The 57,671-nt window shown below is 47.0% G+C and carries 57 protein-coding genes and 1 riboswitch (1 of these 58 cut by a window edge); of the genes, 13 read left to right on the top strand and 44 right to left on the bottom strand.

What is annotated here, in order from left to right; all coding sequences use genetic code 11:
- Nucleotides 1–111 precede the first annotated feature (111 nt).
- From perR to BMY78_RS29280, 17 genes are all read right to left on the bottom strand, one after another.
- Nucleotides 112–534 (bottom strand): peroxide-responsive transcriptional repressor PerR, encoded by a 423-nt coding sequence (gene perR, locus BMY78_RS29360; RefSeq protein WP_024631328.1) that lies wholly within the window; start codon nt 532–534, stop codon nt 112–114.
- A gap of 174 nt (nt 535–708) precedes the next feature.
- Nucleotides 709–2,109: a DUF4097 family beta strand repeat-containing protein gene (locus BMY78_RS29355; RefSeq protein WP_090904745.1), complete on the bottom strand. Its 1,401-nt coding sequence runs from the start codon at nt 2,107–2,109 to the stop codon at nt 709–711.
- A gap of 26 nt (nt 2,110–2,135) precedes the next feature.
- Nucleotides 2,136–2,729 carry a hypothetical protein gene (locus BMY78_RS29350; RefSeq protein WP_090904744.1) on the bottom strand — a complete coding sequence of 198 codons (594 nt, stop codon included), beginning with the start codon at nt 2,727–2,729 and terminating at the stop codon, nt 2,136–2,138.
- A gap of 146 nt (nt 2,730–2,875) precedes the next feature.
- Entirely contained in the window at nt 2,876–3,586 is a 711-nt protein-coding gene (locus BMY78_RS29345) for an MgtC/SapB family protein (RefSeq protein WP_090904743.1), read from the bottom strand.
- A 33-nt stretch (nt 3,587–3,619) separates the two neighbouring features.
- Nucleotides 3,620–4,084 (bottom strand): GNAT family N-acetyltransferase, encoded by a 465-nt coding sequence (locus BMY78_RS29340; protein ID WP_090904742.1) that lies wholly within the window; start codon nt 4,082–4,084, stop codon nt 3,620–3,622.
- Between the two features lie 119 nt (nt 4,085–4,203).
- On the bottom strand, nt 4,204–5,643 hold the full coding sequence (gene gatB, locus BMY78_RS29335; RefSeq protein WP_090904741.1) for an Asp-tRNA(Asn)/Glu-tRNA(Gln) amidotransferase subunit GatB: 1,440 nt from the start codon (nt 5,641–5,643) through the stop codon (nt 4,204–4,206).
- Nucleotides 5,644–5,669: 26 nt separating this feature from the next.
- Entirely contained in the window at nt 5,670–7,127 is a 1,458-nt protein-coding gene (gene gatA, locus BMY78_RS29330; RefSeq protein ID WP_090904740.1) for an Asp-tRNA(Asn)/Glu-tRNA(Gln) amidotransferase subunit GatA, read from the bottom strand.
- A gap of 27 nt (nt 7,128–7,154) precedes the next feature.
- Complete coding sequence (gene gatC, locus BMY78_RS29325; protein ID WP_090904739.1) at nt 7,155–7,442, bottom strand: Asp-tRNA(Asn)/Glu-tRNA(Gln) amidotransferase subunit GatC; 288 nt, start codon at nt 7,440–7,442, stop codon at nt 7,155–7,157.
- A gap of 320 nt (nt 7,443–7,762) precedes the next feature.
- Entirely contained in the window at nt 7,763–11,887 is a 4,125-nt protein-coding gene (locus tag BMY78_RS29320) for an S-layer homology domain-containing protein (RefSeq protein ID WP_177185914.1), read from the bottom strand.
- A 164-nt stretch (nt 11,888–12,051) separates the two neighbouring features.
- On the bottom strand, nt 12,052–12,435 hold the full coding sequence (locus tag BMY78_RS29315; RefSeq protein WP_024631336.1) for a hypothetical protein: 384 nt from the start codon (nt 12,433–12,435) through the stop codon (nt 12,052–12,054).
- A gap of 129 nt (nt 12,436–12,564) precedes the next feature.
- Entirely contained in the window at nt 12,565–12,798 is a 234-nt protein-coding gene (locus BMY78_RS29310) for a hypothetical protein (protein ID WP_090904737.1), read from the bottom strand.
- Nucleotides 12,791–13,126, bottom strand: a complete 336-nt coding sequence (locus BMY78_RS29305) for a YxlC family protein (RefSeq protein ID WP_090904736.1) — start codon at nt 13,124–13,126, stop codon at nt 12,791–12,793. The genes BMY78_RS29310 and BMY78_RS29305 overlap by 8 nt, the downstream gene beginning before the upstream one ends.
- Entirely contained in the window at nt 13,113–13,664 is a 552-nt protein-coding gene (gene sigY / locus BMY78_RS29300; protein WP_256222510.1) for an RNA polymerase sigma factor SigY, read from the bottom strand. The genes BMY78_RS29305 and sigY overlap by 14 nt, the downstream gene beginning before the upstream one ends.
- A gap of 98 nt (nt 13,665–13,762) precedes the next feature.
- Complete coding sequence (locus BMY78_RS29295) at nt 13,763–14,014, bottom strand: hypothetical protein (RefSeq protein ID WP_143067095.1); 252 nt, start codon at nt 14,012–14,014, stop codon at nt 13,763–13,765.
- A gap of 272 nt (nt 14,015–14,286) precedes the next feature.
- Complete coding sequence (locus tag BMY78_RS29290) at nt 14,287–14,919, bottom strand: MBL fold metallo-hydrolase (protein ID WP_090904734.1); 633 nt, start codon at nt 14,917–14,919, stop codon at nt 14,287–14,289.
- 6 nt (nt 14,920–14,925) lie between these two features.
- Nucleotides 14,926–15,495, bottom strand: a complete 570-nt coding sequence (locus BMY78_RS29285; RefSeq protein WP_090904733.1) for a thioredoxin family protein — start codon at nt 15,493–15,495, stop codon at nt 14,926–14,928.
- Between the two features lie 2 nt (nt 15,496–15,497).
- Nucleotides 15,498–16,112 carry an undecaprenyl phosphate transporter UptA gene (locus BMY78_RS29280; protein ID WP_062329994.1) on the bottom strand — a complete coding sequence of 205 codons (615 nt, stop codon included), beginning with the start codon at nt 16,110–16,112 and terminating at the stop codon, nt 15,498–15,500.
- 160 nt (nt 16,113–16,272) lie between these two features.
- Between BMY78_RS29280 and BMY78_RS29275 the strand changes: the two genes are divergently transcribed.
- Nucleotides 16,273–16,620, top strand: a complete 348-nt coding sequence (locus tag BMY78_RS29275; RefSeq protein WP_090904732.1) for a dehydrogenase — start codon at nt 16,273–16,275, stop codon at nt 16,618–16,620.
- Nucleotides 16,621–16,814: 194 nt separating this feature from the next.
- Here BMY78_RS29275 and BMY78_RS29270 read toward each other — a convergent pair whose 3' ends face one another.
- The 5 genes from BMY78_RS29270 to yyaC form a co-directional block, all read right to left on the bottom strand.
- On the bottom strand, nt 16,815–18,989 hold the full coding sequence (locus tag BMY78_RS29270; protein ID WP_177185913.1) for an O-antigen ligase family protein: 2,175 nt from the start codon (nt 18,987–18,989) through the stop codon (nt 16,815–16,817).
- A 265-nt stretch (nt 18,990–19,254) separates the two neighbouring features.
- The gene (locus BMY78_RS29265) at nt 19,255–20,532 is read right to left on the bottom strand and encodes a class I SAM-dependent methyltransferase (protein WP_090904765.1); all 1,278 of its coding nucleotides are present in this window, start codon (nt 20,530–20,532) and stop codon (nt 19,255–19,257) included.
- Between the two features lie 91 nt (nt 20,533–20,623).
- Nucleotides 20,624–21,313: a DUF6483 family protein gene (locus BMY78_RS29260; protein ID WP_090904730.1), complete on the bottom strand. Its 690-nt coding sequence runs from the start codon at nt 21,311–21,313 to the stop codon at nt 20,624–20,626.
- Between the two features lie 249 nt (nt 21,314–21,562).
- A complete protein-coding gene (locus BMY78_RS29255) occupies nt 21,563–22,354 on the bottom strand; it encodes an alpha/beta fold hydrolase (RefSeq protein ID WP_090904729.1) in 792 nt (263 codons plus the stop codon).
- A 76-nt stretch (nt 22,355–22,430) separates the two neighbouring features.
- Nucleotides 22,431–22,973 carry a spore protease YyaC gene (gene yyaC / locus BMY78_RS29250; protein WP_256222507.1) on the bottom strand — a complete coding sequence of 181 codons (543 nt, stop codon included), beginning with the start codon at nt 22,971–22,973 and terminating at the stop codon, nt 22,431–22,433.
- Between the two features lie 158 nt (nt 22,974–23,131).
- Between yyaC and BMY78_RS29245 the strand changes: the two genes are divergently transcribed.
- Nucleotides 23,132–23,356: a DUF1128 domain-containing protein gene (locus BMY78_RS29245; RefSeq protein WP_090904727.1), complete on the top strand. Its 225-nt coding sequence runs from the start codon at nt 23,132–23,134 to the stop codon at nt 23,354–23,356.
- Between the two features lie 122 nt (nt 23,357–23,478).
- Here BMY78_RS29245 and BMY78_RS29240 read toward each other — a convergent pair whose 3' ends face one another.
- Nucleotides 23,479–24,204, bottom strand: coding sequence for a pirin family protein (locus tag BMY78_RS29240; RefSeq protein WP_090904726.1), 726 nt, complete (start codon nt 24,202–24,204; stop codon nt 23,479–23,481).
- Between the two features lie 143 nt (nt 24,205–24,347).
- Nucleotides 24,348–25,367, bottom strand: coding sequence for an asparaginase (locus BMY78_RS29235; protein ID WP_090904725.1), 1,020 nt, complete (start codon nt 25,365–25,367; stop codon nt 24,348–24,350).
- A gap of 179 nt (nt 25,368–25,546) precedes the next feature.
- Here BMY78_RS29235 and BMY78_RS29230 point away from each other — a divergent pair, with 179 nt between their 5' ends.
- The 4 genes from BMY78_RS29230 (at nt 25,547) to BMY78_RS29215 (ending at nt 27,551) form a co-directional block, all read left to right on the top strand.
- Nucleotides 25,547–26,242 (top strand): phosphatase PAP2 family protein, encoded by a 696-nt coding sequence (locus tag BMY78_RS29230; RefSeq protein WP_090904724.1) that lies wholly within the window; start codon nt 25,547–25,549, stop codon nt 26,240–26,242.
- Between the two features lie 133 nt (nt 26,243–26,375).
- The gene (locus tag BMY78_RS29225; RefSeq protein ID WP_090904723.1) at nt 26,376–26,633 is read left to right on the top strand and encodes a GlsB/YeaQ/YmgE family stress response membrane protein; all 258 of its coding nucleotides are present in this window, start codon (nt 26,376–26,378) and stop codon (nt 26,631–26,633) included.
- Between the two features lie 63 nt (nt 26,634–26,696).
- Complete coding sequence (locus BMY78_RS29220) at nt 26,697–27,104, top strand: YtxH domain-containing protein (protein ID WP_090904722.1); 408 nt, start codon at nt 26,697–26,699, stop codon at nt 27,102–27,104.
- An 81-nt stretch (nt 27,105–27,185) separates the two neighbouring features.
- Nucleotides 27,186–27,551, top strand: a complete 366-nt coding sequence (locus BMY78_RS29215; RefSeq protein ID WP_090904721.1) for a DUF5665 domain-containing protein — start codon at nt 27,186–27,188, stop codon at nt 27,549–27,551.
- A gap of 25 nt (nt 27,552–27,576) precedes the next feature.
- Here BMY78_RS29215 and BMY78_RS29210 read toward each other — a convergent pair whose 3' ends face one another.
- From BMY78_RS29210 to BMY78_RS29160, 11 genes are all read right to left on the bottom strand, one after another.
- Nucleotides 27,577–28,602: a magnesium transporter CorA family protein gene (locus BMY78_RS29210; RefSeq protein WP_256222514.1), complete on the bottom strand. Its 1,026-nt coding sequence runs from the start codon at nt 28,600–28,602 to the stop codon at nt 27,577–27,579.
- Between the two features lie 132 nt (nt 28,603–28,734).
- Entirely contained in the window at nt 28,735–29,508 is a 774-nt protein-coding gene (locus BMY78_RS29205; protein ID WP_024631358.1) for a sigma-70 family RNA polymerase sigma factor, read from the bottom strand.
- A complete protein-coding gene (rsbW, locus tag BMY78_RS29200; protein WP_090904720.1) occupies nt 29,505–29,957 on the bottom strand; it encodes an anti-sigma B factor RsbW in 453 nt (150 codons plus the stop codon). Before rsbW ends, BMY78_RS29205 begins: the two co-directional genes overlap by 4 nt.
- A gap of 18 nt (nt 29,958–29,975) precedes the next feature.
- The gene (locus BMY78_RS29195; RefSeq protein ID WP_053778980.1) at nt 29,976–30,314 is read right to left on the bottom strand and encodes an STAS domain-containing protein; all 339 of its coding nucleotides are present in this window, start codon (nt 30,312–30,314) and stop codon (nt 29,976–29,978) included.
- Between the two features lie 86 nt (nt 30,315–30,400).
- Entirely contained in the window at nt 30,401–32,077 is a 1,677-nt protein-coding gene (locus BMY78_RS29190; protein ID WP_090904719.1) for a response regulator, read from the bottom strand.
- A 16-nt stretch (nt 32,078–32,093) separates the two neighbouring features.
- Nucleotides 32,094–32,966, bottom strand: coding sequence for a CheR family methyltransferase (locus tag BMY78_RS29185; RefSeq protein WP_177185912.1), 873 nt, complete (start codon nt 32,964–32,966; stop codon nt 32,094–32,096).
- 71 nt (nt 32,967–33,037) lie between these two features.
- Nucleotides 33,038–36,757, bottom strand: coding sequence for a response regulator (locus tag BMY78_RS29180; RefSeq protein WP_090904718.1), 3,720 nt, complete (start codon nt 36,755–36,757; stop codon nt 33,038–33,040).
- Nucleotides 36,754–37,923: a PP2C family protein-serine/threonine phosphatase gene (locus tag BMY78_RS29175; protein ID WP_111620660.1), complete on the bottom strand. Its 1,170-nt coding sequence runs from the start codon at nt 37,921–37,923 to the stop codon at nt 36,754–36,756. The genes BMY78_RS29180 and BMY78_RS29175 overlap by 4 nt, the downstream gene beginning before the upstream one ends.
- Nucleotides 37,924–38,314: 391 nt before the next feature.
- The gene (locus BMY78_RS29170) at nt 38,315–38,659 is read right to left on the bottom strand and encodes a YflT domain-containing protein (protein WP_064640589.1); all 345 of its coding nucleotides are present in this window, start codon (nt 38,657–38,659) and stop codon (nt 38,315–38,317) included.
- A 94-nt stretch (nt 38,660–38,753) separates the two neighbouring features.
- Nucleotides 38,754–39,287, bottom strand: coding sequence for a hypothetical protein (locus tag BMY78_RS29165; RefSeq protein WP_090904717.1), 534 nt, complete (start codon nt 39,285–39,287; stop codon nt 38,754–38,756).
- A gap of 62 nt (nt 39,288–39,349) precedes the next feature.
- On the bottom strand, nt 39,350–39,862 hold the full coding sequence (locus tag BMY78_RS29160; protein WP_090904716.1) for a DUF948 domain-containing protein: 513 nt from the start codon (nt 39,860–39,862) through the stop codon (nt 39,350–39,352).
- A 219-nt stretch (nt 39,863–40,081) separates the two neighbouring features.
- On the opposite strand from BMY78_RS29160, the gene BMY78_RS29155 reads away from it, so the two are divergent.
- Nucleotides 40,082–40,246 carry a DUF1328 domain-containing protein gene (locus BMY78_RS29155; RefSeq protein WP_017692264.1) on the top strand — a complete coding sequence of 55 codons (165 nt, stop codon included), beginning with the start codon at nt 40,082–40,084 and terminating at the stop codon, nt 40,244–40,246.
- Nucleotides 40,247–40,639: 393 nt separating this feature from the next.
- Nucleotides 40,640–41,143, top strand: a complete 504-nt coding sequence (locus BMY78_RS29150; RefSeq protein WP_090904715.1) for a hypothetical protein — start codon at nt 40,640–40,642, stop codon at nt 41,141–41,143.
- A gap of 105 nt (nt 41,144–41,248) precedes the next feature.
- Here the strand turns inward: BMY78_RS29150 and BMY78_RS29145 are convergent, their stop codons facing one another.
- Entirely contained in the window at nt 41,249–42,139 is an 891-nt protein-coding gene (locus BMY78_RS29145; RefSeq protein WP_090904714.1) for a cation diffusion facilitator family transporter, read from the bottom strand.
- A gap of 290 nt (nt 42,140–42,429) precedes the next feature.
- Between BMY78_RS29145 and BMY78_RS29140 the strand changes: the two genes are divergently transcribed.
- Nucleotides 42,430–42,618 (top strand): hypothetical protein, encoded by a 189-nt coding sequence (locus BMY78_RS29140; RefSeq protein ID WP_062325854.1) that lies wholly within the window; start codon nt 42,430–42,432, stop codon nt 42,616–42,618.
- A 176-nt stretch (nt 42,619–42,794) separates the two neighbouring features.
- Here BMY78_RS29140 and BMY78_RS29135 read toward each other — a convergent pair whose 3' ends face one another.
- The 6 genes from BMY78_RS29135 to BMY78_RS29110 all read right to left on the bottom strand — a co-directional run bounded on the left by BMY78_RS29135 (nt 42,795) and on the right by BMY78_RS29110 (nt 51,493).
- On the bottom strand, nt 42,795–44,420 hold the full coding sequence (locus BMY78_RS29135; RefSeq protein WP_090904713.1) for an ABC-F family ATP-binding cassette domain-containing protein: 1,626 nt from the start codon (nt 44,418–44,420) through the stop codon (nt 42,795–42,797).
- Nucleotides 44,421–44,635: 215 nt separating this feature from the next.
- Nucleotides 44,636–45,700, bottom strand: a complete 1,065-nt coding sequence (locus BMY78_RS29130) for an MBL fold metallo-hydrolase (protein WP_090904712.1) — start codon at nt 45,698–45,700, stop codon at nt 44,636–44,638.
- 71 nt (nt 45,701–45,771) lie between these two features.
- Nucleotides 45,772–45,945, bottom strand: coding sequence for a cytochrome bd oxidase small subunit CydS family protein (locus BMY78_RS33830; protein WP_371129206.1), 174 nt, complete (start codon nt 45,943–45,945; stop codon nt 45,772–45,774).
- A 32-nt stretch (nt 45,946–45,977) separates the two neighbouring features.
- Entirely contained in the window at nt 45,978–47,012 is a 1,035-nt protein-coding gene (locus BMY78_RS29120) for a cytochrome d ubiquinol oxidase subunit II (protein ID WP_076291252.1), read from the bottom strand.
- A complete protein-coding gene (locus BMY78_RS29115; RefSeq protein WP_076291251.1) occupies nt 47,009–48,355 on the bottom strand; it encodes a cytochrome ubiquinol oxidase subunit I in 1,347 nt (448 codons plus the stop codon). The genes BMY78_RS29120 and BMY78_RS29115 overlap by 4 nt, the downstream gene beginning before the upstream one ends.
- Nucleotides 48,356–48,682: 327 nt before the next feature.
- Complete coding sequence (locus tag BMY78_RS29110; RefSeq protein ID WP_177185911.1) at nt 48,683–51,493, bottom strand: ATP-binding protein; 2,811 nt, start codon at nt 51,491–51,493, stop codon at nt 48,683–48,685.
- A 380-nt stretch (nt 51,494–51,873) separates the two neighbouring features.
- Between BMY78_RS29110 and BMY78_RS29105 the strand changes: the two genes are divergently transcribed.
- Nucleotides 51,874–52,572, top strand: coding sequence for a response regulator transcription factor (locus BMY78_RS29105; RefSeq protein ID WP_090904709.1), 699 nt, complete (start codon nt 51,874–51,876; stop codon nt 52,570–52,572).
- A 40-nt stretch (nt 52,573–52,612) separates the two neighbouring features.
- Here the strand turns inward: BMY78_RS29105 and BMY78_RS29100 are convergent, their stop codons facing one another.
- Entirely contained in the window at nt 52,613–53,053 is a 441-nt protein-coding gene (locus BMY78_RS29100) for a hypothetical protein (RefSeq protein ID WP_090904708.1), read from the bottom strand.
- Between the two features lie 225 nt (nt 53,054–53,278).
- Between BMY78_RS29100 and BMY78_RS29095 the strand changes: the two genes are divergently transcribed.
- The 3 genes from BMY78_RS29095 (at nt 53,279) to BMY78_RS29085 (ending at nt 57,182) form a co-directional block, all read left to right on the top strand.
- Nucleotides 53,279–54,421, top strand: a complete 1,143-nt coding sequence (locus BMY78_RS29095) for a virulence factor (protein WP_090904707.1) — start codon at nt 53,279–53,281, stop codon at nt 54,419–54,421.
- A gap of 142 nt (nt 54,422–54,563) precedes the next feature.
- Nucleotides 54,564–54,781: riboswitch (Lysine riboswitch) on the top strand.
- Nucleotides 54,782–54,897: 116 nt separating this feature from the next.
- Nucleotides 54,898–56,364, top strand: a complete 1,467-nt coding sequence (locus BMY78_RS29090) for an amino acid permease (protein ID WP_090904706.1) — start codon at nt 54,898–54,900, stop codon at nt 56,362–56,364.
- A gap of 173 nt (nt 56,365–56,537) precedes the next feature.
- Nucleotides 56,538–57,182: a class D sortase gene (locus BMY78_RS29085; RefSeq protein WP_177185910.1), complete on the top strand. Its 645-nt coding sequence runs from the start codon at nt 56,538–56,540 to the stop codon at nt 57,180–57,182.
- 122 nt (nt 57,183–57,304) lie between these two features.
- Here the strand turns inward: BMY78_RS29085 and BMY78_RS29080 are convergent, their stop codons facing one another.
- Nucleotides 57,305–57,671, bottom strand: partial view of an LPXTG cell wall anchor domain-containing protein gene (locus tag BMY78_RS29080; RefSeq protein WP_177185909.1) — the 3' portion only. It continues 4,109 nt past the right edge of the window; 367 of the gene's 4,476 nt are visible here — the last part of the coding sequence; the start codon falls outside the window, past its right edge; it ends in the stop codon at nt 57,305–57,307.

Genomic DNA, 57,671 nt, shown 5'->3' with positions numbered 1-57,671 from the left:
AATCATGAAATATCTAACCTGCTAAGACTATATACATTCTATCGTCCTAAAAACAAAAAACGTGAAGAATCCAAACTGAATTCTACACGTTAATATTGTAATTCAACTCTCTTAATCCCTGCAACTTTTACATACGCCATAAACTTCCAATCGGTGACCATGTACTTCAAATCCTGTACTTGACTCCGCCTGGAGCTCAACGCTTTTTAGCGAAGGATAACTAAAATCTTCAATCTTGCCGCATTTATCACAGATAACATGGTAATGATCCGTCACATTGGCATCGAAGCGACTTGAGTTATCTCCGTATGTCAACTCCCGGACCATGCCCGCTTCCAGAAACATCTTCAAATTGTTATATACAGTCGCCACGCTCATACTGGGAAACTGGGGTTCAAGCGCACGGTAAATTTCATCGGCTGTCGGATGCCCCATGGATTCCATCAGATAGTTCAATATGGCATGACGCTGGGGTGTAATACGGACACCGGTCGTTTTCAGATGCTCCAACGCATGTTGGACACGTGTTGCCATAAAACCCACCGCCTTACCTTTCATTACTCTGCAGAGACAAAATGTATGATTACATGTTTCTCTCATTCAGAGTTGATCTTGGCTGGAACAACGTGTTTACATTATTCCTGCCATGTAACCTTGCCAGTTTATATTTATTGTACGGCGATTGCAAGTTTATTGTCAACGCGCCAGTCACTGAACTTCGGACGTTTCATCTTGGGAATTCTGTCCGTCTTCGGTCATTTGTTCCAAGTTATCGTCTGTACCTTCCGAATCCAGTGAATTCGTTCCAACAGGAGGCACTACAGGATTACGATCAATCGTGAGGTCGCTGTTTCCCTCAACTTTGACCGTATACTCTCCTTCACCAAGCTGGCCTTCAATCGTTTTATTCTTCACTTTAAACGGCAGATCCGTTTGCAGATCTCCATAACTGCTGGAACCACTGAGGCTATAATCCCCCCGCTCCGGAATCAAAATGTTAATAGCCCCTACAGCGCTATAAACGTCCCAGTCACCGCCTACTTTGGCGGATACAATACTTATGCTGCCATTGAGGGATTGAGCTTTGACTGCCAAACTTGCGCCGTCTACATTGATATTTCCGTTTCGGGTATCCGCTGTGATCTCTCCAACAGAGTCCGTGATGCTGATACTTCCGACTTGCGTGGTCAGGTTCACATTTCCAGAAACCCCGCGAGCCTTCATGTCCCCTCGATTACTGTTCAAGTCCACATTTCCGATCGCATTTGCCACAACGACATCACCATTCAGCGTTTTACCTGAAATATCACCCACGGCATTCGTAATTCGTATACGTCCATTTCCGGTCTCAGCCAAAATGGTACTGATGGCCTCCGGACGATTCAACAATATGGCTCCATTGGACGTTCGAATATCGAGATTAAAACGACGATCATCCGGGATCGTTATGGTGATATTCATCCGCGGCTGTGTTTTCTCGTTCTCTCCATACGTTTTGCCTGTAGTCTTGATATGAATCACTTTTGTCCCGTCTGCCTCAACAAAGGAAGCGTCCGCCACTGCTTTGGCCTGCACTTCAGTTGTCTGATCCACCCAAACTACCGTGCGCACCTCAATCTCTTCCGTGTCCCCCCGCTGTACCGAGATATCCCCGTTCACTCCCTCAACAACGAGGTCCGATGTATCCATACCTACAGGCACCCGAATCGTGCCCTTATCTTCCATATATCCTGCTGCCTGACTATAGTCCATGGATGCCGCTCCCAGATTAAGACTCACCCGGTTCCACAAATGCATGTAATGATCCTGCTCTGTGACGATAAATACTGAAGCCGTCAGTAAAAGAGACGTCAGGATGCCTTTCGCATCGGGTCTGAAGCGCATTTTCATTTTCTCACCTTGGTTGTCTGAAGCTGCATTCCCTCTTCCACGTGTCACTAAAAACAACAGTATGTATTCCACACCTAACACAACGAGCAAGAGGGGCCACCAATCGACCATCTCATATACATAGTCCGTTCCCCACCGTTTATCCAAAATCAACAGCACACCGACAGCTACGATTAAGGCGGCAGCCGTATAGCGGCCGACCCGGACTTTACGGTTCATGGCTATCCCTCCTTGAATAGTTTGCACTAGATTTTCTTCTTGCGAAGCATGACCCAGATTTCCCGTCCGAAAACGATAAGTCCTCCTGCGATCATCAGAACAGCAAAAGTATATCCACCATACACAGCGATTAGCTCTTTAAACCAACGCGGTTTGCGAAAGAACAATACCAGCAGCGATCCTCCTACAATCAGAAGCAATCCAAACGAAATGCCCCTCTCCCACACCATCATAGCTTCCCTTGCAGAACGTTCGCTAGGGATGGGCTTGTCCGAGGTGTTGTAGGTGACCGCTCTTCTCCTGCGCATCATCACCCAGTCCGCAGATTGCAATACGTCGAATACATTGTAAAAGTAAATTACCGGAATAAACAACGCCAGCAGGATAAGCAATGGTACATTAATCTGTATTCCAATCGTTGAGAAATACAAGAGTGCTGACAGATCCAAAAGCACAAGCATCATGAATGTCAGACCTCTCATGTATAATCGGAGATAAATATGACCTAGACCCGGAATAACCGCACTTAGCAATCCGGCAATAAACTTGTGAGTCCGATTTCGGACAGGTTTTCCGCGCGTTCCGCTGGAAGTATTGTTCGACTGACGTTTCCGTTTCATAAACGACTCCTTTCTTCCGGGCTGACATTCCCGCTCTTCATGCATTTGGTTAGATAGTACCCTAAAGAGCCAGGAGAGTAACTGGAAGAAATATGGTTATGAGCAAAAACCCTCCGGCACTAAAGGCCTCAGAGGGTTTAATTCATTTATTCGACCGACACTTTCGTTACATGTTCCCACTGTCTTAACTTGGATACGAGATGCACTGCACTCAATTCATGTGGCATGTAGACATGCAGCACAATTTCAATTTTGCGTTCAACCGATATCATTTCTGCATAAGCCAAATCCTGCTCATTAACCGTTATTTTACGGATTTTGATCTTTTCCTGTTCCATAAATGAAGATACCTGTTCCAGAAAACCGGGCTCAGATAAGGTATGAAGTGTAACGACATGCAGTTTGTTTCCCCGTATATACCTAAGCTCCAACTTGTTGAATACCCAGAGGTTAAGCAATACCAAGACGGTTGACACGATGGAAGCAAAAAAGAATCCCGCGCCTGTTGCCAGTCCGATGGCTGCCACAACCCATATGGAAGCTGCCGTTGTCAGACCGGTAATCGACTTGCCGGTAAAAAGAATCGTGCCCGCTCCGAGAAACCCAACGCCGGTAATAACGGCTGTAGCCAGACGTGCCGGATCAATCCTTACGTTTAGTTCATTTGCAAAATCTTTAAAACCATAAACAGACAACATCATAATCAGTGCAGATCCAAGGCATACCAGAATATGGGTACGCAGACCGGCAGCATGATTGGAACGCTCCCGCTCCAGGCCTACAAGCCCTCCAAGCAGCATAGCCAGTAATAATCGCAATAAAATGTGCCACTCATCTATCAACCAGGGATTGCCCAAAGCCGGTAGTCCTCCTCCAAGTTGTTCACATCATTAATCTTTATTCTTATGAAATGTCGTTAATTCCACTCCTGGTGCAATCTGTACAACATCCACGGGCTTAAAGCCGAATTTGGTATATAATTTCACGGCTGGCTGGTTCAATGTTCCTGTAGAAACAATATAACGTGGAAGATCGGGATATTGTTCAAACACATGCGTCATCAAAGCAGCAGCAATTCCTTTACGAAAATGATCGGGATGCACCATCATACGTGTGATCGTCAACGTATTGATCTCTTCCTCATCCACTGCGACCGCACCAAGCAACTCGCCATCCGTGTCCACATAGCCATAAAAGGTCTCTCCACAGTTTTGCAGCGCCTCCATCGTATCCATTAAAGGCGGAATTTCCTGAAAACCGATGATTTCGGCTTCAAGCCGATAAGCTACATGCTGCAGTCGCCAGAGCTGACCTACGGTCTCCACATCACTCAATGACAAAGTTTGAATCTTCATGCATTCCTCATCTCCTTTGTATGTCACTGAAACCAAGACAATACAATCAAACTTATGCCCTTAACAAAAAGAGGCTGTCACAGGGACGAGCCTCTTTCTGTCCGGCTTCACCGGATGGATTAGCGGTTCAGTACTTCTGTAAGCAGTTGATTGGCTAGTCCCGGATTGGCTTTGCCTTTGCTTTCTTTCATGACTTGACCAACGAGGAAACCAATGGCCTTCTGTTTACCAGCTTTGTAGTCTTCCACGGATTGCGGGTTGTTCGCAACAACCTGCTCCACAATGGCAAGAATGGCACCTGAGTCACTAATCTGGACCAGACCTTTTTCTTCAACGATTTGCTGTGGAAGCTTGCCGCTCTCGAGCATTTCCTTAAATACCGTTTTGGCGATTTTACTGTTAATTGTACCTTTTTCAAGCAGTCCAATCATCTCACCCAGACCTTGGCCAGTCAGCGGCACCTGATTCAATTCAAGGTTGCTGGTATTCAAATAACCAAGCAAATCACCCATAATCCAGTTGGATACGGCTTTGGCATCCTTGGTGTATTTCAGACTGTCTTCAAAAAGATCAGCGACCGCTTTGGATGAGGTAATAACCTCGGCATCATAACTAGGCAGTCCATAATCAGCGGTATAACGTGCTTTACGCTCATCCGGAAGCTCAGGTATAGAAGCTCTGATCCGTTCTTTCCAGGCTGCATCGATATGCAGCTTCACCAAGTCAGGATCTGGGAAATAACGATAGTCATGCGCTTGCTCTTTACCACGCATCGACAGTGTTTTCCCCTGAGCCTCATCCCAGCGACGAGTTTCCTGAACGACTTCGCCGCCGTCGTCCAAAATTTCCGCTTGGCGGAATTGTTCATATTCCAGACCACGCTGAACACCACGGAAGGAGTTCATGTTTTTCAGTTCGGCTCTCGTTCCCAGCTTCTCCTGTCCATGCGGACGCAAACTAATGTTGGCATCACAGCGCAGTGAACCTTCTTCCATCTTCACGTCGGATACATCACAGTACTGCATGATCGCACGCAATTTCTCCAGATATGCACGAGCTTCCTCCGGAGAAGAAATCTCCGGCTCAGAGACAATCTCCACGAGCGGAGTACCCACACGGTTAAAATCGACCAATGAAGCATAGCCGCCGTCAACGTGGGTAAGCTTCCCTGCATCTTCTTCCAGATGAAGACGTGTAATGCCAATTCGCTTCGTTTCACCGTTGACTTCAATATCGATCCAGCCATTCTCACCGATCGGTTGATCGAATTGTGAGATCTGATAAGCTTTTGGAGAATCGGGGTAGAAGTAGTTTTTGCGGTCAAACTTGCTGACATCAGCAATGGTGCAGTTAAGAGCCATGGCTGCTTTCATCGCGTAATCTACAGCCTGGCGATTCAATACAGGCAATACACCTGGATGTCCGAGACAGACCGGACAAGTATGTGTATTGGGCGGAGCTCCAAAGGCAGTGGAGCAGCCGCAAAAGATTTTGGAGTTTGTATGCAACTCGACATGGACTTCAAGTCCAACGACCGTTTCATATTTAGATGCGGACATTTCTATATTCCTCCGTTCCGGGCAGTCTACAGCTGCGGACGCTGCTTGTGGAATTCCGTATTTTGTTCAAACGCATGCGCTACGCGCAGTACGGTGGTTTCATCAAAGGCTTTACCGATAATCTGCATGCCGACAGGCAGTCCATCCGAGAATCCACATGGGATGCTGACTGCAGGTACACCAGCCAGGCTGACAGGGATAGTCAGAATGTCGTTGAGATACATCGTAAGTGGATCATCGACTTGGGAACCAAGTTTAAATGCCGTTGTTGGCGCTGTTGGTCCGATGATGACGTCATATTTGGCAAATACGTCGTCGAAATCCTGTTTGATCAACGTACGCACCTTCTGAGCTTTCAAATAATACGCATCGTAGTATCCCGAGCTGAGCGCATAGGTTCCAAGCATGATGCGTCGTTTCACTTCGGGACCAAAACCTTGACTACGGGACTGGTGGTACAGATCCAGCAAGTTCTCCGGATTGTCTGCACGAACACCATAACGCACGCCGTCGAAACGAGCCAGGTTCGAAGAAGCTTCCGAGGAAGCGAGCAGATAATACGTAGCTACCGCATATTCGGTATGCGGAAGAGATACTTCCTCCCAAGTTGCGCCGAGTCCTTCGAGGACTTTCAGGGCAGACAGGACGGTTTCTTTAACTTGAGGATCAACGCCTTCACCAATGTATTCCTTCGGAACAGCAATACGAAGTCCTTTGACATCCCCGGTCAGTCCGCTCAAGTAATCCGGGATATCCACTTTCGCGGATGTCGAATCTTTGGCGTCATAACCAGCAATGGCTTGCAGCACATAGGCAGAATCCTCGACATTTTTCGTCAAAGGTCCAATCTGATCCAGGGAAGATGCGAATGCAACCAGACCAAAGCGGGAAACGAGTCCGTAGGTAGGTTTCAAACCGACAACGCCGCAATAGGAAGCAGGCTGTCTGATGGAGCCACCTGTATCTGATCCCAATGTGAAATAAGCTTCTCCTGCCGCAACAGCCGCAGCAGATCCACCACTGGAGCCGCCTGGAACACGATCGAGTGCCCAAGGGTTACGTACAGGGTAGAAGCTTGAATTTTCATTGGAGCCGCCCATGGCGAATTCGTCCATGTTCAACTTCCCGATCGTCACGGTATCCGCCGCTTTCAGCTTCTCGACAACGGTTGCATCATACACCGGGTCGAAATTGCGCAGAAACTGGCTGCCACATGTTGTGCGCAGTCCGTTCGTAACGATGTTGTCCTTAATGCCGACTGGTAGACCGAAAAGCAAACCTTTCTCCTCACCGCTGACGAGTCGATCATCCAGTTGACGTGCACGAGCACGTGCCTGTTCTTCATCCAGTGCCAGAAAAGCCTTAACCTTTTCATCCCGTTCACCAATGTTCTGATATGCCTGATTCACCAGATCGCTGACCGACAGCTCCTTGGCGTGCAGCTTGTTATGTATCTCCGGCAACGATTGTTCAAATAAACTCACGTAATTCGTCCTCCTTCCGGTTATCCGTTATTCCATTACAGCAGGCACTTTGAATTGCCCGTCTTCTTCTTCTGGTGCATTGCGCATGACCTGTTCAATCGACAGACTTTCCCTCGTCTCATCTTCACGCATCACATTGCTGACGTGCAGCACGTGAGTGGTCGGCTCAATGTTCTCTGTATCCAGTTCATTGAGCTTCTCAGCATATTTTAAAATCGCGTTCAGCTGTCCTGTCAGGGTCTGCTCTTCTTCCGCAGTCAAATTAAGCCGGGCCAGCTTGGCCACATGCTGAACGTCATTATTCGAAATACTCATTTCCGGATGCCTCCTTCATTCGTTCTAATTCCTGAAACCGCCGAAAACGAATCGTTCGTTTAACGGGCTAAAGTCCCAAGATAACTTTTTTCATTATAGGTGAGATAGTTCGACAATTCAATGCATAGGACTGTACTGACTTCTATTACGTAGAAAAAGGGTTCCAGTGATTTTTCAGACATCTGAGCAATGATATCCTTCCTGCGTACCTCATCGCTATTAAGAATTCACTGTATTAATTATTGCTCCTAGTCTAAATTGGCAAAAAGGCAGTGCGAATTCGCTCTGCCTTTTTTGCTGTATACATTACTAGTTATTCTTTAGATCAAGCCCGAATGCTGCAATAACCGACGAATAAGCGCCGCAGTCTCTGCCCGAGTGATCATGGATTTTGGAGCAATGGTCGCGTTACTCCGACCAGATACAAGCCCTGATTGAAGACTGAAGTCGACAGCTTCTTTTGCCCAATACGAGACCATATCCATATCTATATAGCGGGAGAGATCTTGGCCGGTGTCGATATCCAGCTTACGATCCAAGCCGGTAAGCTTCATCGTCCGATTAATGATCATCATCGCTTCTTCACGGGTAATCTTCTGTGTTGGCCGGAATGTGCCATCTTTATAACCGTCGATCAGACCCAGGTTGGAAGCAGCAATTACTACATCTGCATACCAGTCACTCGGGTTTACATCGCTGAATCGGTCGTTTTCTTCACCTGTTTGAAGCCCCAGTGCACGCACGATCACGGCCGCAAATTCAGAGCGAGTTATGCTCGCGTCCGGATTATAGATCGTATCCGATATTCCACGGACAACCATTCTTGAGCCCATATCATTCACTTCTGTTTCTGCCCAATGTCCGGCTACGTCTACGAATGTCTGGGGATTCCAAACGAGACCATACGCACTATTCGTCAAACTGTTGATTTGCGCATGATAAACTCCATTGACTTGCGTGATTTTGGTCGGAACATGGCGCACGCCGCCGTCCTTCTCAACCACAACTCCAGTCGTTACCTTGGAAGGATCAACCTCACCAGATAAAGTAATTGCTCGTTCGACGTAATTGTTAAACCGGTCCACACTTACAGATCTGCCTTCATATGTGGCCGTTATGTTGAAATCAAAAATCGGACCAATCAAGGCAAAACCATTTTGATGAGCAACTGTTTCCGCCGCATATATCGTTTCAGCAGAAGCAGGTGCGATCTCCAAATGGAGGACTATATCCTTGAGGTGATCTTCAGCACCAAGTTGTTGTGCCAGCGTATTGATTTCCACCAGTCGGGAAGGCAAGGAATAGGTAGCGGCTTCCGTTTGCAACACAAGTACGGCTTCCTTGTCTGCCATGAACTTCACCAATCGCCCTGTCAGCTCACCGATTACCCGATCTTTGTGACTACTGTTTACGGGGAGTGTAACTACAGCGTTCATGCCTTCTACATCTAGCTTTTGCATGATAGCCCGTTCGTCGACTGCCAGAGTCAACACATTCTGTCCATTCACTTTAGACGTTTTCAAGGTTCCTGCCGTTTCCGGCTTCCCGTTTACCAAGATCGAAACACCGGAATTAACCGCCCCTCCTCCCGAAGACGCTGTACCTGCCGCTCCGCTTGCAGGCCCAGAAGTACTGCCACCACCAGGATTTGAACCGTTACCGCCATTTCCACCATTGGAGTTGTCGGAACCATCTGGAGGGTTTGTTCCGCCGTTATTCGACACAAGCCACTTCGCGAACAATGTCACATTAGAGGTGCCTATAAGTAGCGTATCGCCCACACTATAGTTTACTCCGCTGCCGTCAGCTGCCGTGTTCCAGCCTGAAAAATCATATCCAGTCCTCACCAGGTTGCCTGTGTTACCCAAAATTGTAGCCAGCGTTTGTTGCTTATACGCCTGGTTGTCTGAGGGCACGTCTCCTGATGCAGCTCCGTTACTGTTGTAAGTGATCTGATATCTCTTCGGTTGTGCATAGGACATGACTGTAGCTTTGTTACCGTTACTTCCATCTTTGAAAGAAACGTAAAGGTTCCCTGCTGCGTCAATCTCCAACGTAGTGTTCTGTGCAATTCCCTCTGAGAAACCAGTCCCACCGATCGCATTCCAGCCATCCGCCTCGGTATATTTCATAACTGTTGCTTTGTTCATATTTGCTGAATCCATATATGCCACATACGGACTTCCATCTTGATCAAGCACCATCGAGACGAAATTTGCCGCTCCGTCAGAGAACTCAGCATCCCCAACCGTTATCCACGTTCCGGAGCCAGTATATTTCATAACTGTTGCCTTTTGTCCGTTGAATCCAGTGGTATAAGCAATATATACCGTTTCGTTCTGATCTACTGCAAGCGCAAACTCAGCTACGTTTTCTTGTGAAAAGGCACGATTGCCAACGAAGGACCAAGAATCATCCGCTTCGTTATATCTGATAACAGACAATCTGAATCCTCCACTATTATCGCTTAATGCAACGTAAGGGATACCGTCTGGCCCTATAGCCAATATACTTCCTCCCGCGCCTCCCAGAATATTTTCGGTATTGCCGATGGACGTCCACTCTCCAGACTGGTCATTATATTTCATAACCGTGAGGCGATAACTGCTATTTAAGGCAACATACGGCACACCGTTTGCATCGAGTTGCAAATCAAGACTCGATAAATTAGCTGGAGAGAAACCTGGGGAACCTACAAAATCCCAGCCATCCTGCTCCGTATACTTCATGACGGTTGCACTGCCAACATGATTTACATCACTAAAAGCAACGTATATTGATCCATTCTGGTCTATTGCTATTTTGTTTTTTGTTGCATAACTCTCAGTAAAACCTGGTTGTCCGACTGCCGACCATCCACTCACTTCGCTATATTTCATGACTGTTGCTTTAAAGCCATTGGATACATCTTGATATACGACATACGGCGTGCCATGGGCATCAAGGGCAAGATCCTGGTCAAAAGTCATTCCCTCTGAGAAACCTGCATCGCCAATAACTTCCCACTTTCCTGTTTCATCCTCATTGGACGTGGATGGCGTCCACTTCGCATACAACGTTACATGAGCAGCACTCATGATTAACGTCTCACCTGCGTTATAGCTCGTTCCGCTTCCATCTGCTTCTGTATTCCAGCCAGCGAATGTATAACCTAATTTTTCTAAATTGCCTGTATTACCTAAAATGATTGCTCCCGCAAGATCATTGTATTGTTGATTATCCACTGGTGCATTACCCAACTGAGCTCCATTACCATCATAGGAGACTGTGTACGAAGCTTTCGCTCCAAATCTCATCACCGTCGCCTTTGAACTATTGAATGCATCTTGATAAACAACATACGGCGTACCTTTTTGGTCCAATGCGAGTGAAGGTGTAGACACCACCCCAGCAGAGAAACCGGCTTGACCGACAAACTCCCAGCCATTTTGCTCGCTGTATCTCATTACGGTTGCTTTGCTTCCATTTGCGCTATCCTTGAAAGCCACATAAGGTGTACCCGTCTGATCCATAACCAGCGAAGGAGAATTTGCAGAACCTGGGGAGAAACCAGCTTGACCTACCCTCTCCCAACTTGATATCTCATCACGATATGTCATGACCGTCATTTTATTCGTATCATCTTGAAACACAATATAGGGTTGACCTAATGGATTCATCACAAGTAATGGGGAGGTTGCGTACCCTCCTGAAAAGCCTGCTTGGCCTACCACCTTCCATTCGTTGGAACTGTACATCATGACGGTGGCTTTGTAGGCTTCATCCTGAAAAGCCACATAAGGTGTATCCGCTTGATCGAGAACCAATGAAAAGGAAGAGATTGCTTCTCCTTCGGAGAAGTCAGCACTGCCCACCAGCTCCCAGCCCGTTGGCTCGATGTATCTCATTACGTTTGCTTTCCCACTGGCTCCATCCTTAAAAGCAATATAAGGATTACCCGCCTGATCCAGCGCGAGCGAAGGGTAGTTTGCCCTGTCTGGAGTAAAGCCTGCCTCTCCTACCAATTCCCAACCGTCTGATTCACTATATTTCATGACCGTAGCCTTACCACTAACGCCGCTATCCTGATATCCAATATATGGAGTGCCTGCTTGATCCAGCACGAGTGTGATTCCGCTTGCTGATCCAACCGATAGGCCTCTATCACCTACCAGTTGCCAATCACCGGACTCACTATACTTCATCACCGTTACTTTAGAATTAGCACCCCTATCTGAATAAGCAACATATGTTGTTCCTAATTGATCCACAGCCAGCTTGGGAGCAGAAGCTTCTCCAGCCGAGAAACCGGCTTCCCCCAATAGTGTCCACTCTTCGCCACCAGAGGCGTAAGAGCGGTTTATATCCCATATCTGAAAGATCGGGTTGCCTCCCAGAATCACCAGACAGGCCAACAACATCATCACGAATTTTTTTCCGTTGCGAAAGCTCCTTCTCATCTTCATATCTACCTTCCTTGTTATGTATAATTTGAAGGGTGCAATCCCTTCTACATCGCAAGGTATTTTATCAATTGTCTCTGAACCGATTCTGAACATAATGACTTGGTCTGCTGAAATAGGATTCCGAAAAATCAAAAAAGAGCCGGCATCAGCCGACTCTTAAAACTCTAAATCCATGCACGCAGGTTAACCTGCTTTATAAAATCCGCCTGTGACATAACATCGTTCGCGGTTTCCTCTTCCTCTTCCACAGCTTGAAAATCTCCGTTCATCAGATGATGAAACAGTTTCTCATTGTGTGTCGCAAGGGCGTAATCTATCAACGCTTCTCGCTCGACCCGCTCAGCTTCCTGCTTCAGCAGAACCTCTTCTAGATCGACGTCGCCGGATGGAACAAAAAAGTTCCGATTCACCTGCGGCACTCGAAGCACGTAATCGAACGCATTGTCCGGATTCCGGTCATAAGCGATGATGAAACCATATTCCCCCACAGGAAGATTCTGCTCAAACGCATCCGCGACGATGACAACCTTCTCTCCTAATCGCAGCATCGTCTAACCTCCTGGTAGTCTATCTTTTTATTATTTGTATAGTCTACTAGAAAAGAATAGCGATGTCTACGATTACTAGAATTAAACAAAACATTTGTGCAAAATCTTTTTTTCATTCCGTAAATTCTATCATTTACCCGATGTTTGCTTAGGGGGCTTGCGGTCTACTCGCACCACAATGAACCAATATACGATCAATGGTGTGGGAAATCCCGTGATGCCCCACAATCCCCATAACCAGGGGAAACGGCCACGCCTGCGTGCATCCTGAAAGATCCATGTTCCTTGTATCAGCAAAAGAATGGCAATCAGAATAAGCCATATGAGAGGAATTTCATTTAAAGAATAATGCAGATCATTCATGACGAGTCTCCTTCCGACGTCGCCCTGACCAGATTATTACCACGGCAATCGCTGCGCACAAGCTAATCGCCTGGATACCCAAATATAGAGCTGGAGCCGAATGGAATAACAAGACACCAAAAGCGATAATGAACAGTCCCACAATCCAGAACAAGATCATTTCGATCCGATTGGCTCGTCGTCTCATTTGTCTTCGTTCCTTGACTTGGGCTTCAATGGAGGCTAATGAAGGTATATTTACAGGCTCATACGCATCATCGAGCACTTTCATCTGCTGTTGCATCCGCATCAAAATTTCTTGTTCATCCTGTTCTTCAGATCTGCTCACGCTCTTCCAGCTCCTTTCTCAATTGACGAAGACCATAGGCCGTTCGAGACTTCGCCGTTCCGGATGGAATACCCAGCATTTCACCAATTTCATCATAGCCATAGCCATAATAATGCTTCAGCAGGACGGCAATACGATGTTCTGGGGTTAACCTTGTCATGGCATCCATGACATCTGTCCATTCTTCATTGCGGCTCTCAAATTGCCATCGCAATTTGCGTACAGCCTGATTACGAATGGCTTCCAACCAGATCTGTTCTCTTCGCCTGCGCCTAGTCTTGTCGATATATATACGGGTGGCAATCGTAATCATCCATGACGAAAAGGCAGACGAGCCATCGTACCTATGAATATTTTCCATACATCGAATCATCGTATCCTGCACCGTCTCCTCAGCAACGTTGGGGTCCATCGTTACTTTGACAAGATACTTATACACAAAGGAGTAGTGACGCTGCAGCAGTTCTGCCAGTGCACTGTCATCCCCCTGTATCGCTCTCTGTACCTCTTCCAGTTCGGCTGCCTCCATCTGAATCATCACCTGCTCTCCGCTCAGTCTTATGTTATTACGACAGGCTCTGCAGAAACGTTCAATTCAATCCAGAAAAAAGCTGAAGCCGACAATTTCCCGGGCAATCAGACTTCATTTCGGTAATCTTGCAGTTTGTCGAACCACGGTTGGTTGCGGGCTCCGTTGCTTAATAAACGCCTTCTCCATATATTCTGCTGTTGATCCTTGATTGGATTCATCTCATTATTCATGTGTTTATGTAGTTGAGGACGCTGGGTAACTGCTTCTATTCTGCCACTTTCCATTGCTCGTCGGTTTTCTTCAATGATCAGGTTCTCGGCACGTTGTCCCAACTGAATCACTCGCTTTTTCTCCACTTCTAATTCCTCGCTCTCATTAGACGATCTTCTGTAGATACTTGTCAACGATCTGTATGTAGGACTAAACGGGATGTAACTTTGATAAAAAAGAGGCCGAAAACAAAAAAAGAACGCAAACCGGGTATAGACCACAGTCTGCGTGCTTCGCAAGTTAGGGTGTTTCTTTTTATTGCTTCAGTTAGATGGTGCTTTAACGCTTGTAACAACTAATTGCTATTCTAATGAAAAAGTTGTCACTTGTCCAGACTTTCTTCACATAAATTGTCGGATCATCTTGCAGAGACGTAAGGATTGTTTTTCTTCTCATAACCAATTGTCGTTTTGGGACCATGACCTGGATACACTTTGACCTCATCGGAGAAGGTGTATAACTTGTTCTGGATTGAATCGATCAGATCCCGTTCACGGCCTCCGGTCAGATCGGTTCTGCCCACACCCATACGGAACAGAACATCACCAGCAAACAGATCGTCACCACATAACAGACTTACACTGCCTGGGGAGTGTCCTGGTGTATGATACACTTTGAACGTATGACCAATAAAGTTCAAAGTCTGTCCTTCGTCCATGGCATATTCAGCTGGATCTGTTGAAAGCGGCGGGGTAGCCTGCGGCCAGTTCAAAGAACCATTTAATTTTGGCGTTGTGAGCCAATCACTCTCCAAGTCATGCAAATAAACAGGACAGCCTTTCAATTTGCGAATTTCATCCACACCGCCCATATGATCAAAATGCGCGTGAGTGAGCAGGATCGCTTCGATCTCCAGGTCCTGAATGGCTTTGAGTAATGGGCCCGGATTCATTCCAGGGTCAATGATTACGGCTTTACCTGGATCATCCCCCTGCAACAGATACGCATTGGTCTGGAGCGGTCCTAATGAAAACGTACGAATGTTAAGCATATCGGCTCAGTAACCCGAAATCAGTTCACGCAACTCACGAATAATAGCTGCATTGGACTCGGTTCCTTCCCCATAACGTTTCCCAATCTCTTGACGTGCAACAGCCAAATTATACTGATAATCTGCTGCTTCACGGTCCGGGTTGTTACGTTTGAATTCAACCATAACTTCCTGCACATGTTGCGGACGAGGTCCCCATTGGCCCAGTACATGTCCGCCTGTATCTGCAAAAATAACGACTGGGACAGAGCGTCCGCCCATCGTAAGGAACTCATCCATCACTTCAGGATGATTTTCCAAAATAAGAACTTCTGTCGGAATGCCAGAGATTTCCAGCGCCTGGAACACGACCGGAACATTGCGTACCACGTCGCCACACCAGTCAGCAGCCAAAATTAACACACGCAAATCATCGCGGTGATTCAGGCTTTCGAAAAATTCACGATCATCCTCACTTGGCCACGCAAAGTTGTCGTAGTTTGCCTGAAACTCACTTTGGTTCTTCGTCATGCTCTCAATGAAATCTTTCGGTGGCAGACCTTTACCGAATTTGTGAGACAAGTTTGGTTTCCCCATATCTAGACACTTCCCTTCTTTTTACGAGCATTCATCCATTTAATAAGTACATAAATAATCATAAGTGCGAGAGCAACGAGCAGAATCGGCATAATATAAGGTGCCGCTTTCTCGTTGATATGTTGCCATTGATCTCCAAGTATCATCCCTAAATATATAAACAATGCAGACCAAGGTATAACAGCGAGGGTTGTCAGCAAAATAAATCGACCCGTATGCATTTTGGATATGCCGGCAGGAATCGATATGGCATGCCTTACGACCGGAACAAAACGCGCCGTGAAAATGACCCCTGTCCCATACTTGCGGAACCACTCTTCGGAATGGTCGATGTGCTTTTTCTGGATCAGTATGTATTTTCCGTAGCGTTCAAGTACAGGTCTTCCGCCATAACGGCCAATCCAGTAAATAAATAGCTGGGCTATGACACCGCCCACGGTACCAAAAATCAATGCACCGAAAAAATTAATATGGCCTTGTGAAACGAGAAAACCTCCATATGCCAGTACAATTTCACTCGGAATAACTTCAAGCATTAGTCCAAGCATAATTCCAAAGTATCCAAGACTCTGAATCCAATCGAATAATTGATTGACAATGTTATGAATAACGTCCATCTCGACCCTCTTTCTTCATCCTGATTGGCAGTGCCCTTCCGCACCATGGATGTTCGTCCCTATTTTATCACAGGCCTCTAGCTGTTGCTACTTCACCCGTCTGGTATAGTGTCCCGCAGGCAGCCGTTTGCATATGGTATCGGGAGAGGAGCGTGAGAAAATGTCATTTAAATCAGCACCCGGTACTCCCCCGGTCAAACATAACACCCCAGGCCAGAAGCTGCCTTCTGCCCGAGGGATCCGAAGAGCATGCAGCAAGGAGCTGTATCGAACAGCCAAAAAGCTAAAGGTATATATCTCTCCCGAGCTGATGAAGCAGGCGGAGGAATTATATTATGGGAAGGTCATCGCCAATCTGCTCTGGATCGGAGAAAATCGGGATAATCGCAAAAAATTATGCGAATGGTGGAACGCGGATGTCAGCGCTGAGATTGCGACTCTATGGGGTGTGGAGGTAGAACCGCTGCAAGCTGCCTTTAAGAATGCGTTTGGCGGATATCGCCTGTAGGTTGGGAGTACTGGACAGGTAGACGAACAACTTATGGTGCAGCATATGCATATTGGTCGATTTTGAATAAACCCGAACTGCGTCGTAAACCAATACTTTCGTTGAACCCACGCGATATCATTCATGCCGTTAAATGTTGAATCATTCGATTTCATAAATCTCGTTCACCATCCGCGTTGAATGAGGTCAGATATTCAGGGACTTTTTCTGGTCACTTCTGAAGCAAGTGGACCAAAAGCAAGGAGCCGCAAATGATTCCCATAACGTAATGCTTCTTCTCCAAGCCCAAAACGCCGATCATTTCTCTCCTCCCCTGCTGCCACTTCTTGAGCCAATTGTCTATAGCGTTCGTACATCCTTACTCCAGCAGCAGCGGTCTGTCTTCCTCGTTCAGCATACCCTGACGCCAGTTCCCTCCGTGATGCCTGTTCCATCCAGTACAAGGCTTGGGACTGGCTGGACGCGTCAAAGCGATTCAGGGCCAGGCCATGTTCAAAATAGTTCCCAGCCGATTCCCCCCTACCCGATTGAGCGGCCAACCGCCCCAGCTCTCCGTAGAGTTGGGGTGAAGCAGGGGAAAAGGACAGGCTCTGCACCAATATGGATTCAGCCTTTTCCGCTGGAAGCGTGCGGGACAGGGAGATGGCGATATCCGGCCTGTAGGGGTTAAACTTGTACGCCGCAGTAAGCAGCATCTTTCGTTCAGCACCTTCTGTATTTTTTGACAGGGCTAAACGATATTGTTGTTCTGCTGCCACTTGTTGTCCAGCAAGCCAGACTGTGCCGCCAAGCCAAAACATGACGAACAGTCCGGTCAATATCCGTTGAGGCCACGGGCTTATTGGGAGGAAAAAGCGAGGGCGTTTTGGGTCAGCCGCGGATTCCTGTAAAGTCGGAGACGAGAGAGCCCAACCTCCAAGCCAAATGAACATCATCCATAGGAAGGTGAAGCTCCAGTCAAAGTCCATAGCGCCATGGAGGCCAAAAACAATAACCGAAGGCAGCAGCTGAGGTGCATGTCTCCACATCGTTCGCAGCGTGGAAAAGAACCATTCGGCGATGAGCAGCAACCCGATCACACCTGTATCGAGGGCCAGATCGAGGAAGCCGTTGTGGACCTCGCCTCCGACATAAGGCGAGGATTGGATGGCGCGAAACATGTTGCGCCATGTCTCTCCCCCGTGGCCCAGCCATGCGGCCTCGGTCCAGAGCTTCAGGGCGTCCCGCCACATCTGAAGGCGGGACAGCCCTGTGCCGACACCAGCCGCCATGCGGTCGGCGGTGGAGGCCACGGCCACAGTGCTGGCGGTGATCCCCGCCAGCACTGTGGCCGTAAGGGCAGCGGTGCGCGTACGAGCGCCGCTGTGCCACAAACGGCACAGCAGCAGCGTGCCGAGCAGCGCAGCTGCCCATGTCCCGGCCAGTGCCAGCAGGCCGGGCACGGGTGCAGGCGCCAGCTGGGCCGCAGCCAGCTGGCGGTAGAGCCAGGCCGCGCACGCCAGGGGCGCGGCCGTGGCCAGCAGCAGCGGCAGGCGGGCACCGCGCCGCTGCAAAGCGAAGGCGGCGACCGCGGCGCAGCCGGTCGCCAGCCAAGCGCCGCGCGACTCGCTCAGCAGGAGCGTGGCTTGCGCGGGCATGAGCGGCAGCACTGCCGCGATGAGCCGTCCGGCCGACAACGGCCGGGCTATGGCGCGTGCGGCGGCGGCCAGCCGCTCCAATGCGTACATGCCAACAACGGCACCGTACGCATTGGGGTACTGCAGCAATCCGCCGAGCCGTGCTCCGGCGGAGCTGATCTCCGGGTCAGCGGTTCGCATGACCCCGTAAGGCAGCGGCAGCACACCGCACGCGGCAAGCACGCCGCTTAGCACAAGCAAGCCGCCTGCCAATTGCCAGCCACAGGCAAACCATCGCGCTCCGTTCGCGCGTGCGGCCAACGTAACGGTTAGCAACGCAAATATCGTCAGAAGGCTCCAGCGCAGCATCTCATCCATGCTTCCCTGTACGCTGACAGAGCCTATCCATACATGCAGGCCGAACCAGACGGCCATAGCCAGGGGCCAAAACATCCAGCGGAAATGAGCATGCTGCATAATGGCAGCATATAGTCGTTTGAGGTATTCCAACCACTGAGCGATCCCTAGCTGTCCTCTAGCCTTCGGTGCATTGAAGCACATAATGAACAAAACAAACCAAATAAGCACACTTCCTGATGCCATCCATACCATGGGATATACGTCCGTAGCATAAAACAATCCCCTACATAGACATCCTGCCAACAGTAAAGCCACTGAAATTAAACCAAGAACTGCCGTTAATGCCGATTCTGAACTCCACTTATCCTTCTTATCTGATCTCGCCCCCTTCATGCTTCTCCCTCCTCTCTCTCTCGTCTCCATATTCTTCTTAATTAATTTCAAACCAAAAAAGACAGAAGCCCCAATAGGGTCTTCTGCCTGATTTCATGCCTTTGGCACATTATATATATTTTCACGGGACCCTCTTACCAGTATGTCCCATCAACGGCGATGGCAGACGAACTGCATCGTCTCAAACGATTAGCAACTTAATCATGCATTCATCCTTTTTACCATTCTGCCGTGAAACATTATGCATCACTCTTCATTATCCCTTTCAACAGTGATCACAGTGGCTAGCATCTTGGGTGGCATCTTTGATCGATTCCCCTTTTGAATTCTCTTGGTTTGCATCTATCCCAAGGTTCGCCGCAGCTTCTTTCAGCTTGCCGCCACCTGGGAGCAAGTCCGCACAAGCCCGCTCCAAATAAGGATCTGCGTGAATAAAATCACGGAATGCGGTATATTCGTTCCACATGTCAGCCGTCTGCCCAGCCTGGCCTCGTACGGCGCGGATTAAAATATTTTTCGGCGTATGCTCCATGTCGATAAATTCAAGCAGCTGCGTTTTGTAACCCATCAGATCGAGCAGCTTGGCACGAATGGCATCCGTTGCCAAAGCGGAGAAGCGTTCCTTCAGAATACCGTGTGACAATAACGGATTCATCACGTTGGATTCAATCTGGTCAAACAGCTCGTGCTGACAGCATGGTACAGATAAAATGACCGAAGCGCCCCAACGAACAGCTTTCTCCAAAGCAGCATCGGTTGCTGTATCACAGGCATGCAGCGTTACGACCATATCCACTTCATTCAGCTCGTCGTAGTCAGCGATGTCTCCAACGAGGAACTTCAGGTCACCGTAATGCAATTTGTTCGCCAGATCATTACAGTGTTCAATCACATCGGCTTTTAAGTCGAGGCCAATAATGTTGAGCGATCTGCGCTGTTGTACGGACAAATAGTGGTACAAAGCAAAAGTCAGATATGATTTTCCACAGCCAAAATCAACTATGGTGAGTGGGCGCCCCTCTGGCAAATGGGGGATAACGTCCTGCACCATTTCGAGGAAACGGTTGATCTGTCTGAACTTGTCGTACTTGCGAGCCAAAACGCGGCCTTCCTCGCTCATAATCCCCAGCTCGACCAGGAATGAAACGGGAACTCCATCTTCCAGCACATATTGCTTTTTGCGATTATGCGAGAGGTCCACCGCCGTCTTGGAAGCCGACTTGGTCAGGATGGACACTTTATATTTTTTGCTGATCAAAATTTGATAGTCTGCGTCTGTCGTACAGAGCAATCCTTGACGAAACGTCTCTTCGCACAGCAAAGTCATGCGTTCTGCCGCTTCAGCCGGAGTCAAATTCTCGTGCAGCACTTTGTTGGTATAATGAAATGCGAATTGATAATGAAGCTGATTCTTGAGCGTTACCGGCTTGACTTGCACTTTGGTATACGAGACATTGTCCCGTCTGCGCAGCTGGCTCCAGGTCGCTGTAATCAGCGAATTCTGTTCAAAGATGTCTTGTATAAGCTTTCGCAATGAATCCACGGGGGTACATCTCACTTTCGATTTGGTTTGGTCAACCGTTACCATACCACAATTCCGTTCCCTCTCCAAGTTAACGGCGTATTCAATTGGTTTATCGATTCAGCTCGGCAAGCCCCTCTTCCACTTCCTCACGAGGCAAACCACCTTGCTGCAATTGCTCATCTTCCAGTTGTCTTAACCTTTCATAGAAAGCCTGTACCTCACCCCGGTAATGAATGGGATGGTTGTCATCTACCTGAAGCAATCTGTACCAGCTATTCTCAGCCTGATCATAACGCCCCTGCTGTTCACGATACAAGGCAAGCTGCTTTTCCGTTCGTGCCGGAAGTTCATATAGTTTCGTCTGCTCCAATATTCCCTCCACACGACCTGGTGCATCCAGCAGCTTCGGATTAGCCCCATGATTCAGTGCGTACAGGTAAAAATGAAGTGATCTCATCAGACGAATGAGTGCTTCATCCTCTGACTCCATTTTTTCCTGGTCATCTATGCCCTCTACTTTGGCCTTTTCATTATAAATGTACGCCTCTTCTTCGATCAGCCTGGCGGCGTGTTGCAGATTGTCCACTTCAATGACGCCGCGAAAACGGAACATTTCAATGACGTCTTCAGCCGGCAGTGAGTTCAGCAGAGATAAATTCAGTCCAAACTGCCTGCGCAGCAGCTCGTCCAGTTCGGACAGGGCCTCCGTATGTTTTCGCTGTTGTTTGAGTGTAAATACTTTGCCGATCGCTTCTGTCATTTCCTCCATCATGCGGAGCAGATAATCTTTCCTGAACATGCTATGTGCCCCCTCATCGTTCGATCATGTACATTCCACTTTGACTTGCATGATCCATTCTCATCATTTTAATTCATGCCATGACAAAAAGCCAAAACATGGTTTAATGGCTCTCCCATGCTCTGTCCCTGAACAAATAAAACCCCTGCCGTTCTGGAACGAACGTTGCAGGGGTTTAGCAAGGTATCGGCGCTCCGCCAAGGAGGCGAAATCATCGGATACTCTATTTATGTTCTTTTAAAATTAAATTCACTTCGATAATCCCGTCAAAAATGATGTAATGACCTGAATTAATTCTTCCGGTGCTTCGTACATGCTCATATGTCCTGCCCCAGGAATCACGGCTTGTGTAATATGTGGCTTGTCACTTGTAAATGTACGTTCCGGCGGAATGACAGCATCCTTCTCTCCGGCAACCAGCAGGACAGGAAGTGGTGTCGCCGACAATACATCACGCCGGTCCGGACGTTCCCGCATAGCCAGTGCAGCTCCAGTTGCCCCTTGCGGAGCAGTCTGATAACCAATTTCCTTCACACGTGTCACTTGCGCTGATAGCGATTCCACATGTTCTGGTGCAAACAAACCGGGAACCAGTCCATCTACAAAGTGAACAATGCCTTCCGTCTGAATGGTGGATACTGCGCGAAGGCGTTTTTCCTTACCCTCCTCACTATCCGGATACGCTGTGGAATGAATCAAGCCGAAGGCATTCAATCGTTCTGGGTGGCGCTGTGCAATAGAAAGTGCGATATATCCGCCCATGGAGTGACCGAGCAGGACAGCCTTGTCCACCTTTAGCTCGTCCATTAATTGCAATACGTCATTGCCCATCTGATCAATCGTATAACTACCTACAGGCGCGTCCGTTTTGCCATGTCCACGCAGATCGGGTACGATGCAACGATAGCTGCGTGCAAGCTCAGGCACTACTTCATCCCAGTAGGATGAACTGCCGCAGTATCCGTGGAGCAAAATGAGTGCTTCTCCCTTACCCTGTTCGGCATAACAAATCGTCGTTCCGTCACACATCACTTTTTCCATATAAATCCCTCTCTCTGCGCGAATTAAATTAATTCAAGTTGTATATTATTAAGCCTGCATACCATTAATGAAACGTTTATCTGTATTTCACTGCTTCAGCGACCGCCTCTGCAATCGTTCGGGACATGCCCATAACGAAATGAAGTGACGTCATCTGTAGAATGGAATAAGGTCTCGGTCCATTTGCATTCACTACAGCAGCTACGCTGTAATGACCAACCGGTGGCAGCTTGCCGCCAACCGATTTTGCCGGAATAAGTGGATGTTCCGCAAGATAGTATGTACCTGTTGCCTGTTTCGGACCCAGACAAGCATCTATGGCGATAATGGCATGATGTGACGGGATAAGCGCCAGCCTCCTCTCCAACGTATCCGCATCACAAGGAGAAGCCAGAGTCCCTACAACGTGATTCACTCCGGCCTCCTGCAGCAGACTGCCTGTCAGTGGGCCCAGTGCATCTCCGGTGGAACGGTCTGTACCGATACAGATAAAGGTGATTTCATCCGGTGAATGAAGTTGATAGATGTGCTTAAAAAATAATACCAAGTCTTCTCCCTGCACATTTTGGCGGGCTTCCCTACTTTGATGACGAACCAATTCCCGCTTATATACTGCCAATCTCTTACCTCCTTTACACATGTACTCCTACCTGAGGCTCTATTGTTATATTCCTCATTTTACCCGATGCTTGATTTCGCTGCAAAAGCATTGGCCTGAGCCTGTCCAATCATGATACAATGACAACAGTTTCCGATACGGAAGGGATGGACATAACGATGGATTTAACGCAAGCAAGCGCAGCCAACATGGAATATATGATTGAAGCAATCAAAACGAAGTTGCGGATGGCCAGTGGAGCTGCCATGCAGGCTTCGTCTTTCCCACTTGAGAAGTATGAAGATTTGTTTGACCTGTATGAAATGGTCCTAAGCAAGGAACATCTGAGTATCTCTGAAGTGGAAGCCGTCGCTTCCGAACTGGGTAATCTCCGCAAATCCTAGGGCTGCATCGCCCCTGGAACTTTGAGTGGCTCTTTTATGAAGGCAGCTTCAACAAGCTGTACAAAAAGGACCTGTTCTCCACATGACAGTGGAGAACAGGTCCTTTTGCAGTTATTTTTTCGTCAAGGCAAATCCACCAATACAAATTCAGCTGTCTCGCTGCCTGTACCTGTAATTTGCAGATCACAGCTTTTGCGGATTCGTGCAGCATCACCCGGCTTGAGATTGAAGTTGCCATCTGAACATACAATCTCGATATGGCCACTAATCAGGAAGAGATGTGTACGCCGATCTTCATGTTGAGGATACATTAATTTTTTACCGGATTCCAGGTGGGACAGATAGCAAGTTACATCCTGTGAAATTGGCAATGCTCCCTCTTTTCCTTCTCCCCCTTGTCCCGATACAATCGGACAAAGACGGTTCAGATGCTTCTGAGCCTCTACACGACGATTGGTATACGAGGGCTTCAGCATGCGCTGGGATGGCAGGAACCACATCTGTAGGAAACGTACCGGTTCATCCTCGGACGGGTTAGTCTCTGAATGCTCTACCCCGGTACCCGCACTCATGACCTGAACCGTTCCCGCTTCCAACAATTGCTCCGTTCCCATGCTATCCGTATGTTTCAATGTACCTGATATGACATAACTAACAATCTCCAAGTCATGATGTGGATGTCGCTTAAAGCCTTCCTGCGGCATCAGTGTGTTGTCATTATGAGCCAAAAGACAGCCAAAATGGGCATTGCTTGGATCATCATAGTCCGCAAAGGAAAAGCTGAATTCACTGTGTATCCAACCTCGATCCGACGTGTGCCTTTCTTCCGATGTCACTACTTTAATCATGTTCATCCACCTCCAAGAGTTTAGAGCTGCCGCATTATCGCAGCAGTTCTTGCGTGTATATTTAGAATTCTATAGATCAATACCAGTTGGTATGTCATCTTTACCCGTGGTCCGGGAATTCTAATCACGCCCCTTGCTTATGGTTATACGCTTTCTTCAGGTGAGTGAAGCTTGAATTCAATCTCTGCCCGCCCCACGATTTTACCAGCGTCGTTCCGAATGTCAGGTGGATATAGTTCTGCCAGTCGTTCAATGGTTTTCCGATTGCTATAGCCAATCTGCTCCAGAATGGATTGGGCAATATTGGCCCATTCTTCTTCCGATCCGTCAAGCACTTTGAACGTAATTCCGAGGCGTTCCTTTTTCAGGGCAAAACCAAACACACCCTTAAAGCCCCCCTTAGCTACAATGTTGCTATCTTCTAGCAGCACGGAATCCACACGCTTCGTTCCTCCTACCATTAACGGATATTCGTTCATGGCTCCAGTGATGGTCTCTACCGCGGAGCGTGTAGACCGGTCCTCGATCAGATCCGGGCAAGCCAGCTTCAGATATGCGTTCGACAATGCCGACAATGGCAACGAAAATACCGGAAAGCCGCAGCCATCCGTCCCAAGTTTAATCTCTTGCTGCTCAATCCCTGCCATATAGGCCATGGTCTCCAGAATTTCGCGCTGTACCGGATGTTCTGGCTCTGCATAACTTCCCAAATCGGCCTGTTTCATCTGAGTGTATGCGAGAACGCCCAGATGTTTACCGGAGCAGTTGTGGAGGATACGACGCTTCTCTCCTTGAGATCGCAGCCATTCATTTCGGCTTTCTTCATTGAGGGGGTAACTCGGTGCGCAAATCAAGCACCCTTCACCCAATCCTATTTTGCTTTCGATCTGTTCCAGCACCTGAATATGCATCGGTTCAGATCGGTGCGAGGAAGACATAATCGCAATCTCCTGGGCTGTCAGACCATAATGCCCGGCAATACCAGCACGAATCCCCGGAATGGCCTGAAAAGGCTTGGCGGATGAACGGGTAAACGCTCTAAAATGAGGGTCTCCGGCTGAATATACAACATTTCCGTTCTCATCCGTAATGCTTATGTGTCCGTAATGGGCGCATTCCATGACGCCCGCACGGTATTCTTTAATTAACAGGGCACTCTCCATGCGAGTTCTCTCCTTTATACTCCCGAATTCATCTCTGCTTTGCGTCACGACGCCGCATGGGATATCTTAAATAGTATAGTACAAAAGCGACGTTTTTACAGTTTTTTCGACAGACATTTCGGGTAATCCTTTATCGATCTTTATCTACCCACTACCATCACTGAAGGAGATATTCATTTATGTTGCGCAAAACGCATTACCCCACTTCCGGGTTAGCTCGCAAAACTTCGGTACCTCCACTGTTCAGTTGGGCTGGTGTCGGAATTATAGCCAGCGTTTCGGTCGTCTTCTTGCTGGCGGCTCTGGGAGCACTGCTGGGTACCGATGCTGTCCTTTCATTGGATGACCGTATCCAGCAGTTATTTTATCTGAACTCGGATTCACGTCTTCATCTGCTGCCTTTCATCTCATTCATTACTGCGCTCGGTTCTTTCAGACTTTCTGCCATCGCAGCCATCGGTTTTTCCATTCTATTCTTGTGGCAGCGCCGTCCCCGTTTCCTCATATATGGATATGCGTTACTCAGCAGTTTTGCCATGATGTGGATTCTCAACACCTTATTGAAGGAAATATTCAGGCGCAGCAGACCTGAGCTGGAACATCTGCTCGTTGTTCATGGATATAGTTTTCCAAGTGGTCATGCGATGATCTCAATGGGGTTTTATGGCATGCTCTTTGTCATCTGGGCGATTGAACGACATCAACGTGAGTCTGCCGTTGCTCTGCCTGTCCTTTGCGGAATCATATTTATATTCCTGGTCGGCCTTAGCCGTATCATGCTGGGTGTACATTTTCCAACCGATGTTTTCGCCGGATTTGCTGCTGGACTGACTTGGATCTTCTGCATGATAAAAGGGATTCAACGTTCCGTCTGAATTATATTATCCTACAATTTCCAGTACATCTCTCCCTACATTGATTGTTTCACCTTGAAGCACGGCGTTTATATACGAAGTAAGCAAACGCGAACAGACACCATTCTACATCAAGCACAAGGAGGCGGTTGTTATGTGGGGTATTATTATCAGCATTGTGATGGCCATCATTATCGGTGTAATCGGTGATGCACTTGCCGGTCATAACATGCCTGGAGGAATTATCGGTGCAATGGTTGCCGGATTTGCCGGAGCCTGGCTGGGAGCACTCTTGCTTGGTAACTGGGGACCAGTCATCGGTAACTTTGCCGTAATTCCTGCCATCATTGGTACAGCAGTCTTTGTCTTTTTGCTAGGGCTTGTGTCCAGACTATTCAGACAGGCTGCCTGATCGGTTAACAAGGTGTTCGTTGTTTCGTATCCGTTTCTTAAATTAAAGAAGGAGTGATTTGACATGAATAAAGCAGAAGAACAATATCCTGTACAAAGCGGTTCCACTTTCGCCAAAGGAATTTTCATCGGAGGTTTGCTGGGAGCAGCTGCAGCACTACTCTTTGCCCCTAAACCAGGACGCGAATTGCGTGGTGACCTTTCCGAGAAAGTGGGGATCGTAACAGATCGCACAAAAGAAGTTGCAGCGGTTGTTGGTGATAAAGCTTCCGAACTGGCTAAAACGGTCTCTTCCAAAACTTCTGATATTGCAAAAACGGTAAACCAAGGACGTAATGACGTTATGGACTCCGTAAGAAAAGCTTCCGCTGATGTGGCGAATGAAGCATCCAAAGCATCGGAAGAAGTGGCAACTGCTTCCGTAGAAGCCAAGGAAGATGTACGTAAAGAAATAAACTCGACCAGCCTGTAAGGCTTTGGATCGAGTAACCAATAGCCAGCTGTATTCCAGCTGGCTATTTTTTATCCACTGCGAGATTAAAGGAGGAAGAACATGAGTAAAGTCACAATGAATGGCAATACGCCTATTACCGGAGCAAAACCCGCACAACAGTATGATACCAGCGAACACCCTTTTGAATTGCGTCATGAGGTCAAACGTCTGAACACACGGCTGGATCAGATTGCAGACAGTCTGGAAAAATCTCAAATCAAGGATATTATCGAAAACTACAGCAGTCCCAAAAAACGCATCATTACCAACTTTACCGCTGGTATGGCACGTGGTTTGGGTTTGACGGTAGGGACCTTCGTCGTTCTTGGTCTGCTCGCTTTTATTCTCAGTCAATTCGTGAACATGCCGATTGTGGGACAATATATCGCTGACTTACTGGGATACATTGAAGATTATAAAAAATAAAAGGTACAGGGTGAGGCTTGCAAAGTCATCGCCTTCGTTTGCCATTGGCACGCTTCTCTGTTTCTTTGGCCGACGGCTGAGAGGCCTTCACTTTAAGCAAATCCCCTGTCCAGCCCTTCATCATCATCCATACATACATGCCGATCATGCTAATGATTATGAGTGCAAGGACGAGTACCACACCCCATGTTTTGTCGATCCAAGGTAAATTCTCGAAGTTCATTCCCCATATGGCTCCTGCAGCCGTTGCGGGCGTGAATACCGAGGTCACAAGGGTCAGCGTCTTCATAATCTCATTGCCCCGCACTCCTGAAATGGCATTATCAATGGAGATCAGTGTATCAATCTCTGTTTCATAATGTTTGAACAAACGTTCCATCCGTTCGATCCGGTGCTGAAGCTGCTGAAAAAAACGATTCTCTTTCAATTCATCCAGGTAGGCTTCCCTGGCGGCGGCCATCAGCTCAGAATACGGAATGAACAGGTTGCTCCAATACAGGAGCTCAAATCTGGCCGCAAGTATCTGATCCATCAACGTGCGAGCATTGCGGGATTCCATCGTCCGCTCCAATTCCCTCAGATTCATTTCAAAATGATCCATACCCACATGGTAATAATGCAATATCGCACGAAAGAGCACAAACATGCCGTCCCGGGCTTCACTGCACTGTTGTAACATGGCGGCACGTTCACCTGTGTTCATAATGCCTCTGGTATTGTCATCTACGTTCAAGGTAACCAGTCTTTCTTGATCCACATAGAAAAACATCTGATTATCTTTACGTTGATCGTTTCTTTCATTCTTAACTGCATATAATAATGACCCGAATATCACGGGCTCCGTGCCGTTCATGAAGCGGACGGACAGGTAGTTGGACTCTACCTCCGGTATTTTGCGAAGCCAGTACTGCATCTCTGGAAATGCGTTCGTTAGTTCCTCCAGGGCGTCAGCCATGCTCTCCTGATCCGGTGCCACCCAATCCCACCATTCCCAATGGTCTGAGTAGGTAGCCTTGTCCCGACGCGCTTCCAGCTTGACTTGATCCACCATCACAAACATCCACTCCTGCATTCATACTGTTCATTTAAGAAATCATTGATCCCAAAAAAGGACACGTATGCATTCCATTGGAATCACGTGTCCTTCTTTATGCCGTGCTCAATATCATCACTGATCTGCATCTCATAATAATGAAGCGTTCGACATAATCTGTTTTAATTTCTCAGTGGCTCGCTTCTGGATACGGGATACACTCATTTGGGATACTCCCAGTTTCTGAGCAATTGCCCGCTGCGACTGACCATCCTGAAATGCCAAAATAAGCACCTTTTGTTCCTGTTCCTTCAACTGTCCCAATGCCTGCTGCAAGTCCATCCGCTTCTCAACCGAATCGAAGTCATTCACATCAGAACTGATCAGTTCACCCAAAGTAGCTGCACTCTCATCCTGTGATAGCGGAGAATCCAGTGACACATAGTGGTAACATTCCCGACCAGCCAAGACTTCGATGGTTTCCTCAGGGGTTAAATCAAGGTATTCAGCAATCTCGTTCACACCTGGTGAACGCTCCAGCTTCACTGTCAATTCATCAATGGCATGCTGGACAAGTGCTCCCTTTTCCTTAATTCTGCGGGGCACCTGAATATACCAGGACTTGTCCCTCAAATAATTTTTCATATGACCGATCATACTCTTCATGGCATAAGGTTCAAACGGAATACCGAGATTGATATCGTATTGCTTCAGCAAACGAATCAGAGCCATCTGCCCGGTCTGATACAAATCCTCATACAGATCGGGTCGATTCCGCGCAATTTTACCTGCTGCCATCTTCACCATCGGTTCATATTTGCGGATAAGAACTGTTGCAATTTCGTTATCCTGGGTTTGCTGGTATTCCCAGATCAAACCTATAGCTTCAGACATGGACTCTGGGGGAGTCACTTTTTCATTCATACTTTCTCCTCACTTCTTGCAAGACGTTTTACGAGTACTACTTTCGTACCTTTGCCCGTCTCACTTTCCACACTGACATCGTCCATCAGAGCTTGCATCAGGTAAAATCCAAGTCCACCGATTTGGGCATCTGTCAGCTCTTTGTCGTGAAGGCCTGAACGGGATACCGCCGGGTTAATGTTCTCGAAGCTGGCTCCTTCATCTTTGACGGTGATAGCCAGCGTGTCACTATCCACTTCGAACACAACCTCAACCATGCCGCCTTCGTGTGAGTAAGCATACAGTACAGAGTTGTTACAAGCCTCGGATACAGCAACCTTCATATCCTCAATGTCCTCATAAGAAAATCCCATTTTGGACGCAACACCATATAAATTGAGCCTTACAATATCAACGTAATCAGCTGTCGCCGGTAAATTAAGGGTGACTCTTTGAACTTCTGCATTCATTCCTTTTTCGATCCTTTCCTATTGGGAATTCTTCTGTGAGACAAAGAATTTGGCAATACCCGTCATATCAAAAAGTTTCTGAATTTGCGCAGGAACTTCCTGTACTTCAAAGCGAGCTTCCATTCCATGCCGTGCTTTCAGAACAGATAACAGGATACCAATTCCTGTACTATCAATGTACTTCAAATCTTGCATGTTAATGATCAAATCTTGTTCCTTGTTGTCCACTAAGGGCTCCATTACCAAACGGAATTCAGGAGCAACCGACAAATCCAGTTCGCCAGTCAGATACACCGTGCATACGCCGTCATGTGTTTCTGTTCTTGCATTGAATTTTTCATTTTTATTTGTATTCATTAGACATCTCTCTCCTGATCAATGGTTTCTTTACCTAATAACCCATCTACAGCCCATATGAAACAGTAATCGAATTAGCAAATATTTCAATTAGCCTGATTTATGGCCGATCTATTGGATTTGAACAATTGCCTTTCTTCCTGAAATCGGGACAACTTCTGTTTCACATTGCCCATTTTCACAGGTTTGCTGATGTAATCGTCCATACCTACAGTGGAACAGCGCTGTTGAATACCATCCATGACATTGGCGGTCATTGCTACAATAACCGGCTGCTGGTCTTGAGGAAGGCTCTCACGAATTCTGCGAGTACACTCCAATCCATCCATCACGGGCATTTGTAAGTCCATAAATATATAGTCATAATTGCGGTTCGCCAGAACCATCTCCAGCGCTTTCTTGCCATCTTCAGCGATATCTGCGATGAGTCCAAGCTTGCCCAGCATAATGGACATCAGCTTCTGATTAATAGGGTGATCATCGACAATTAATACGCTTGGATGCATTTCATCATTTTTTTTAATGTCCGTAAGCTGATCTTCCCCCATACCTGTCGTCAGCTCCTTCTCGACATACCGCTGCGCCTGAATGGTAAATACAAACGTTGCACCACGCAGTTCCGATGTATCCAGATATATCTGACCACCCATCATTTCGACGAGCGTTTTGCATATAGCGAGCCCCAGACCGGTTCCACCATACTTGCGCGTCATGGATGTATCCAGTTGGGAAAACGGCTGAAACAGACGGTTTACTTTATCTGGTGCTATACCTATTCCTGTATCTTTTACAGCAAACTCCAGCGTCATTCGCCCGTCTTTTTCCTCATTAACGGATACGATCAGATACACGCCGCCATGGTCCGTGAACTTGATCGCATTGGCAATCAGATTCAACAAGACCTGGCGCAGCCTAGCCATATCTCCATAGATCAGCTCGGGTACCGAATCTTCCAGGAAATATTCCAGCTCAATATTCTTTTTGCCAGCTTCTACCGTGAACAGTCTCAGCACTTCACGAATACAGGAAACAAGTTCGAACGGATGCTCTTCAAGCTCCATTTTGCCGGATTCCATCTTGGTGAAATCAAGAATATCGTTAATCACCGTAACGAGTGCATCGGCACTGCGACGAACAATGTCCGCGTATTCCTTCTGATCTTCCTTCAGATCCGTTTCCATCAACAGATCAACCATACCGATAACACCATTCATCGGCGTGCGAATCTCATGACTCATCATGGCAAGGAACTCGGTCTTCGCGTTTGCCGCGATTTCCGCTTCCTCTTTGGCCTGAATGAGCTGCTGATTCATTTTCTCCAGTTCCTGCGTCTTTTGATGCAGCAGCATCGTCTGTGTTTTCAAACGTTTATTCGTGATAAACATTTCTACAAAGCCCTCGATTTTGGATTTCAAAATCTGAGGGATAAATGGCTTGACCATATAATCAATGGCCCCTGCGGAATAACCTGCAAATAAATGCTCTGCCTCTCTGCTATTTGCAGAGATGAAAATAATCGGCACGTCCTTGGACTTGTCACGCGCCTTAATTAACTTTGCTGTCTCAATTCCGTCCATCCCAGGCATCTGCACATCCAGCACAATGACCGCAAATTCGTCTTTCAGCAAACAGCGAAGTGCCTCTTCCCCGGAGGTTGCCTTGACGAGCTTGTACTGTTCCGATTCCAGAACCGCTTCGAGAGCGAGCAGGTTCTCGGGGCGGTCATCTACCAATAATATGTGGATTGGTTCATTGAGCCCCATGACTAAGCCTAACCCCCTATTTAATCTTCCGGTATATTTTTTCCGTCCGGTCTAACGGCTCGTAGGCATCGCTGAATTCCGTAAAATGTATCGATTCTTTAGACCCCAGAACTAGGATGCCGAAGTGGCTCAAACTTTCATGAAAAAGTCCGTGCACATGGTTTCGCAATTCATCATTGAAATAAATCATGACATTGCGGCAGAAGATTACATTAAACTCGTTAAATGACCGGTCTGTTGCCAAATTATGTTCGGCAAAAATAATATTTTTCCGTAGATAAGGATGAAATATAACGGAATTATATTTCGCGGTGTAATACTCCGAGAATGCACGGGTGCCCCCGGCTTCCAGATAATTTGTAGTATATAATTTCATTTTCTCAATGCCATATACGCCTTCCTTGGCCTGCTGCAATGAGCGATCGTTCATATCGGTTGCGTATATTCTTGCCTTGTCGTACAGTCCTTCCTCATGCAGCATAATCGCCATGGAATAGACTTCTTCCCCTGTAGAACAGCCAGCATGCCATATCCGGATGTATGGATAAGTCCTCAGTATAGGAATAATCTGTTCCCTGAAGAATCGAAACAAAGATGGATCACGAAACATTTCCGTTACAGGGATGGACAAATTCTGTACAAAACGATCAAATACAGAACGGTCATGCAGCACCCTTTCCTGTAAACCAGAAATGGTCTTCAATCCTTCGGCATGTACGTAATGCCAGATTCTGCGTCTTAACGACGGTAATGCGTAGTTCCTGAAATCATATCCATATAAACGGTGCATACCTTCCAATAGCAACTCGATCTCGATCAGTTCACGCTCTTCATCTTGCGGCATGCGGATCGATTCTGCCTCCGCCTCGGTAGGTTCCCACGGTGTCATATTTTCTCTCCACTTCTTCATTTGTTACTTGCGTAATAGATGTATTGTCCTTCATTACCCAAACTATCGGGTTACGAATACAGCCATACCCGCATCAGGGATAACAATTGATCCGTTTGGATCGGTTTTTTTACATAATCGGATGCTCCAGCCTCAATACACTTGCCTCGATCCTCTTTCATCGCTTTTGCGGTTAAGGCGATAATTGGCAGTTTTTCGAATTTCGGTATCTGTCTGATCCGTGTCATCGCCTCATAACCGTCCATTTCCGGCATCATCATGTCCATTAATACCAGATCGATTTCCGGGTTTTTATCCAGAATCTCCAAAGCTTCACGACCGTTCTCCGCAAATGTGACATCCATGCGATAACCTTCAAGCACGCTTGAAAGGGCAAATACATTACGGATGTCGTCATCCACTAACAATATTTTCTTTCCTTCAAACAAGGTTTCCTTGTTATGCAGCTTCTGCAGAATTCGACGTTTGTCTTCCGGCAGGTTAGCTTCTACCCGGTGCAAGAACAAGGTCGTCTCATCGAGCAGACGTTCAGGTGATTTCACGTCCTTGATGATAATGGACTCTGCGTATTTGCGAAGCTTCATCTCTTCTTTGCTGTCCAGCTCTTTACCTGTATAAATAATGATTGGCAGATCATTCAGATACTGATCGTCCCGAATCTGGTCAAGCAGCTCGAATCCGGTCATATCTGTCAGCATCAAGTCCAGAACCATGCAGTCATAGCGTTGGCTGTGCAATTCATTCAAGGCTTCACTGCCAGTGGACACTGCTGTAATAGCGACATCATCGTGGCCGATCAGTTCAATGATGGCTTTCCGCTGTATTTCATCATCTTCCACAATCAATAGACGTTTCAGTTGATTTTCTGTATAGGATTCGATATGCGAGAAAGCTTTATCCAGCGAATCTTTACTGGAAGGTTTTTTCAAATAAGCAATGGCACCCATCATCAACCCTTGCTTCATATCATCAATTACCGAAATAACATGTACCGGGATATGACGTGTCGCCGAGCTGCTTTTCAGCTCACCCAGAATCGTCCAGCCATCCATCACAGGCAACTGAATATCGAGGATGATCGCATCCGGCAAATATTGACGGGCCATTTCGAGTCCTTTGTCTCCCTGAAGCGCCACAATAGCCTTAAATCCTCTGCCTCTCGCCATATCCATTAAAATGTGCGCAAAATTCACATCGTCCTCAATGATGAGTAGAATTTTGTCACCTTCCAAGAGGTTTTCCTGATCATCCTCCAATATTACAGGTACAGGTGAGTCGGATGGAGGCAGCTCCATAATTGAAATGCTTTCCGGGTCAGGTGTCAGTACGGTCTGTCTGCCCGAACGCATCGTCCGTGAGTCTCTTACTGACTTATCAATCTCAGAAGAAGCAGCGGCTTCTCTTGCCGCGTCGTCCACCTGAACTTCCTCTTCGTGATTATCCGGCAGGAACAAGGTAAAGCTGCTGCCCACACCTTCGGAAGACTCTACCTGAATAGCTCCCCCAAGCAGACGGGCAAGTTCGCGACTTATGGACAAACCCAGACCCGTTCCACCATATTTACGGCTGGTTGTACCGTCCACCTGCTGGAATGCTTCAAAGATCAGATCCGTCTTGTCGGAAGGAATTCCAATCCCGGTATCCTTCACGGTAAAGCCTACATATTCCTGGTTCGTATTCAGATACCCAGGAAGATCTTCTTTCTTCATCTTCCGTCCAATCAGGCTTACAGATCCCCGGTTGGTAAACTTGAACGCGTTCGACAACAGATTCCGCAAAATCTGTTTAACGCGATGGCTGTCGGTATATACCCATTCCGGCAAATTATTGTCGAACTCAATGTTCAGGCTGAGTTCTTTTTTATTCGCCATCGGGCCAAAATTCTGTTGAACAAAGCTGGTCAGTTCTTCCATCCGCATCGTTTCATAATTGATATCCATTTTGCCTGCATCCACTTTGGACAGATCCAAAATTTCATCAATCATTTTCAGCAAGTCCGCACCGGACATATAGATCGTCTGAGCATACTCCTGCTGTTTAACACTCAGGTTTCCATCCTTGTTCTCCGATAACAATTGGGACAGGATCAGAAGACTGTTAAGGGGTGTACGCAGTTCATGCGACATGTTTGCCAAAAATTCCGACTTGTACTTGCTTGTCATCGACAATTGCATCGCTTGCTGTTCCAACTGGGTTTTGGTTTTCTCAATCTCGTCGTTCTTCTCTTCCACTTCACGAACCTGTTCTTCCAGTGCGCGAGTCTTGGCAATCAGTTCGGTATTAAAGTGCTCTAATTCTTCCTGTTGACGCTGTAACAGCTCTTCAGAACGTTTGAGAGCTCCCGTCTGTTCTTCCAGATTTTCATTAGAACGGCGCAATTCCTCTTGCTGTGTCTGAAGCTCTTCAGACTGCACCTGCAATTCCTCTGTGAGCGCCTGGGATTCACGCAGCAGTTCTTCCACTCGCAAACGACGACGAACGTTGTTGAGAATGACGCCCAGATTCATAATCAGCTGTGAGAACAACTGTGTATGCAAATTGGTGAACCCTTCAAATGAAGCCAGTTCGACAACACCAATCAGTTCATCCTCAAATACGACAGGATAGATCATCACACCAGAAGCACGCGATGATCCCGTTGCTGATCCGATGTCCACATAATCCTCTGGCGTTTTATCCAGAATAATTGGCGCCATATCCAATGCGGCTTGACCAATCAATCCCTCGCCAATACGGTAAACCTCTTTGCCAACATCTTTATTCTCTTCAAACGCGTAGGCACCATACCGTCTCAATTCGTCCGGATGTTTCTCTTCATCGATCAGGTATACGACACCCAGTTGAGCTCCAAGCACAGGTGTGAATTCACTGATAAACATCTGTGAGATCTGGCGAATCGATCCTATACCCCGCAATAATTCCGGAACTCTGGCTATGTTGGAACTCATCCAGTTCTGATCCTGCTGCGCTTGTAGATAAGCTTTCTCAACTTCCAGTTTTTCTTCCAAATCATTGGAGACATCCTTGAACACACTGGCAATCTGACCAATTTCGTCGGTAGACTTCACCTGTATGCGGCGAATGGTCCGATAACGGCCTTTTCCAAAGCTGGTGATCATCATGGACACGGTATTCAGCCCCCGTGTAATACTTGGCAGCACCCACATAATGACACCCAATGCAAGTAACAATCCGGCAATCATGATGGCTACGGTAATCTGAACCGCGCGCATATAGGCTGCATTCGCATCTTTAATCTCGGTATCTATCTCCTGGTCCTGAAAACGGGACAAGGCATTCAAGCTATCTACAGCTTCCTTCTGCACCGCCAAGCCGGTTGAATTCCGGTAGTTATTGGCATCTTCCACCCGATTCTGGGACATTAAGCTGACCTGTCTCGCGGCATAAGCATTGTAAGCTTCCCAGGCCGTATTCACACGATCTACCAGTTGGTGCTCTGGTGCACTGTCTGCCCGGTCCCGCACTTCCTCAAGGTAGCCTTTGCCCTTTTCCTGCATGGCCTTCAAATCACTGTCTGCGGCACTAATTGAATTGTTGGGATTCAGCAACAAGTTAGCCAGCACTTTGGCTATATCATTAACCTCTCCACGTGCAGCAGAAGTATATCTGACTTTAAGGTATCGCTCCTGATACATCTGATCGAGCTGTTTATTGCTGCTGTTCAGCCGTTCGTAACTCACAAACGTAAGCACGATCATGATAGCCATCAGAGCGGTAAAGCCAATCAGCAGTTTATTTCTGATTTTCATTCAGCTTCGACCCCTTTATTTAAGGTAATCCACACCAAACATTTATCATCATCCCGCTCCTGCAGAATTTCATCATCGAAGAACAACGCCTGCATGGCCGCTTCATCCCACTGGTGGGAACCCGCCAGATGTTCCTTCAGAAATGCCTGCTGCATTTCCTGATCACCTTGAACAGCTTCAGTCAGCCCATCTGTATAAAGTGCAATGTGACCATCACCCTCATAGTGAATCGTCTGTGGTTCAATATCCATTTTGTCGAACAGTCCTACAGGACAGCAGACGCTGTCAAACGTTGTCACACTTCCGTCGTGACGGAAAAAGAGTGCTGGCGGATGGCCTGCGTTAACATAATCAATCCGCTTCATGCGTGTATCTACGACCAGATATATCGCTGTAAAATAGTACTGTACCAGCTGTTTTTCCAGATGCAACTGATTAAAGCGACGATTCAGCTCCTGAATAACCTTTTCCGGGTCCACATACGTTGTAACCGTGTCTTTCAACACGGAAGCAATAAACATGGTAAATAGGGATGAAGATATCCCATGCCCCATCATATCCAGCAGTAGTACCCCATATCTGCCTTCGCCAAGCGGGTACCATGAATACAGATCACCCGCCAGCTCAAAGGAAGGCTTATAAATGGCATTAACGTGAAACAACGGGTCTTCAATAGCGGGACTTAACACAGCATTCTGTACCATCGCCGCAAGCTTCAGCTCATCCTGAATCCGCTGATCACGCTCTTTATGCCAGTCCTTCTCCTGCTTCAGACGAAGCGCAAGACGGATTCTGGCCATCAGTTCGACTTTGTTAATCGGTTTGGTCACATAATCGGATGCCCCTGCATCGAGCGCCTCGGCCAATTTCTTGGAATCTCCGATCGCAGTTACCATAATAATAGGTATATCCTTGAGATTTTCGAATTTCTGCACAATACTGCATGCTTCGATTCCATCCATCTCCGGCATCATCATATCTAGCAAAATCAGGTCAATATCCGACGGCTTGGGACGAAGTTCATTGTTTTCCTCACCAATCCCTAGGATCTCAAACATCTCCATAGCAGAACTTGCCGTTACAATGTCACGATAGTTTTCTTTTTTCAGAATTTCTCGAATGATAATGACATTCGTCGGATTGTCGTCAACAATAAGTATTCTCATTTCTATCTCCTTATCTGTGGCGTCCGGGTTTGTCGATTCTTATCAGGTCAGCTAACAACCTTAATTATACAAATTTCGCATACAACACAGCGGTAGACATAATAATTCCTAGTATAACTATAATCGTATCATCAGAAAACTTCTATCAGTAAATGGCACCATCGCAGGAGAATTCACCCGCTCGCTACCCTGTTTTTGCTGCGTTCTGATCCCGCTTCCAAACTTGCAAAAACATAGATAAGGAATGGGGATATCCCCATTCCTTATCTATGTTTTTGGTTAAGCATTTTGCGTCATCAACTAGAAAGCTCTTTTGATTGATGCAAGATACTCTCTTCTGAAGCTTGTCCCTATTTAGATGGCTCCAGCTTACGTGTGTGTATCGGCAAAGCTATTCTTTCTTTTTGGCAATCACAAGTACTTTGCCTTTATCGAGTTCACTCTCATAAAAATCTGCCTCAGCTTCGGTGAAGCCCATCGAAACAATTTTGGCCCGAAGTTCATCACCGCGGGAGCGGAACAGATTCGCCAAGGAATCAAATACGCCTTCTTCCTTGATGCCAATCTCTTTGGCATCTGCCGTATCAGCAATCCGATCTGTACGATCCTTTTCATGGGCTAGAACGAAGATATGATCAGCAAGGTATCCGGTAATCTGCAATTCTTTCACCGCTTCTACCGCTTGGACTCCGTTTTCTACCACTTTTGCATAAGCTTGCGCATTGGTTGAATTCATCGTTTCCACTCTCCTCTGATTTGATCTTCTTTATCGAGCTACTTAGTATATAACCATACGATATCGGGTTGAAACGCTTCTGGAATAACCAATCCTAGGAAGCCGATTCATCAAAGAGGTCTATTCCTTCAATATGATTGGAGCCTGGCTTCATATATACCTTCAGCGCCTGACTTCCCCGCAGAAATGCTTCTCCATCCTCTGCAACATCATACGGCTTGCCCAAAACATCTCGAATGGCTTCAATATTCATATCAATCCATTCCTGATTAAGCTTCAGACGTTTCTCGGAAGCATCAATATGCACGTAATTGACGACTCCTGTATCTTCACAGAACCCAACCGTTACATCTTTGAATTGATACTCAGGGCAACCCAGATATGGATCAAGTTCCTTATGAACCGGCTGGCCTTTATTGGCTAAAATGTCATTCATGCTATCATCCAGAGAAATGTCATTCAGAGTCCGAAAGTGCTGGACAGGTCCGGATCGATCAGCAGCCAGAATAATCTCTGGTGTCTCCTCTTCCACTACCGTCCATTGCGTATCATGAGCAGCAGGTACCGCTGCCGGTTGAACGGAAAAGGGAGAAATTACGCTAAACATAACAAGCAGTAGTTTCATCATGATTCTCACCCTTTCATCAGGTTCATCACCGCTCTGAAGACTTCTATTCATAAACGGTCATGTTATTTCCGCATACGTTGCCATACATTAGCGGCTACATCCACATATTTCAGCCAGTTTTTGCCGCCTTTAGCATCATCATGATATGTAGCATCATAGGATTGCAGTGTCCGATCTGTCGGTGTAGCAGGCGGCGTCTGTACCACATTTGCTACTTCTGAACGTTTGCTCTGCTCAGTGCTGCTTCGTTTCGTCTGAAACTTAGCCATCAATGTGGATGACACCTGTTTCGCTGCTTCCGTCACTTCGTTCAGCACTTCACCCAGATTCTGTACAGATTCCATAACGGGATCAATTTGTTTCATTTTGTGCTGCACATCCACTGTAATATCATTGGCATGCCTTACTGTCTGTTTGACTTCATAACTAAGCTCATCAATGGTCTTCTGAACTTCCTGCAGTGTCTGTGACACATTGTCGAGTGAACCTTGAGCGGACTTCAAGGTACGAATTAAAAAGAATACAAGTACTGCAAATGCAATTGCAATTAAAGCCACACTAATTTGATAGATCATAAAAGAACCTCACTTTCCAGTATAAATCGGTTTTGTTATTGCTTAGTTACCCGACCCATTCCGAGGCGAAACAAATAGGATATGAACTGTAAAAACAACCCCACCTGGTAAAATATCGCAATGTTTCAACCCGAAAGACCTCGGTTAAAGAACAACTACACACGGCAGTGAGACGAACACTTCTCGCTATCAAGTTCTATAAACGAAAGGATGATACCCATGTTGAAATGGTCGGTACTATTTCTAATTATTGCTCTTGTTGCAGGTATTTTTGGATTCTTCGGTATTGTTGAGGCAGCAGCTTCGATTGCCAAAGTACTCTTCTTCATCTTTGTTGTACTGTTCGTCATCTCCCTGATTACGGGACGCAGCCGAATGCGATAAATGGGGCTTCCCAAATATGAACTCGATACATACAAAAGCCTATCGCGCTTGCAAAAGCCGGTAGGCTTTTGTGCGTCCATCATCACTTTTTGGCAACAATTTTCCCCCAAGCAAATTGCGGCTTATCTCTATTATGTATTACGCTCCCTTCTGGTCTATTCCATCGCTTCACCCCGATTACATCATAAAAACAGGACCATTATGACATAGCCAACCCGGTTTTCTCCCACCGAAGTATGATATTTACAGGCTCTCCTTATACCCACATATGCTCCAGTTGACACTGGAGAATCCAAGAAAATATTGTTATAATTTGTGATTCATAAGTAAGCTTGCTTGGTTACTTTTAACACAGGACAACAAACTACATACCTAACCGAGGAGGAAAAACAAATGAAAAAAATTGTAAGTTTTGCCGCTGCTCTGACTTTGATGGGTTCCATGGCTGCTGCCGCAGGTGCTGAGGAAGCGGTTACCGGAACGGTAGCTCCAGAAACGGGAACACAGACAACCACAACAACCCCTGCTGTTGAAGTGAACAAACCTGCTGTAGACACTGTAGAAGGCACAGCTGAGACTGTAACTGGCACAACAGTAGACACAACAGGTACAGAAGGTACTTCAACGACTACTGAAACAACAACGTCAACAACGAATGACAAAATCTTTGATGAGCCTGTTGTAAAAGCAGGAGATGAGGTTCTGGTTCCTACGATGCTGCTCAACCTGTTGGAGCGCACATGGTTCTATGATGCACCTAATGGGAAGCCAATCGGTGCACTCGGGTCCCAAGTCATCGATACGACAGGTGAAGTTGTAGATGGATTCGATGGCGGTCAATGGGTACAAGTGTATACGTGGAAAGGTAAAGCCTGGATCCACGTTGCTATCCAATAGTATCGTATAATCGTTCTAACGATAAGTAAAGAGGACAGTTCGCAGGCAGCGGCCGTCCTCTTTTTCATTTTATATGCGCTTATTTCCGGTAGGTCCCTCCTGGTTTCAAGGACTTCCCGTTGTGCCTTCTTCCATCTTCGGCTCCACATGCACATGTACATGCATAATATTATGTGAACGTTTCAAGCGCTCTTCAACCCGGTCACAGATCTGATGACCTTCGATCAGGCTCAGTCTTCCATCCACTTCAATAACCACGTCCACCAGTACATGACTGCCGTGCACACGCGCCTTTACGTCCTTGATCATTTCTACACCAGGAACCCGAGCCACAGATGATCTTAGGTCTGTCAGTTCTTTCTGATCAAATCCGTCTGTCAGACGATGTGTTGAATCACGGAAAATCTCCCAAGCAGTCTTACAAATCAGCAGACCTACAGCTATTGCAGCTACTTTGTCCAACCAAGGAAGTCCAAATTGGGCACCGATAATTCCGACCGCAGCCCCTATGCTGACCCAGGCATCGGAACGATTATCTTTGGCCGCAGCCATCAGGGCCTGACTGTTAATTTGTTTGGCAAGACGATGATTGTAACGATATACGCCCAGCATGACCAGCGCACAGACAACCGCAACTGCTGCTGACCACAGGTTTGGTGCGACAAAGTTTCCTTCATACCAGGAACGAACCGCTTCAACCAATACCTGCAGGCCAACCATAGCCATAATAAATGAAGCAATTAGGGCAGCAACGGTTTCCGCTCTAAAGTGACCATAGGCATGATCGGAATCAGGTGGCTTCTGGGATATGCGAAGTCCAATCAATACCGCAACAGATGCAACAATATCTGTAAGGTTATTAAAACCATCCGCCAGTAAAGCGCTGGAAGCAAACAAATATCCGCAGATCAATTTAAAAGCAGACAAGACCAGATAGGCCACGATACTGACCCAAGCCCCACGCTCTCCTTTGCGTATTTCTTCATAGGCGTTCAACCCGGCGACACTCCTTTAACGTTTCGTATTACGGTTGTTCCATGGTACCAAATGCGTACCGTGTGGGTCTATAGAAACAGTGTTGCCAAGCTGCATTGCTGTAGGGAAGCCGAAACAAAGTTGCCAGACCGCAGGGCTGTAGGTGAAGAGAAAAAATGTTGGCCCAGTCAAAATAGTGAAGGAATTCATCATTTTATCAGGTTGCCCTTGTGGGGCATTTGTAAAACGTATAAAATGAGTACATCCCGTTCAATTTGGACGGCTTACTGTAAGACCGGGAGGGAATAACGATGAGCGATAATACTGAACCGAAAAAGATCAGTTTGCAGGATGCCATACGCCAGAAACTGGCGCAGAAGAAAGAACAGGCAAACACAGGTAACCAGTCCAGTGCCTATTTTGAAGGCGGCCCCAAAGCGATGAAGAGTCAAAACAACAAAAAGCCTAACAATCAGCGCCGCCGTACTGGCGGGTCCTAGACCGCAAGCAGCTCCTGTATGAGATGTCTCTATGGTTACAGGATCACCTTGTATGACCAAAAAAAGAACCGCAAGCCTCCTCTGGAGAGCTTGCGGTTCTTTTTTGATCCTCTATAAAAACGTAAACGTAGAGTTAGCCATGGTAACACTTCTCAATCTATACCGATTAGCTTATCTTAAGCCTCTACTGGGTACATTTTGTTGCGCAATTCTTTAATTTCGTCACTTTCCAGATACTCATCATAGCTCATTTGGCGATCAATAATGCCGTTTGGCGTGATTTCAATAATCCGGTTAGCGATGGTTTGAATGAACTGATGGTCATGCGATGTAAACAGCATGGTGCCGTCAAAGTCAATCATACCGTTGTTCAGTGCGGTAATGGACTCCAGATCCAAGTGGTTCGTTGGCTCATCCAGAATCAGGGCGTTAGCGCCTGTTTGCATCATTTTCGCCAGCATACAGCGAACTTTCTCGCCCCCGGAGAGTACACTTGCTTTTTTCAGAGATTCCTCGCCTGAGAACAGCATACGACCCAAGAATCCACGCAGGTACGTTTCATCCTGATCTTTGGAATATTGACGAAGCCAATCCACGAGACTCATATCTACACCGTCAAAATATTTGGAGTTGTCTTTCGGGAAATAAGCCTGTGTTGTGGTAATACCCCAAGTGTATTCGCCACTATCCGCTTCCGTTTCACCCATAAGGATATCAAACAACAATGATTTGGCATTACCGTTCGGGCCAACAAAGGCAATTTTATCCCCTTTATTCACCACAAAGCTGAGATCATTCAGCATGTTCACACCATCAATTGTTTTGTTGATACGGTCAACGGTCAACAATTGTTTACCCGCTTCACGCTCAGGTTTGAAGTTGATGAACGGATATTTCCGGTTTGATGGACGAAGATCATCCAACGTGATTTTGTCGAGCTGTTTCTTACGTGAAGTCGCTTGCTTCGATTTGGAAGCATTCGCAGAGAAACGTTGAATAAAGGCTTGCAGCTCTTTAATTTTCTCTTCTTTTTTCTTATTAGCATCACGTTGCAAAGCAAGTGCCAATTGGCTGGATTCATACCAGAAATCGTAGTTACCTACGTACAGCTGAATTTTACCGAAATCGATATCTGCAATGTGTGTACATACTTTGTTCAGGAAGTGACGGTCATGGGATACTACAATAACGGTACCTTCATAGTCCATGAGGAAGTTTTCCAGCCATTGAATGGATTCGAGGTCCAAGTGGTTGGTAGGCTCATCGAGCAACAGGTTGTTTGGACGACCAAACAAGGCTTGTGCAAGCAGGACACGAACTTTTTCGTTACCGCTCAGATCAACCATTTTCTTCTCATGCATGTCACGTTCGATACCGAGGCCGATCAGGAGTGCCGCTGCATCCGGCTCAGCATCCCAACCATTCAGTTCAGCAAACTCACCTTCAAGCTCACCTGCGCGCAAACCATCTTCTTCCGTAAAGTCCGCTTTGGCATACAATGCGTCCTTCTCTTTCATGATGGAATAAAGACGGCTGTGGCCCATAATTACGGTTTCGAGAACCGGATACTCATCATATTCAAAGTGGTTTTGCTTCAAAACGGCCATGCGTTCGCCCGGGGTGATGTGCACCTCTCCCGAGTTTGCTTCAATTTCACCGGACAAAATTTTCAGAAATGTTGATTTGCCGGCTCCGTTGGCGCCGATCAGACCGTAACAGTTGCCTGGCGTGAACTTGATATTCACATCTTCAAAAAGTGCACGTTTTCCGTAGCGGAGCGTGATGCCGCTTGTACTAATCATTAAGCATACCATCCTTTTATTTAATATTCTGCATACTGCATGAATAGCAACTAATTCAATCATGGATTCAATATCCCGAAGCCTATTCTGGCACCATATTATAACACAAAAAAGCGGCAAATTCGAAAATTGGCCGCTTTTTAATCGTTAAAGATTTGGTAAATGTACCGTTCATGCGGGTATACCCTTACATTAGCATATCTAGACCATTTTTGTTAGTCTTGTTTACTTTCTTCGTGCCGGATACGGAGCGTCTCACCATGTCCCAGTACCCGAATACGTTCTGCGCTGATCCCCAGCCGTTCTCGTTCCACTTCCATTCGATCGAGCGCTTCCTTGGGTGTGTCATCCGCTAGCTTAAATGTCCCATAATGCATGGGAACCATAAGCTGGGAACCCGTTTCTACAAATCCCTGCAGCGCTTCTTCCGGCGTCACATGCTGGGAGGTCATGAACCATTCCGGCTCGTACGCACCGATTGGCATCAGGGTGACACCAATGTCGAAGCGTTCACCGATCGTTTTGAATCCCTGGAAGTATCCTGTATCCCCTACAAAATAAATGACTGGCGGACCGCCAGGAGAATGATCAGCCGATGTCTCTATTGGATCAACCGTACCTGCTGCTCGGGAATTTTCATAACCATGGCCTTCGCTCGTCGCAGCACTCTCTTTAGACGGAACAACTGCCGGGTGATTCTGTTCCAATACATAACCGCCCCAATGGGACGTATTAGTATCAAATAGGGTTCGGCGCGTCCAGTGCTGTGCAGGTACAAAGGTTATTTTGACTCCGCCTAGCGTAATATGTTCCCACCATTTCATCTCATGACACCGGTGGAATCCTTTGCGCACCATTTTGCGCTTGAGACCATCAGGAACGATGAGCAGTGTCTTGGCCGTCACCAATTTCCGCAGCGATGCGAGATGCAAATGATCATAGTGTGAATGCGAGATCAGAATGACATCCAAAGGTGGAATATCCTGAATTGGTATGCCAGGAGCACCGAGTCTGCGCTGAAATCCCATTTTCTCGGCCCAGACCGGGTCTGTCACGATGTTTAGTCCATGATATTGAATGAAAAATGTGGAATGACCAATCCAGGTAATCGTGGTTTCAGCCCGGTTGGCGTGCAGATAATCCAGTTCAGGTGGGTGCTTGGGCACGGTGTAGGAATAATCCTTCACTTTGCTGCGCCGCTGCTCCCTCCACTGCTTGAATTCCTTCAGCGTTTTGTCCGTACTTACATTATCAATGTTGTTATAACGGATTTTCGGCATGAAAGGGCCCTCCTCCCCTCCTCGTATCTTAACAAAAGATTACCCCGAATTGGAAAGTACGTACCAACGAATCAATCCTTTGGATTTTTGCATTTCGCCAAGTAGACGAACAAAAACGCAATTGCAGCCACGATGATCAGTGGTGGGGCGTACATAATGGTAAAGGTCTCAAAAAAACTTAATCCCGTTATCCCGGGAATCCCCGTCACTCCCGCGTCAGAGCTGAGAAGAAACCGTGGAAGCATGATGAACTGTATGTTGGGAAGCATGAACGGACTCATCCTTTCTTTTTGCCAGCATTACCTCGCACATAATTGGCATCAAACAGAAACAGCTTCATAATGAGCACGAGTGAAGGAATAAGCACTAGCAATCCCAGGCTGAACGCCGTAATGAGCGCAATACCCATCGTCTTGTTCGTAAAGCTGTCGTAAATATTAATGTACGGATACAGAATGTAAGGAAGATGTGAGCGCCCATAGCCGTACCAAGCAAAGGCAAACTGCAGCATGACGGCGATAAAGCACCAGCCCAAATATTTACGTTTCCATACCAGTGAGACGGCGATCACAAAACAGATAAAAGATGCGATAAACATCCATGAGATATTCAACATCTGCTCAAAGTGTGCGGGATTCTGTTTGTTAATTTGCAAAAATGCCAGAAAGCTGGCAAAGATCGTAGGCAGACTCCATAGGAGCGCATATTCGCGAAGGACTTCAAACGCAGTCTCATCCTCCGCCCGCTTGGCATAATAGGAAAGAAACATCGCTGAGATATACAGCACACTTACCAGCGCAAGCAATACAACAGACCAGGTATACGGATTCGTCAAAAACTCACGCCAGCGGAAAAATACTTGATCACCCACCTGCTCAATAATTCCACCTTCGGATATCGCCAAAATGGTGGAAAACACCGCCGGGATCAGCAATCCCGTCGCTCCGTACAACGCCATATAGATCCGGCTGTTCTGCCCATGGTTCCCATAGGTATTATAGGCGTAGTACACGCCCCGAATCGCAAGCAGTACAATCGCTAATGAACCTGGAACAAGCAAGGCTGTCCCGTAATAAAAAGCACTATCCGGATAAAATCCGACCAGACCAACCACAAAAAAGATCAGAAACACATTCGTCACTTCCCACACGGGTGAGAGATAGCGCTGAATAATGTTATGGATTTTGTTCTCGTGTCCGGTTAATATGCTGTAAAAGCTGAAAAATCCGGCCCCAAAATCAATCGAAGCCACGATCAGATATCCAAACAGAAACGTCCACAAGATCGCGATGCCTGCAATTTCAAAGCTCAATGCACGATCCCTCCTTCCAGACCGAGAGACTCCAGTTCCTTCTCTGCTTCCTTGTTACGGAACAGCTTGCTGAGTACCCGTATCGCTGAAAAGCAAAGGATCAGGTACAGCAGAATAAATAGAACGAGCATCCAGCCTACGGAGGATGATGTTGTTGCTGCTTCCGACACCTTCATGTACCCGCGCAAAATCCATGGCTGTCTGCCGACCTCGGCGAACATCCAGCCCAGCTCGATGGCAATCATGGCCAGCGGCCCAAGCAGGACGATGCCTAACAAGAGCCACTTTGGATAAGGCTTGCGCCCCGGCAGCCAGCGGCGGAACACATAAAGCACCGGGATTAGCAGAATGATCACGCCTGTCGTTACTTTCAGGTCAAACATATAATGAATGGACAACGGCGGCCTCAGATCGGCCGGAAATTCTTCGAGCCCTTTCACTTCTGTGTCGGGTCTGTTTCCTGCCAATATGCTAAGTGCATAGGGAATCTCAATGGCATATTTCACTTCATTGTTCTCATCAAGAATACCCCCATAAACCAGCGGCGCTTTCGTCATCGTTTTGAAATGCCACTCTGCGGCGGCGAGCTTCTCCGGCTGGTATTTCGCTAGAAATTTACCGGAAGAATCTCCGATCATGACGGTGCTGACCGCAAATACGAGCGCACATACCGTTGTGAGCTTAAGTGCCTTTTTGTAATACACATGATCCCGACCCCGAAGCAAGCTGAATGCGGCGATGCCTGCCAATATCCCCGCACTCAATGTGTATGACGAGGCGAGCACGTGAGATACCTTGGTCGGGGTAGCCGGATTCAGCATCGCAGCAATCGGGTGGATGTCCTTCATGATGCCGTTAATCAGGGTAAACCCCTGAGGCTGATTCATAAAGGAATTCACCGTTGTAATGAATATCGCAGAGGCAGAGGAACCCAGTGCCACCGGAATCAGCAGCAGCATGTGCGTATATTTCTTTTTGAATCGGTCCCATGTATAAAGGTAGATTCCAAGAAAGATCGCCTCCACAAAAAAGGCGAACGTCTCCATAAACAGCGGCAAGGCAATGGCCTGCCCCGCTACTCGCATAAACATTGGCCACAGCAGGCTGAGCTGTAAACCGATTGAGGTGCCGGTAACCACACCAACGGCAACGGTAATGACGAACCCCCGCGCCCATCTGCGCGCGAGCAAGGTGTAATGGATATCATTCGTGCGCAATCCGCGCCATTCAGCCAAGGCGATCATGAGTGGGACGCCTACACCGATGGAAGCAAAAATGATGTGCACAAACAGGGTAAGACCGGTCAGCATCCGGCTGAGCAGAACAGGGTCCAGGGATGACATGGGGTTACACTCCTCTTTCACATAATCGTATGTACGACTTCATACCGCCTGTGTGACGATACGCCTCAATAACTCATGATCCGGATAATACTTTTGACAACGGCATACAGCACGATCACGGCTGCGACCAGGCAGACGATAATAAGGGTTTTCTCTTGTTTACGGAACATAGACCTGCCGTCCTCCTTTTGCATGGCATGCAAATTATGGCTCTATAGACAGTTTGCAAAAGAAGTTGTTTTTTTATCCGGGAAATTTTGAAAAACAAAAAAAGCCTTTATCTAATTAAGGATGAAAACATCCTACTAGATAAAGGCTTCACTTGTTTTACAAGAGTTCGTCCTGCTTGGGCAATCGAACCTTGAACGTACTTCCTTTGTGCGACGCGGATATAAAGGTAAGCGTTCCCTGGTGGTCCTCTACAATTTTGCGCGAAATGTAAAGCCCCAGTCCAGTCCCGCCAATCTGACGATGATCCGAATTGTCCACACGGTAAAACTTCGTAAACAACATGTCCTGCACATTCTCGGGAATACCTATTCCATAATCACGCACGTCGATGCATAACCATTCTTCTTCTTCCCACAACGTAATATCGATTCGATCTGCTCCAGGTGAGTACTTGACCGCATTACCAATCAGGTTATGTAACACCTGAATCATCCGGTTCTGGTCCGCATAAGCAAAAAAGTCTCCATTAAACGCATGCACATGGATACGCTGAATGGATGTCATGTTCCATTGCTCAGCTACACCTTCAACCACCTCAAGCAGCGGCACATACGTCATGTGGTAGGTCATACCTTCGTTATCCAGACGTTGAATATCAAGTACATCATCCAGCAGACTGCTCAGTCGTGCGCCTTCCGAAGAGATGGTTTCCATGAACTCCTGACGCTGCGAAGCGGGGAGATCATACATCATCATCAGTTCCACATAGCCCATAATGGTCGCAACAGGGGTTCGAAGCTCATGTGAGACCACGCTGATCAGTTCGTTTTTCATCCGATTCAGGCGTTCTTCCTCCGTACGATCGCGGAACACCAGAAGAAATCCATGATTTTTGCCCGGAACATCCATTTGCTTCATGTACAGGGAAAATACACTCTTATCCACATCATTAAATATAAATTCAGTCTCAACAAAGGCCCGTTCACCGTTCAAAAATGCGCGCGTCTGCTCCACCAGATTGAATTCAGAGGTTAATATCCGCGTATCAATGGCCTGAGCCAAGTCTTCAATGGATCTGCCCGAAAAATCTCGGAGACCAAACATTTCTTCAATCCTTCTGTTCACTATCGTGATGGTGCCCGAACGATCAGACATGACCAGTCCTTCCCGTGCAGATTCAATGAAATGCTGGCTAATATCCCGCTGTTCCTGAATGGCGACTTTTTCATGAAATAGCTCCGCATTCAGCTTTTCCAGAGCCAGCGCATGACGTACGCGTTCTTCTTCAGCCCTTGTGCGCTCCGTAATATCCTTAATAAACAAGTTATAAAGCGATTCGTTATTGCCCAATTGGATTTCTACGATCTTGTATTCAATCGGAAAAACGGAACCGTCCCGGCGAATACCTGAAATCTCTTCGACGATGACATGTCGTTTCCCCCGAATATACTCACATTGGTTCAGCATTTCCTTGATTTCCATACAGCTCGCACCCTGAAAAAGGGATGGAGCATCCTTCTCGAATACCACTTCTGCCCGTTCCAGTCCAAACATTCTTTCGGCTTCGGGATTAAATTCGATAATCAGCCCGTTTGAATCCACAGCAATAATGGCATCAATAGAAGAATCAATAATGGCGCGTTTGATCTCCTCACTATTCTTCAGCTCCTTGGTCCGCTCTCTGACCCTGTCCTCCAGGGTGAGCTTGTCCTGACGAATCTGTTCGAATTGTCCCAGGAGCACATCAGCCATCTTGCGCAAATTGCCAATCAGTATCTGTACTTCTGTTACATGGCTGGTTGGCCATTCCATCTCCCCATTACGAAATAACAGCCTCGGAAGAGAGCCAGTCATACGTGTAAGACGCTTCAATGGACTTACCACTTTCCGGCTGAGAGGAGCGGCCACAATCATGGAAACCACAAAAATAGCGAATAGAGATTGAAGTGTAGTCAGATAGATCGCCTCAATCCGAGTGTAATAATGGGCTGAGTTGGTCTCAACAAATACTCGATAAGGCGTACTTGTGGTCATATCTGCTTCGTACATGAACGATGCCTGTTTCCAGTAAGTAAGCACATCGCTATAATAAGCATCCCCAGAATGGAACAGTATGCTGTTCTCCCCCGGCTTGAGAAAACGATATTTGTCGATATCCAGGTATTCTCCCACTTGGAACGTATCCAGCCCAGAAGCAATGACCTTATCATCGGGGTCAAGAATGATGACATTCACATCCAGTAGATGATAATAACGCTGCATACTTTGATGCATGTTCTCTTGGGATAGATATTGATCATTTAAATCCTTGATCACAGCATTCGCAGCATGTTTTAGATTAGATAGGATGGTGTCATTGATCTGACCTAGCTGTCTGCGGCTATCGGCCGATAACAGAACAAGAGAGACAACGACTACAAAAGCTACGACGTATTTAAAAGCAATTCGTCTGAGCGGAATGGTTCCAGTTCGTTTTGACTTCACCTCGCCAGTGGTAATCCAGAAATCCACGACAATACCTGCAATCAGCGCATTAACCATGCTGGTCACAGCGACATGCATATATCCATACTTCAATTCTTCTAGATCCATGCCCATTATGAAATATCCGTAAAAGGTAACTGGCAATAACATCACAACCCAGAATGCAGCATTCGCCTTCATGATGCTTCCATTTTTCCAGCGTATCTGCCATCCCAGCATCCAGATTAATTCAATGAAATGAGCGCCAATCATAAAAAAACTGCTAGGGACCAGACCTTCAAATAATATCCCCAAGGCACAGATCGCTATTAGGGTGGTGAATCCGTATATGGCTCCGTGTAAACGCAAAGCAATAAAAGCTGCCGCTGTACCGAACAATAGCTGTACCCCGTAAAAAAGAGTCAACGGAAATATCGTTCCCAGCGTACCCAGGATAATAAGTATGGCCGTACCCAGCCACGGAATACGGAGTTTAATTACCATCCACTCCAACACCTTATTTACCTTTATGTAGTTCATAGGTAGCTGCCCTTGTGACTGATTACTGTGTTTGCATTCAACAACAACGTTGGTACCTCCTATGGATTAAAGCTCGCAAGATCTACTTTATTTCCCTCAAACCGTTCTGATACATTATACTGTAATAACTACTCGATGTAGCTTTGGGAAATTTTGAATGATCGGCAAATGAGCTGCATTCATGGTAAAATACTGAAGTTTGGCTTCAACTCTATAGAACTTACTACATATGCATCCTATATTCTGGAATACAAACATTAAAAATTTTGCAGCATTTCCACACAAATTACGACATTTTTTTAGAAGTTTCTTAACAAATTCATTTCATCAGGAGTGTGACCTCAATGTCTATCAAAGTTCTTCTTATAGAGGATGAGAAAAATCTGGCCGACATGATTGCTTTCTTTCTTGAGGAGGAGGGTTACATAACTGAACGGGTTCATCATGCACGCGAAGCACTTCATCTTTTCCCACGATTCCTGCCCGATATTGTAGTGACTGACTTGATGCTGCCTGAAACAGACGGTAATGATCTGGTTGATGCGTTTCGCCAGCACTCAACTGTACCCATATTGATGATCTCGGCCAGCACCATGCTGAATGATCGGCTCCGAGCGTTACATAATGGTGCGGATGATTTTCTATGTAAACCCTTTAGTCTGAAAGAGCTTGATGCGCGGATTAAGGCATTATTGCGCAGATCAGCTATCTCCTACCCGGACAAGCCCATAAAAGAGGACAAACCTGCTGAAGTTGTCGGACATGTCAGTGTCAATGAGTACAGAAGAACCTTGTTTGTGGATGGCATTGAAATTGAGGTCACTCATATTGAGTTTGAAATTATGAAGGAGTTGTACCGGAATCCCGGCAAAGTGTTCACCCGCAATGAACTTATGGATCGAATTAAAGGCTCAGAAAGGGCCTATTTGGACCGTACAATCGATGTGCACATCTCCAGTCTGCGTAAAAAAATTGAACCCGACCCCAAAAATCCACGGTATATCAAGACGGTTTGGGGAACGGGATATAAATACGTCATTTAGTACAAGCCGAAATGAAATAATGGCTCATGTCCTCTCTCTGTCATCGTCTGATCGACTGGGTTGAGGGCTGAGCTGTTTTTGTTCTGTATGCAAAAGAATGCAGCCACCGCTGGATTTCCATGATCAACCGCTCTGGTTCTTCCTCTTGCCAGAGGATCATCTTTATCAGACCCGTACCCGTAATAAGCTGCAAATGGCGCTTGCGAATCAACGATTGGAAATCCGTAATCACCAGTAAAGGAATCTGAGGCATAAATGCCCGAATGGCATTGGCTGCTGATACGGCTTGCGCGGCGTCCTGATAGTCCACAATACAACAGTGAGCTTTGCCCCATTCCGCCTCCTCTTTGCTTTCCGTGTTCTTTTCTTTCTTCACTACGGACTCCCTCTGCTCATCTGTTATCCACTCATTCAACAATTCAATCATATTGTCATAATCAATACCACGACTTCCGTCCGAAAGTACGGTAATGGGTTCCATAGCAATAACCTCCAGTTCATTCTCTCTTCTTATTGTGCCAATCTTCATTTAAAAATGTTCGTGTGTGAACATAAAAGAAGTGTTAACTATCTTCGTACTTCTTCACAAACTGTGTAAGGTTCATTAGCCAGTTCGCAGTTTGCTGCAATTCATGTAAAATAGGGATATGCCCGTGCTCATTGCGGGAACTTTAAGAATGAATCCGGTACAGGAGGTTATGAACCGATGAATATTGTTTCCATTGAACCAACACCCAGTCCCAATACGATGATGCTGCATCTGGATGAACGTCTGGAAGACGGGATCCGCAGAACATATACACTGGATAACGAACGATCTGCTCCGGCGTTTATTCGCCAGATGCTTCATATTCCCGGAGTAAAAAGTGTATTCCACACAACCGACTTCGTAGCGCTTGACCGTAAGGGAAATGCGGATTGGTCCGTCATTCTTGGCGAAGTTCAAAGCCGTCTGGGCCAACAGGGAATTGATCTGGACTGGATTGAATCTGAAGATGCCTCTGGTGAACACTTCGGTGAAGCACAGGTATTCGTTCAATTCTTCAGAGGTGTGCCGATGCAAATTCGGGTCAAAGCCGGTGCCAAGGAAGAGCGTATCTCGCTCTCGGATCGGTTCGTCAAAGCCGTCACTGAAGTCGCCAGTGCAACGCTGATCAAGGAACGGAAACTGAGTGATTATGGCGTCCGCTACGGGGAATTGCCTGATATTGCACGGGAAGTTGAACAGGAGCTGGAAGCAGCCTATCCGCCAGAGCGTCTGGAACGCGTAATTCAACAAGCCATTGAGCACGGCACCAATGCCGAAGAGTTCGTGGAACGTCGCCGTCAGCTGGATGGTACCGAGCTTGAAGAAGCTCTGCATCATGAGGACTGGAATGTTCGATACGCTGCATTTGATGGTATGGAGCCTACAGCAGAACGACTGCCACTCGTAGCCCATGCACTTCATGACAGTAAAATGCAGATACGCCGGCTGGCTGTTGTATATCTCGGTGATATTCGTACACCTGAAGCGATGGAACTGCTATACGAAGCTCTGCAAGACAGTTCGCCTGCTGTACGTCGGACTGCGGGAGACACCCTCTCGGATATCGGTGATCCAGCAGCAACGGCAGCCATGACAGCTACGTTATCCGACAAAAGCAAGCTTGTACGCTGGCGTGCGGCCCGCTTCCTGTATGAAGTGGGAACCGAAGAAGCAGAGCAAGCTCTGCGAAAGGCAGCCAATGACCCTGAGTTTGAAGTCAGCCTGCAAGCCAAAATGGCACTGGAACGGATTGAATCCGGCGAACAGGCAGCCGGAACTGTATGGCAACAGATGGCCGGGCGTAACAAGACGTCGGAATAGTCCTTTCGATTCATATCCAACAATTGTTATTGCACTGGAATACCATGGGGGTTATACTGGTTGTCTGTTTGCTAAACAGAACACGAAGTGTTACGTTCTGTGATTTATAATTTCATAGACAATAGATACACCTCATCCATGATGATGAGGTAGAGGTCGCGGGTGCGATCAGTACGCTGAAGGAGGCGCTAAGGAGCCGCTTATGAATTCAGCCGAAAGGTGCACCCGCCGAAGCCCACAGGACGGTTCCTTACGTTGTCCAGTGCGGCTGGGGCTGTTGCCGAAAGGTGCAGAACTGTCACAGATGTATGATGCCTTCCCCGGAGGGTATGATTTCTTCTGTGTTGAGCTATCTTAAACATTTGGGACGAGGTGCGGACGATTGATAATAAAGACCGCAGGCTAATGCCTGCGGTCTTTTATGTTATGTTCCATTGTTCGGATCCCATTAGTACGCTGAAAGAAGGAGTGTTTCCATGCAAGACCGCAACAACCAAACTACAACAGGACCTACCCTGAAAAAAGGATTACGCGCACGGCATATGACCATGATTGCACTCGGCGGATCCATTGGTACAGGGCTGTTCCTCGCAAGCGGCACCGCGATTTCCAATGCAGGCCCCGGCGGTGCATTGATTGCTTACGCTGCCGTTGGCATCATGGTCTTCTTTCTTATGACCAGTCTCGGAGAACTGGCTACCTTCATGCCCGACTCCGGTTCATTCAATACGTATGCGGCCCGCTTTGTCGATCCGGCCCTTGGGTTCGCCATGGGCTGGAACTTCTGGTACAACTGGGCGGTCACCATTGCGGCAGAGCTCGCCGCCGCAACCGTACTCATCAAATACTGGTTCCCTGACAGTTCGTCCATGTTGTGGAGTCTGTTATTTCTCGTATTAATCTTTGCCCTGAATGTGTTGTCCGTTAAAGGCTATGGAGAGTCGGAATACTGGTTCGCCATTATCAAAGTCGCTACAGTAATCATCTTCCTTACCGTTGGTGTGCTCATGATCTTTGGCATTATCGGCGGAGAAGCGGTTGGATTCAGCAACTTTACCGTGGGAGACGCACCATTCCATGGCGGATTCTTTGCGGTTCTCGGTGTATTTATGGCTGCAGGGTTCTCTTTCCAGGGAACGGAGCTCATTGGTGTCGCAGCCGGTGAGAGCGAAAATCCGCGTGAAAATGTCCCTCGTGCTATTCGGCAAGTGTTCTGGCGCATTCTGATTTTTTACATTCTGGCGATTACAGTCATCAGTCTGATCATTCCTTACACACATCCGAATCTGCTCAAAGGGGATCTGAAAAATATCGGAGTCAGTCCGTTTACGCTTGTCTTTGAAAAAGCGGGTCTGGCCATTGCTGCTTCCGTCATGAATGCCGTTATTCTGACCTCTGTACTGTCTGCCGGGAATTCGGGCATGTATGCTTCAAGTCGCGTTCTGTATGCTCTCGCCCGCGATGGCAAAGCACCTCGCTTCCTCGGTCGGCTGAACAAAAAGGGCATTCCAATGAATGCCCTGCTCTTGACTACAGCGGTGGGTATGCTGGCTTTTCTAGCCTCCCTTTTCGGTGATGGTATTGTATATACCTGGCTGCTGAATGCGTCCGGTATGTGTGGCTTTATCACCTGGCTCGGTATTGCCATCAGCCATTATCGCTTCCGCCGTGCGTATGTGGCCCAAGGCCGGGATTTAAACGATCTGCCCTACCGTGCACGCTGGTTCCCATTCGGTCCAATCTTCGCTTTTGTGTTATGTATCATCGTCATTATTGGACAGAACTATCAGGCGTTTACGGGCGATCAGATCGATTGGAGTGGAGCCCTTGTCGCTTACTTGAGCGTTCCACTGTTTCTGATCTTATGGTTGGGTTATAAATTCATCAAGAAAACAAAAGTCGTACCACTACAGGATTGTGATTTTACCACATCATCAGAATGATTATCCCCAAATAATGATATCGATCAACATTGGGTTACTCCATGTATATAAACAGGCAGCTTTTTCTTTCTATGAAAGAAAAAGCTGCCTGTTTGATTTGTCCAGGTTTTGTATATGTCCCTATGTTTACAATAGAACAGTTAATCTATTTTGACAAAAGGGGTCCATGTACGATGAAATTATTTTTTTCCATGCTTGTTGTTCTGGGGATCTTACTTCTTTTCTTGCCTCTTCTGCAGGAAAAGTATTTTGACTGGCAGCAAGCCAAAGTTATGGATGAGCTGAAACAGCTACAACTCGACCTAACTAAAATCAATGAATCTTTTGAACAAGCCAGACAGGATCCTGCCTCAATCGATGATGATACCGAAGACAAAGAACAGGAAAGTTATCCTCATGCACTGGGGGTTATTACAATTGATGAGATTGATGTGCAACTGCCCATTCTGGAGGATGCAACTGAAAGCAATATGAAGGTTGCAGCAACGCATCTTGTGGAGACGGCCCGCATCGGGACTGAAGGAAATGCAGCGATTGCCGCTCATCGTGCTCACAAAAAAGGACGCCTGTTCAACCGAATGGGAGAATTGGAGATTGGTGATTGGATTAAAGTAACTCTGGCAGATCAGACCCATATCCAATACAAAGTGGATCAGATATCCGTTGTGGAGCCTACGGACTTGTCCGTACTTGAGGACCCGCATCTGGGACAGGTGCTTACCTTGATTACGTGTGATCCATTAGTCAATCCAACACATCGGCTGATTATAAGAGCCGTCCAAGTGACTTCAGAGGTTGCTCAGCGTGACCTGCCTTAACCATGCTGTACAAACTAAAAACACCCCTGGCATGCGCGCGGTGATTCTGAATCTCGGAAGCGCTTATGCTGGGGGTGTTTTGTTGTAGATGTAAAGAAATATCCGAGGTTACATGTTCCCGTCTACGGGTTCATCTGTTTTCTTCGACGGAGATACAAGGTTCCCATACTGCCGAGAATAATCAAAAGAGTCCCTACAAGAGTGTATCCCCATGTGCTCTCTTCTCCTGTTTTAGGCAGCATGCCCAGGAAAGAGCCATCCTCCCCTTCCTCTGCTCCTGCAACATTCGTATCTGCAGGGGAGGATGTATGATCCCCTCCTGGGCTAGTAGCATCGCCAGCATTAGCAACAGCTGAAGGCTTCTCTTCGTCAACAACAGTCGAATCTCCCGGTTTGGAAGGGGATTCTCCCCTATCCGGATCCGTTCCTTGGTCGGTTTCATCCTCTGGTTCTGAAGTTTCAGGCGTTACCACTGTGCCTGGAACTGTT

It is taken from the genome of Paenibacillus sp. OK076, from assembly GCF_900110055.1.
GTDB lineage: Bacteria > Bacillota > Bacilli > Paenibacillales > Paenibacillaceae > Paenibacillus.
The sequence above is the reverse complement of the archived record's forward strand: the minus strand, read 5'-3'. Positions and strand labels throughout refer to the sequence as shown.

Coding starts and splice junctions, on each gene's coding strand:
- perR (WP_024631328.1), bottom strand. CDS start 534: ATGGCAACACGTGTCCAACATGCGTTGGAGCATCTGAAAACGACCGGT.
- BMY78_RS29355 (WP_090904745.1), bottom strand. CDS start 2,109: ATGAACCGTAAAGTCCGGGTCGGCCGCTATACGGCTGCCGCCTTAATC.
- BMY78_RS29350 (WP_090904744.1), bottom strand. CDS start 2,729: ATGAAACGGAAACGTCAGTCGAACAATACTTCCAGCGGAACGCGCGGA.
- BMY78_RS29340 (WP_090904742.1), bottom strand. CDS start 4,084: ATGAAGATTCAAACTTTGTCATTGAGTGATGTGGAGACCGTAGGTCAG.
- gatB (WP_090904741.1), bottom strand. CDS start 5,643: ATGTCCGCATCTAAATATGAAACGGTCGTTGGACTTGAAGTCCATGTC.
- gatC (WP_090904739.1), bottom strand. CDS start 7,442: ATGAGTATTTCGAATAATGACGTTCAGCATGTGGCCAAGCTGGCCCGG.
- BMY78_RS29320 (WP_177185914.1), bottom strand. CDS start 11,887: ATGAAGATGAGAAGGAGCTTTCGCAACGGAAAAAAATTCGTGATGATG.
- BMY78_RS29315 (WP_024631336.1), bottom strand. CDS start 12,435: ATGCTGCGATTAGGAGAGAAGGTTGTCATCGTCGCGGATGCGTTTGAG.
- BMY78_RS29310 (WP_090904737.1), bottom strand. CDS start 12,798: ATGAATGATCTGCATTATTCTTTAAATGAAATTCCTCTCATATGGCTT.
- sigY (WP_256222510.1), bottom strand. CDS start 13,664: ATGATTCAGATGGAGGCAGCCGAACTGGAAGAGGTACAGAGAGCGATA.
- BMY78_RS29290 (WP_090904734.1), bottom strand. CDS start 14,919: ATGCTTAACATTCGTACGTTTTCATTAGGACCGCTCCAGACCAATGCG.
- BMY78_RS29285 (WP_090904733.1), bottom strand. CDS start 15,495: ATGGGGAAACCAAACTTGTCTCACAAATTCGGTAAAGGTCTGCCACCG.
- BMY78_RS29280 (WP_062329994.1), bottom strand. CDS start 16,112: ATGGACGTTATTCATAACATTGTCAATCAATTATTCGATTGGATTCAG.
- BMY78_RS29275 (WP_090904732.1), top strand. CDS start 16,273: ATGTCATTTAAATCAGCACCCGGTACTCCCCCGGTCAAACATAACACC.
- BMY78_RS29270 (WP_177185913.1), bottom strand. CDS start 18,989: ATGAAGGGGGCGAGATCAGATAAGAAGGATAAGTGGAGTTCAGAATCG.
- BMY78_RS29260 (WP_090904730.1), bottom strand. CDS start 21,313: ATGTTCAGGAAAGATTATCTGCTCCGCATGATGGAGGAAATGACAGAA.
- BMY78_RS29255 (WP_090904729.1), bottom strand. CDS start 22,354: ATGGAAAAAGTGATGTGTGACGGAACGACGATTTGTTATGCCGAACAG.
- BMY78_RS29245 (WP_090904727.1), top strand. CDS start 23,132: ATGGATTTAACGCAAGCAAGCGCAGCCAACATGGAATATATGATTGAA.
- BMY78_RS29240 (WP_090904726.1), bottom strand. CDS start 24,204: ATGATTAAAGTAGTGACATCGGAAGAAAGGCACACGTCGGATCGAGGT.
- BMY78_RS29235 (WP_090904725.1), bottom strand. CDS start 25,367: ATGGAGAGTGCCCTGTTAATTAAAGAATACCGTGCGGGCGTCATGGAA.
- BMY78_RS29230 (WP_090904724.1), top strand. CDS start 25,547: ATGTTGCGCAAAACGCATTACCCCACTTCCGGGTTAGCTCGCAAAACT.
- BMY78_RS29225 (WP_090904723.1), top strand. CDS start 26,376: ATGTGGGGTATTATTATCAGCATTGTGATGGCCATCATTATCGGTGTA.
- BMY78_RS29220 (WP_090904722.1), top strand. CDS start 26,697: ATGAATAAAGCAGAAGAACAATATCCTGTACAAAGCGGTTCCACTTTC.
- BMY78_RS29215 (WP_090904721.1), top strand. CDS start 27,186: ATGAGTAAAGTCACAATGAATGGCAATACGCCTATTACCGGAGCAAAA.
- BMY78_RS29210 (WP_256222514.1), bottom strand. CDS start 28,602: ATGGTGGATCAAGTCAAGCTGGAAGCGCGTCGGGACAAGGCTACCTAC.
- BMY78_RS29205 (WP_024631358.1), bottom strand. CDS start 29,508: ATGAATGAAAAAGTGACTCCCCCAGAGTCCATGTCTGAAGCTATAGGT.
- rsbW (WP_090904720.1), bottom strand. CDS start 29,957: ATGAATGCAGAAGTTCAAAGAGTCACCCTTAATTTACCGGCGACAGCT.
- BMY78_RS29195 (WP_053778980.1), bottom strand. CDS start 30,314: ATGAATACAAATAAAAATGAAAAATTCAATGCAAGAACAGAAACACAT.
- BMY78_RS29190 (WP_090904719.1), bottom strand. CDS start 32,077: ATGGGGCTCAATGAACCAATCCACATATTATTGGTAGATGACCGCCCC.
- BMY78_RS29185 (WP_177185912.1), bottom strand. CDS start 32,966: ATGACACCGTGGGAACCTACCGAGGCGGAGGCAGAATCGATCCGCATG.
- BMY78_RS29180 (WP_090904718.1), bottom strand. CDS start 36,757: ATGAAAATCAGAAATAAACTGCTGATTGGCTTTACCGCTCTGATGGCT.
- BMY78_RS29175 (WP_111620660.1), bottom strand. CDS start 37,923: ATGAGAATACTTATTGTTGACGACAATCCGACGAATGTCATTATCATT.
- BMY78_RS29170 (WP_064640589.1), bottom strand. CDS start 38,659: ATGAATTCAACCAATGCGCAAGCTTATGCAAAAGTGGTAGAAAACGGA.
- BMY78_RS29165 (WP_090904717.1), bottom strand. CDS start 39,287: ATGATGAAACTACTGCTTGTTATGTTTAGCGTAATTTCTCCCTTTTCC.
- BMY78_RS29160 (WP_090904716.1), bottom strand. CDS start 39,862: ATGATCTATCAAATTAGTGTGGCTTTAATTGCAATTGCATTTGCAGTA.
- BMY78_RS29155 (WP_017692264.1), top strand. CDS start 40,082: ATGTTGAAATGGTCGGTACTATTTCTAATTATTGCTCTTGTTGCAGGT.
- BMY78_RS29150 (WP_090904715.1), top strand. CDS start 40,640: ATGAAAAAAATTGTAAGTTTTGCCGCTGCTCTGACTTTGATGGGTTCC.
- BMY78_RS29140 (WP_062325854.1), top strand. CDS start 42,430: ATGAGCGATAATACTGAACCGAAAAAGATCAGTTTGCAGGATGCCATA.
- BMY78_RS29135 (WP_090904713.1), bottom strand. CDS start 44,420: ATGATTAGTACAAGCGGCATCACGCTCCGCTACGGAAAACGTGCACTT.
- BMY78_RS29130 (WP_090904712.1), bottom strand. CDS start 45,700: ATGCCGAAAATCCGTTATAACAACATTGATAATGTAAGTACGGACAAA.
- BMY78_RS33830 (WP_371129206.1), bottom strand. CDS start 45,945: ATGCTTCCACGGTTTCTTCTCAGCTCTGACGCGGGAGTGACGGGGATT.
- BMY78_RS29115 (WP_076291251.1), bottom strand. CDS start 48,355: ATGTCATCCCTGGACCCTGTTCTGCTCAGCCGGATGCTGACCGGTCTT.
- BMY78_RS29110 (WP_177185911.1), bottom strand. CDS start 51,493: ATGGTAATTAAACTCCGTATTCCGTGGCTGGGTACGGCCATACTTATT.
- BMY78_RS29105 (WP_090904709.1), top strand. CDS start 51,874: ATGTCTATCAAAGTTCTTCTTATAGAGGATGAGAAAAATCTGGCCGAC.
- BMY78_RS29100 (WP_090904708.1), bottom strand. CDS start 53,053: ATGGAACCCATTACCGTACTTTCGGACGGAAGTCGTGGTATTGATTAT.
- BMY78_RS29095 (WP_090904707.1), top strand. CDS start 53,279: ATGAATATTGTTTCCATTGAACCAACACCCAGTCCCAATACGATGATG.
- BMY78_RS29090 (WP_090904706.1), top strand. CDS start 54,898: ATGCAAGACCGCAACAACCAAACTACAACAGGACCTACCCTGAAAAAA.
- BMY78_RS29085 (WP_177185910.1), top strand. CDS start 56,538: ATGAAATTATTTTTTTCCATGCTTGTTGTTCTGGGGATCTTACTTCTT.